Consider the following 54,402-nt stretch of genomic DNA (forward strand, 5'->3'; position numbering starts at 1 on the left):
GCGCGGCAGTTGCCGAGGCGGCGAGCGCGAGGGGAGCGATGGCGCTTGCGATGCTGACGAGCGCGCGGCGGACCGCAGGCGCCACAGCGAGCGCACGCTTCCCAAAAGTCGCAGAAGTCCCAAAAGTCACATGGGTATCGTCAAACTTCCCGCTCGGCGCGTCAAGCCGTCGCGGCGCGTTTGTCATATGGGCGAGACCAAGTCGCGATGTCCCACCACGCGGCGCATGGTCGGGAAGGCGGTTCTTGGTCAGGATCCTTGGACGGCCATGACCGCCCCCGGCCGCAGCCAGGTGATGAGGCTGCGCAGGTCCGCCTCGCTGATGGCGACGCAGCCCGCTGTCGGCCCGTCCCCGTCCAAATGCAGGAAATAGGCGCTGCCCGCGCCGGGGACGTGTTGCGGGTTCACGCCGATGACCACGGCGAGCGCGTAGGCGGGCACGTCCAGGCGTTCGCTCTTGGACTCGTTGAACGGGCAGGAGCCGGGCGCGCAGGTCTGGAATTGGTTGTAGAGCGGGCTGTTCACGTCGGCGACCCACCAGTCGTTGGGGCCGGTGCGGTGGTACGGCAGGGCGGTCGCGGGGGCGGGTTCGGTCCCGAACGCCCACGGCAGCGAGAACACGCCGGTCGGCGTGGCCGGAACGTCCTCGCTCGCCACATCGGCGACGCCCGCGGAGCCGATGTGGCCGCTGAGCGGGCCGGTCATGCTCCACCATTGCCCGTTGTATTTGCCCCACACCTCCACGTTGGCGTGGCCGGTCTGGTCCCCGGCCACGGCGACGACTTGTTGCGCGCCGCCCACCTGGTTCGCGAACCACGGCGGGGATCCCGCCAGGCTCGGCGCGCTGTCGGCGGCCGCGGCGAGCGGAACGGCCGCCACCGTGCCCGCGAGGGCGAGCAGGGCCCGCGTGAGCAGGCGCGGACGCGGCGCAGAGGCGCCCCGCGCCTGCGAGGAATGGGCGGTCACGTCTTTATAGTCGAGCGTCCCAGGCGGGAGCGTCAACCCCTCGCGCCGGGTTCGTCATTGCGGCGTGACCGGTTCGGGATCTGCGCCCTCTGGCCCGCGGAGCTCTTCGCGCGCAGGTCGCGACGGCGGTTTGCCGGCCCCGAGGGGAACGGGTCGGGTCGTGTGTTCCAGCCGGTGACCAGGTGTCGCCGCAGGTCGAGGATGAGGAGGACGAACAGCGCGAGCCAAGCGAGGAGCGCGACCCCGAGGGCGAGGCGCGCGACCGACTCGCTGGCGCTCGCGCTGTCCGGGCTCCAGCCCGTCAGGCGGGTCCATCGGGAATGCGAACCGGGCCATTCGCCGCGCCGCGATTCGCCGCCGTTTTCGACCGCGGTCAGGCCGAAGACGAAAAGCCCGAGCAAACTCACAGCCTGCGCCCAGGACATGCCCGCGGTCAACTCCCGCTCTCGGCGGTACCGGGTGATGCACAGGACAGTGCTCGGCAGGACGGCTGTCAGGAAAAACGATATGAAAAATTCTGCCGACCAGCCGCTTGTGATGGCCCAGACGGCGACCGCGGCGGTGAGCGGCAGCGAAAGCAACCCCGAAGCCCGCCGAAACAAACGCATGGGAAGAGCGTACTTCGCGGCCAGGCGCTGGCCGCCGGACTGTTCCTTGCACTCGCGCTGCCCGAGTGCTAACGTGGCAATTGGCACTCGCGAACTGTGAGTGCTAGGCCGGGATGGCGAGGCCAGCACATGACACGGCTGGCCGTCCGTCGCGGGCGCTCTGCCGGCCGCTGAAGAACGTGTCACCCCCGACTATGGAGGATCACCACGCTATGGCCAAGATCATTGCGTTCGACGAAGAGGCCCGCCGCGGCCTCGAGCGGGGCCTGAACGCCCTCGCCGACGCTGTCAAGGTAACCCTGGGCCCCAAGGGCCGCAACGTCGTGCTCGAAAAGAAGTGGGGCGCCCCCACGATCACCAACGACGGCGTTTCCATCGCCAAGGAGATCGAGCTCGAGGACCCCTATGAGAAGATCGGCGCCGAGCTGGTCAAGGAAGTCGCCAAGAAGACGGACGACGTCGCTGGCGACGGCACCACCACCGCCACCGTGCTCGCCCAGGCGCTCGTGAAGGAAGGCCTGCGCAACGTCGCTGCTGGCGCGAACCCGCTCGGCCTCAAGCGCGGCATCGAGAAAGCCGTCGAAGCGGTCACGGAGAAGCTTCTTTCCTCCGCCGTCAAGGTGGACACCAAGGAGCAGATCGCCGCGACCGCCGGCATCTCCGCTGGCGACCCGGCCATCGGCGAGCTCATCGCCGAGGCGCACGACAAGGTCGGCAACAACGGCGTCATCACCGTGGAGGAGTCCAACACCTTCGGCCTGCAGCTCGAGCTCACCGAGGGCCTGCGCTTCGACAAGGGCTACATCTCCGGTTACTTCGTGACCGACCCGGAGCGCCAGGAAGCGGTTCTCGAGGACCCGTACATCCTGCTCGTCTCCTCGAAGATCTCGACCGTCAAGGACCTGCTGCCCCTGTTGGAGAAGGTCATCCAGGCGGGCAAGCCGCTCGTCATCATCGCCGAGGACGTCGAGGGCGAAGCCCTGTCCACCCTCGTCGTGAACAAGATCCGCGGCACCTTCAAGTCCGTCGCCATCAAGGCCCCCGGCTTCGGCGACCGCCGCAAGGCGCAGCTGGCCGACATCGCCATCCTCACCGGCGGCGAGGTCATCTCCGAAGAGGTCGGCCTCTCGCTGGAGTCCGCCGGCCTTGAGCTGCTCGGCCGTGCTCGCCAGGTCATCGTGACCAAGGACGAGACCACGATCGTCGAGGGCGCCGGCGACTCCTCCGCCATCGCGGGCCGTGTCGCGCAGATCAAGACGGAGATCGAGAACACCGACTCCGACTACGACCGCGAGAAGCTGCAGGAGCGTCTTGCCAAGCTCGCCGGCGGCGTCGCCATCATCAAGGCCGGCGCTGCGACCGAGGTGGAGCTCAAGGAGCGCAAGCACCGCATCGAGGACGCCGTTCGCAACGCGAAGGCCGCCGTCGAGGAGGGCATCGTCGCCGGTGGCGGCTCCGCTCTGCTCCAGGCCGCCCCTGCGCTCGACAGCTTGGGCCTCTCGGGCGACGAGGCGACCGGCGCGAACATCGTGCGCGTCGCGCTCGAGGCTCCGCTCAAGCAGATCGCCTTCAACGCCGGGCTTGAGCCGGGCGTCGTCGTCGACAAGGTGCGCAACCTCCCCGCTGGCAGCGGCCTGAACGCCGCCACCGGCGAGTACGAGGACCTGCTCGCCGCTGGCATCAACGACCCGGTGAAAGTGACCCGTTCCGCGTTGCAGAACGCGGCTTCGATCGCGGGCCTCTTCCTCACCACGGAGGCTGTCGTCGCCGACAAGCCGGAGAAGGCCGCCGCCCCTGCTGGCGACCCGACCGGCGGCATGGGCGACATGGGCTTCTGAGCGGCCCCGCCTGCTGACGCAGAACCCCCCCAGCTTTTCCGCTGGGGGGTTCTGCCCTTTTCAGGGTTGTGCGCCGCGCGGTTCTGCGCCACAGGGCTCCCCTCGGCGAAACCGCTCTTGCGCGGCGAACCGGGCGTTCATCGCCCGTTCACCCCGAAGCCGCCAGTTGAGGATAGATTCCCCCTGTGTCTCAAGCCAGCGCCGCCGAACCTCATCCGCATGTCGACCTCGCCGACACGAGCGGTTTCACCGTTCTGGACGATGACGACGACGATCCACTGCTCCTCGCGCCCGGCGGCACGGCGGTCGACACCTGGCGCGAGGGCTACCCGTACGAGGAACGGCTCAGCCGCCATCAGTACGAGCAGGAGAAACGCCTTCTGCAAATCGAGCTTCTGAAGCTGCAACAGTGGTCCAAGAAGACCGGCCAGCGGCATGTCATCCTTTTCGAGGGCCGCGACGCGGCGGGCAAGGGCGGCACCATCAAGCGCTTCATGGAGCATCTGAACCCTCGTGGAGCCCGTGTGGTCGCGTTGGAGAAGCCCACCGAGCGCGAGTTGACGCAGTGGTATTTCCAGCGCTACGCGCAGCACCTGCCGGCCGCCGGGGAAATGGTGTTCTTCGACCGGTCGTGGTACAACCGGGGCGGTGTGGAGCGCGTCATGGGCTTCTGCACCCCCGTCCAGCACGCCGAATTCCTGCGGCAGGCCCCGATGTTCGAGCAGATGCTCGCCGAAGACGGCATCAGCCTCACCAAGTTCTGGTTCTCGGTCTCCCGGCTGGAGCAGCGCACCCGTTTCGCGATTCGCCAGGTGGACCCGGTGCGGCAGTGGAAGCTTTCGCCGATGGATCTCGCCTCCCTCGACAAATGGGACGCCTACACCGCGGCGAAAGAGGAAGTCTTCCGGTTCACCGACTTGGCGGCAGCCCCGTGGATCGTCGTGAAGAGCAACGACAAGAAGCGGGCTCGGTTGGGCGCGATGCGCCACGTCCTCAGCAAGTTCGAATACGAGAACAAAGACCACGAGATCGTCGGCGCGCCCGACCCGCTCATCGTGGGCAGGGCCGCTGACCTGCTCCGCGGCGAATAAAGCCCTGCGAGAGGCGTCGTCGTGTGCGCCGAAGCCGCCGACGGTTCTTGATCGGCTCTTTGGTCTGATCGGCTACTGGGCGGTGCCTTGGCTCTGCGACGCGAGGAGCTGCGCCTCGTGCTCCGCCGCTTCGGCTTCGGCCTCCTCGATGGAGCTCGGCACATGGAACGGCGGGCGGCTACGGCCCACCACTCGGTAGCGGTCCCAGAAGTCCAAATCGTCCAGGACGCCTTTGGCGGTGCCGTGTTCGGTGGTCACGCTGCCGTTCGCGCGCTCGCCGACGATCTCCTTGAGCGCAGCGTCCGCCTTGATGCGCCCGTACCAGCGGAACCGCCCGTCGAGCGGCTGCTGGTGCCCGCGCAGGACGGCTTGTGCGGTGAACGTGTGGCCGTCCACCTCCACCTGGACAGGGCCTTCGTAGTCGTGTTCGGCGTGCGCGTCGATCATGCTGTGCGTCCTTCGTTTTCTGTTCAGGAGTCGTGTGGCCAGATCACTGGTCGAAGGCGATGATGACCTCGTCGGTCTCAGGCACGGCCTGGCAGGCCAAGGTGAGCCCGAGCCGGATGTCCTCGTCCACGAGGGTCTCGTTGCGCAAGAGGCGCACTTCGCCGTCCAAGATGCTGCACACACAGGAGCTGCATTCGCCTTGGCGGCACGAGTACGGGACGTCCAGCCCTTGTTCGAGCAGATGGTTCAAGAGCGGCGTCTCCCGGTCCCAGGCGAGGACGTGCTCGCCGTCGTCCAGCTGGACTGTCACCCGTGCTGGCGGCAGCTCCGACGTGTTTCTGACCTCGACCGGCGCGAACGGGTCGGTGTCCAGGGAGAAATAAGCCTCGCGGTGCAGCTGCGCGGGCTCCACGCCGGCACCGGTCGCGGCTGCGGCCACCGCGTCCATGAACGGGGCCGGTCCGCACATGAAGACTCGGCTGTGCTGCCTGCCGCCCGTGAACGCGGCCAGCGCCTCCGCGCTCGGCCGTCCTTGTTCGGATTCGAGCCAGTGCTGCACCACGAATCGGTCGGGGAACTCCTCGGCGTACACCGCGAGCTGTTTGGCGAAGATGACCGACTCCGGGTCGCGGTTGGCGTAGAACAGGGCGACGCGCGCCGTTCCTGCCGCCAGCGCCGATTTGATGATCGAGATGATCGGGGTGATCCCGCTGCCCGCCGCGAACATCAGCAAGTCGTGGCCGAAAGACCTCGGGTAGAACGTGCCCGAGGGCGGCAGCACAGGGATCGACATGCCCGGCGCGGCGTTGTCGCACAGCCAGTTCGACGCGTAGCCCTCCGGGGTCCGTTTCACGGTCACGAGGATCTCGTCGTCGTCCAGGTGCGGCGAGCTGCAGATCGAGTAACACCGGGCCACCGAGCCCGTGCGCTCGCTCGGGATGCGCAGGGTCAAATACTGGCCGGGCCAATATTTGAACGCCTCCACCATGTCGTCGGGAATCCGGAACGCGATGGAGACGGCGTCCTTGGTCTCCTGCACGACTTCCGCGATCGTCAGCTGGCGCACATGCGCGCCGAGTTGGGACCGGTCTGCTGCGGGAGCCGCTGTCATCAGGCCCCCACGAGCCTGCGCAGGATTCGGCCGAAGAGCGAGGGCGTGCTTTCCTTGCGGGGCTCGCCGAAGACGTCTTCGTGGACGTCGTCGGGCAGCGCGCGGCTGAGTTTCCAGATCCGCTTGGTGAACCAGCCGTCGATCATGCCCGCCTCGTGGAAGAACCGGATCATCGGCTCGCAGATGAACTGCGCGTTCGCCCGGTAGTTCTCGCTGAGCTGCACGGCGAGGAACCCGCGGAACGCGGAGATGCCGAATGCGCGCCGGTACAACGCGGGCCAGAAGGTGAGCGGAGCCACAAGCGCGGTCGCGCCCGCGACGAGCAGCCGGTCCAAACCTTTCCGGACTCGGCCCGCGGCCTGGTAGCTGCGGACGAGTTCTTCGCGGGCGAAGGTGATGTGCCGGGCCTCTTCCAGGACGTGGATCTTGAAGAGCTGGCGCAGGTGCGGCTGGACGGTGTCGTCGGCAACGGCTTCCCGCTGCAGCCGGTCGAGGACTTCTTCGAAGAGCAACGTCCATCCGTAGGACCATGCGCCGAGGGGCATGTTGCTGACGATGCCCATGATCATTTTAGTGATCCTGGGGGGGAACAGGGCGGGCTCGACCCCGATCTTGTTCACGGCGCGGGAGAACATGATCGAGTGGCGGGTCTCGTCGCCGATTTCGGTGAGCATGTAGCGCGTGCTGTCGTCCACGAGGTTGCCGGCCGCGATGTTGCGGTACAGCATGACGCTCAGCACCCCTTCGACGAGGATGCCGAAGGCGAACACGCGGACCATTTCGTGTTTGCCGAGTTCGACGCGCTGCTCGGGGGACAGCTGGTCCCAGATCCTCGTGCCGTAGAGCGTGAGCCGGTGCTCCGGGTAGAAAAGCTTCCCAGGGAGCCACGGCTCGTCCCAGTCGATGTCCACTTCGGCGTCGTAGCTGCGCTCCACCGACGAGCGCAGCAGGCGCGCGGCGGTTTTCTCGCGGTCGCCGATCCGCTTGGCGCGGGTCTGCGAGGCTCCGGTGGAGAGCGTGGTCCCGATAGCTTGCGCGGCGCGGGCTGCGCCCGTGTTGACGTGCGGTTCGAGCGTGCTGGTCATTGGCGTCTCCATCTTGACAAAACCTGTGCCGGTGTACAGAACTCTACCGATTGTATGCCCGGTGTGACCTAGGACGCAAGCGCTAGAGGTGGCCCCCGTCAGTGTTTCCGAGCTAATGTTGCTAGCAAAAGTAATGCGGGTCACTTTCCTGCCGCAAAATCGATCCGGCGGGGCTCTCCGCCCTGCTTGCCCTCGTCCGCGCGCAGGGGCTCGCCGCCATGTCGCGAGGCCCGCTGTATCCTTCATGCGAGTAGAAAACCTTGTTGCTGACAGTGGTCGAGAGACAGGAGGACGGGGCCGATGGCAGAAGACGACCCTTGGGCGGTGCCGCACACCGATCTTGCCGCGCTGCGCGCCGCCGAGAACGCAGGTCGGCGCAAAATCTGGCCATGGGTCGCGGTCGCGACCGTGTTCGTCCTCGGTTTGGCCGTCGGGGCCGCCGTGCTCGCGTGGTTCGCGAAAGACTCCCTCGACGAGCTTCGGTCCACCGGAAAACTCGGACAAGTCGTCTATCTGCGCGCGCACGCGTACGCGGAGCAAGGCGCCGCGAACAACGCGGAGACCGCGGACATCACCTACACCGTGGTCCGCCATCTCGCGAACAAATCCCAGCCGCAGACCCAAACCTTCGCCCGCACCGTCTCCCTGCCGTGGGAGCCGCCGACGCAAGGGACGGCGGTGGACCTTGAGGGCTCGCTGGTCGAAGTCGTCCTCACCGTGAAAGTCCCGCAGAAGAGCAACGGCAATCTCGCCGGGCCGACCTGTTCGATGAGCTTGGACAACGACCTGTTGGACAACAAAACCGCCGCGGGGTACGGCAATGAAGTGACCTGTCACTGGAAGTTCTCCAAGTGACCCCAGGGCTGGACGGAAGATAGAGAGGACAGAGCAGCATGCGCGTGCGTCGCATCGACCTCACCCACGAGGCGTACACCTACATGAGGGTCTTCGCGTCCGAGGACAACCCGGCTGCCCCCGTGCTCCTCGTGGTGCCCGGCTACGGCACCCCGGCGGCCGCGCTCGACAAATTCGCCGCGCGCGTCCTCCAGGAAGGGGTCCAGGTCGTCACGTTCGACCTTCGGGGGCAGGGGGCGAGCAGGCCGAGGCCGAATCCGTTCCTCAACTGGGGCTGGAAGCGCCACTTCCAGGACGACCTCCCGCTCATCGTGGCCGATGTCCACGAGCTGTTCCCCGAAGCCCCGGTCTATGTGTTCGCCCACAGCCTGGGCGGTCACCTCGCCAGCCTGTATGTGTCCCAGCACCCCGGCGAGGTCGACGGCCTCATCCTGCTGGCCACGGGTATTTCGCACCGGCGCAACCACGCCAGCCCGCTCACTGCGGCCCTGGTCTCCCTCGGCGTCGTCGGGATGAACCTCGGAGCGCAGCTCTTCCGGGTCTACCCGGCGGTGTTCGCCAAATTCGACGGCGGCTACGGGCGCCAGCCCCGAGGCATGCTGTGGGACAGCGGCCTGGTCATCCTCACGGGCAAATTCCAGCCCGCCCGCATTGAGTTCGACGCGCAAGAGGCGCTGAGCGAGATCGACATCCCTGTCCTCGGGGCCACCTTGGAGGCCGACCCGTATGTGCCCCCCAAGGTGTTGCAGGACTTCCTGCGGCTCTTCACGGGCGCCAAGCCCACCCAGGAGCATATCCAAAAGCGGCTCGGCCACGCGGGGTGGATCGGGCGCCCGCAGCTCGTGGTCGAGCTGGTCGCGCAGTGGGTGAAGGCCAAAGAAAAGGAGAAGGCTGACAAGGAGTAGCCGGGCCGAGGCGCGAAGCCCAGCCTGGACAACGCCGCGGCGTCTCAGCCCCGTTGTCTGAGGAAGGCCGCCAGTCGGGGGATCACCCTGTCGAAGAAGCCGCCAGTGTCGGTCGCGACCGCGATTGCCGCATTCGGCTCGCGCCGCCACTTCCCAGACCAGTCCGCCACCGTCATGCCTCGGGTAATCAGCCCCAACAGCTCGACGTCCACAGCCGCTGGCGCGCTCAACACGATTTCCGGGTCGATGGCGGCCTCTGCGGCGAACGGGTCGTGCATGTGCGCGATGTACCCGTCGCCCTGGTCGTGGTGGAACTCGAAGTAGAACCGAGTGGCGTCTTCCAGAAGGCGCAGGAGCGGGTTGTGCGCGTTCGAGCGTTTTCCGCGCGGGTCGTTCTGCGACAGCGCCGGACGGGGTGCTCCTTCGACCAGTTCGCCGAGTTTGCCGAGCAGCTCGGGGGTCAAGATGATTCGCTCGGTGAGGTTCAACCCGCAGATCAACGGCAATGCGATAGGCGGGCCCGGTGTGTGCTCGACCGCATCGGACCACGCGTCGAAGACCTCTTTCGCGGCCTCTGGGTCCACAGAGATGTTCCACTCTGCGACCGGGGTGGTGTTGCCGGGGTAGTCGAACGACCCGCCCATGACGACCAGTCGGCGCAGCAGCCGCGGCAGCTCCGGTTCGGCCCGCAAGGCAAGGGCGAGGTTGGTGAGCGGGCCGGTGACCAGGCCGACGAGCTCGCCCGGTTTGGACCGCGCCGCCCGCGCCCATGCCTCGGCGGCGTCGTAAGGGGTGGTCCAGGCTTGTGCCTCGTCCACGGCCGCGTAGCCCAGCCCGCAGCCGCCGTGGGTGTCGTCGGCGATGTCGAACCGCTCGCCGGGGGCGAGGCGCAGGGGGGCCTGCCTGCCTTGGGACACCGGGATATCCGCCCGCCCGGCGAGTTCGAGCACGGCGAGCGTGTTGGCGCACACCTGGTCCACATGGACGTTCCCCGCTGTGCACGCGACGGCGACGAGGTCCGCCTCAGGGTGCGACAGCAGGGTCAGCAGCGCCCACACGTCGTCGATCCCGGTGTCGACGTCGGCGAAGACAGGGATGGCCATGGTCAGTTGTTGTTGGCGGCCTTCGCGCGGCTGCGCGACTTCGCGCGGTCGCTCGCGAGGAGTTCCGCTTTGCGGATTCGGATGATTTCGGGGGTGACCTCGACGCACTCGTCGTTCGCGCAGAGTTCCATCGCGATCTCCAAGTCGATCTCCATCGGCTTGACGAGGGTTTCCGTCGCGTCCGAGGTCGAAGCGCGCATGTTGGTGAGTTTCTTCTCCCTGGTGATGTTGACGTCCAGGTCCTCGGCGCGAGGGTTGAGGCCGACGACCATGCCCTCGTAGGTCAGATCGCCCGGCGAGACGAAGAACGTGCCCCGGTCGGCGAGGTTGATGAGCGCGTACGCGGTCACCGCGCCAGCGCGGTCCGAGATGAGCGAGCCGGTGTGGCGGCCCCGGATCTCGCCCGCCCATGGGCCGTAGGCTTCGAACTCCGCGTTCGCGATGCCGGTGCCCCTGGTCGTGGTGAGGAATTCCGTCCGGAAGCCGATGAGCCCGCGCGAGGGCACGCGGAAAGTCATCCGCGTCGAGTCGGCTCCGTGGCTCGCCATGTCGTCCAACGACCCTTTGCGGTCCGCGAGCAGCTGGGTGATCGCGCCGATGAACTCCGACGGGGCGTCGACGGTCAGCCGCTCGTACGGCTCATGCACTTTGCCGTCGACAATCCTGGTCACCACCTGCGGTTTGCCGACTGTCAGCTCGAAGCCCTCCCGGCGCATCTGCTCGACGAGGATCGCGAGCGCCAGCTCGCCCCTGCCCTGGACCTCCCAGGCGTCGGGGCGGCCGATGTCGATGACCTTGATCGACACGTTGCCGATGAGCTCCTGGTCCAAGCGCGCCCGCACCATCCGGGCGGTCAGTTTGTGCCCGGAGACTCGGCCCGCGAGGGGGGAGGAGTTCGTGCCGATGGTCACGGAGATCGCGGGCTCGTCCACGGCGATGCGGGGCAGCGCCACCGGGTGCTCTGCGTCGGCGAGGGTGTCGCCGATCATGATCTCGGGGATCCCGGCGACCGCCACGATGTCGCCCGCGACCGCGAGGTCGGTGGGGCTGCGCTCCACGCCGGTGGTGACGAGCAGCTCGGAGATCCGCACGTTCGAGACCTGCGGCTCGCCGTTCACCTCGCGCATCCACGCGACGGTCTGGCCTTTGCGCAGTTGGCCGTTGTGAATGCGCAGCAGGGCCAGGCGGCCGAGGAAGGGCGAAGCGTCGAGGTTCGTGACCAGCGCCTGGAACGGCGCGTTCCGATCGCCCGAGGGCGGGGGCACGACTTCCAGCAGCTCGTCGAAGAGCGGGTCGAGGTTGTCGCCCTCGGGCACCGTGCCGTCCGCGGGCTGGGTTTTGGAGGCCACCCCAGCGCGGCCCGACGCGAACAGGATGGGCAAGTCCAGGGCGTGCTCCGCGGCTTTGGCCGCTTCCGGGGGAAGCTCGGAGGCGATGTCGAGGATGAGGTCGTGCGTGTGCTCGACCACCTCGTCGATGCGCGCGTCCGGCCGGTCGGTCTTGTTCACCACGAGGATCACCGGCAGGGAGGATTCGAGCGCCTTGCGCAGCACGAATCGGGTCTGCGGCAGCGGGCCCTCGCTCGCGTCCACCAAAAGGACCACTGCGTCCACCATGGAGAGGCCGCGCTCCACCTCGCCGCCGAAGTCTGCGTGGCCGGGGGTGTCGATCACGTTGATCACCGTGACCGAGCCGTCCTTGTTGTGCCGGTGCACAGCGGTGTTCTTGGCGAGAATGGTGATGCCTTTCTCGCGTTCGAGGTCGCCGGAGTCCATCACCCGGTCCGTCGCCTCGCCTCGTTCGGCGAGAGCGCCCGATTGCCGGAGCATGGCGTCCACGAGTGTGGTCTTGCCGTGGTCGACGTGGGCGACAATGGCGATATTGCGGAATTCCGTGTGGGTCACGGATGGAGATTGTGTCAGGAAGTTCTGTCCTTGGCGAATCTACCGGCCCCGACGCCGCGCGCTGGTCGTCGCCCCTCCGGAAGAAGGGTAGGCTGATCTGCGTGAAAGCGAAGAAGTTCGCCAGCTTGCAACCGAAGAAGAAATGTTGCAAGAGCCAGCCACGATGCCTGCGTTGCCCCGTGGTGTTGATGCGTGTGGAGAAGGCGGTGGACTTGGACCATGCGGAGAAAGTGCCCAAATGGCTCCTGATCCAGGCGAGGAAGAAGTAACCAGCGTCACTCTTTTCCGGCTCTGCCAAGACGATTGGGAGCGCCACCGCGCGATCCGGCTCGAAGCCTTGCGCACAGCCCCGGACATGTACTCGACGAAGCTCGAGGACATGGTGGACCAGCCGGAGTCCTTCTGGCGCGAGATCATGGGGAAGAACCGCTACTTCTACGTGCGGACGGGTTCTGACGTCGTCGGGCTCGCCGGTCTGGCCACTCCGACGGGGCATGCTGCGGCGAGCGCGGACAAGGGCACTGCGTTGACAGAGCAACTGCCCGCTAGCACGGGCATGTTGATCAGCGTGTTCGTCGCGGCCAGGGCGCGGGGGCGCAGGCTTGGGGCCCTGCTCTCCCAGGCGGTGATCGGCCAAGCGAGGGCGGAGGGGCTTCGCGCGGTCTTCTTGGAAGTCGCCGAGCACAACGACGTCGCGAGGCGCGTCTACGAGGAGCTTGGTTTTTCCTACACCCGCCGAGCCCGCCCCACGTTCGCCCCCGGCCTGTCGCACCAAGAGCTCGAAATGCGCCTTGACCTGCTTGCCGCGCCTCGTTAGTGCAGAATGCTCCCGGTCGCGTCGCATTGGTTCGAGCCGGGGTGGAACCGGCATTGCGGCTCGTCCTCGTCCGGCGCGCCGCTCTCGTCGTCCGCCCCGGCCCCGCCCTCGCCCGGCGCGGGGCAACCGCCCTGCTCGCGCAGGGGGTCGAGGGCCGCGCTGAGATCGCGCAGGCCGCCCTCCAGCGCGTCGATCGCTGCGTAAGCGTCTGGGTCGGCCCCGGTTCCGGCGAGCCTCGGGCTCTGGTAGCGGACGCCGCTGAAGAAGTCGTCGTGGTCGTCTTGGACCACGACGAATTGGCCCTCGACCGCGTCCCGCATGTGCTCGTAATCCGGGGTGACGGCCTCGAATTGCTGGCTCAGCCCCGGGTCGCCCGCTGCCGCCACCGCGCGGCCGAGGTAGCCGAAGGCGTTGATCATGGTTTTGAGCCGGAAATCCTCGTCGTGCTTTTTGACGTCGATGCTCGCGTAGGCGTTGTTCATGACCAGCCGCAAGTTCTCGAGGTCGAACTGCATGTCGCCGATTTTCTCCTCGACATCGTCCAATGCCGGGCACGGAGGCGCGGCGGCGGCGGGCGGGGAACCAGCGAGGGGAGCCGCGCCGAACGCGAGGAAGCAAGCGAGCGCCGCAAGGGCGGGTGTGCGCGCAACGCCCATAGTGTCTCTCCATTCGCAGAAGCCGTCCGCCCGCTCCGCGCGGCGGCGGATGATCGCCCACAGCCTACGCCGACGCGGATAAGCCGTGGCCCAGGGCCCTGGCCCTGCCCTGGATTTCGGCGGCCGGGCCCGCGCTGCGGCTGCTCGGTTACGCGAAGGCGCGGCTTGGCCGCGCCTTCGCGTAACCTAGACTGGAACTTCTGTGGACGAAACGAGAGGACAGGTCCTGAGCGACCGAACGAGAACATGAACCGATCGGCACTGATCCGCATCGTCGTGATCGTGGCCGCAGCGTTGGCGATCTGGCGGATCTTCTCCTACGTGAGCGACGACACCCGAGGCTTCCAGCAGGTTGACACCTCTGTGGCGATGAAGCAGCTCGACGACCCGGCGAACGTCGAGTCCGCTGTGCTGGAGGACTCCGAGCAGCGGCTGCGGTTGAAACTGAAGCACGCGTCCAGCGACACGGGCGGCAAGACCGACGTCTACGCCGCGATTCCGGGCGGGGCGCTGGACAAAGTCTTCGAACAGCTCGAACAGCTGCGCAAGGCCAACGGTTCGGCGGCCAAATACAACGTCGTCAACAACGACCCCGGCTTCCTCTCGCAGGCGCTCGTCCTGTACGGCCCGATCCTGCTCATCGGCGTCCTGTTCTATTTCGCGATCACCCGGATGCAGAACTCCCCGCGCGGCTTCGGGTTCGGCCGCTCCCGCGCCAAGCAGCTCTCCAAAGACGTCCCCAAGGTGACTTTCGCCGATGTGGCGGGCGCGGACGAGGCGGTCGAGGAGCTCTACGAGATCAAAGACTTCCTGCAAAACCCTGCCCGCTACCAGGCGCTCGGCGCGAAGATCCCGCGCGGCGTGCTGCTGTTCGGCCCGCCGGGCACCGGCAAAACCCTGCTTGCGCGGGCCGTGGCCGGCGAAGCGGGCGTTCCGTTCTTCACCATCTCCGGCTCGGATTTCGTGGAGATGTTCGTCGGCGTCGGCGCCTCTCGCGTGCGGGATCTTTTCGAGCAGGCCAAGCAGGCCAGCCCATGCATCATTTTCGTGGACGAGATCGACGCGGTCGGCCGCCAGCGCGGCGCGGGTTTCGGCGGCGGCCACGACGAGCGTGAACAGACGCTCAACCAGCTTCTCGTCGAGATGGACGGCTTCTCGGAGCGGCAAGGCGTCATTGTCATGGCTGCCACGAACCGGCCGGACATCCTCGACCCCGCCCTGCTGCGGCCCGGCCGCTTCGACCGTCAGATCCCGGTGGGCAACCCGGACATCGCGGGCCGTCGCGCCATCCTCGCGGTCCACGGGAAGGGCAAGCCCATCGCCCCTGACGCGGACCTCGAAGGGCTCGCCAAGCGGACGGTCGGCATGTCCGGCGCAGACCTCGCGAACGTGCTCAACGAGGCGGCCTTGCTCACCGCGCGGGAGAACGGCCAGCTCATCACCACTGCCGCCTTGGAGGAGTCCGTGGACAGGGTGATCGGCGGGCCGCGCCGCAAGAGCCGCATCATCAGCGAGCTTGAGAAGAAGATCGTCGCCTACCACGAGAGCGGCCACACCCTCGCCGGTTGGGCGATGCCCGGCCTTGATCCGGTGTACAAAGTCACGATTCTTGCGCGCGGGCGCACCGGCGGGCACGCGGTGACCGTCCCCGAGGACGACAAGGGGCTCGCGACCCGCTCCGAGCTGATCGCCCGGCTGGTGATGCTCCTCGGCGGCCGTGCCGCGGAGGAGCTGGTCTTCCACGAGCCGACCACCGGGGCCTCCTCCGACATCGACCGGGCCACCAAGGTCGCCCGCACCATGGTCATGGAGTACGGGATGAGCGCCAGGCTCGGCGCGGTGCGCTACGGCGACGAGCAGGAGGACCCGTTCCTCGGCCGCGCCATGGGGCAGCGCTCCGATTATTCGCACGAGGTCGCCAAAGAGATCGACGCGGAGGTGCGCGACCTCATCGAGGCCGCCCACACCGAGGCGTGGGCCGTGTTGGTGGAGTACCGCGACCAGCTGGACGCCTTGGCGACACAGCTGCTGGAAAAAGAGACCCTGCACCAAAAGGAGCTCGAAGAGATCCTTGCGGGCGTGCAGAAACGGCCGAAAATCACCGCCTTCGACGTGTTCGGGGACCGCGCCCCGTCCGACCGCCCGCCCGTGAAGACGCCCAGGGAACTCGCCGTCGAACGCGGCGAGCCGTGGCCGCCGGTTCCTCCGCACGTTCCTGCCCACGCGGCCGGCCAAGATCAGGGTCCCGCCCCGGACGCGCCGAGCCCGTCCCGTGTGCCCGCGCCAGCCTCTGCGAGCCTGGCTTCCGGCCCCCGCGCCGCCCAGCCGCATCAAGCGGGCTGAGCGCACGGAGTCTTCGTGGAGAGCTTCGAGCAGACCAAGTCGGCTTTTGACGACAACAGGGCAGAAGCGGCTGTCCGAGAATTGCTCATCGCCGTCGGCGAGGACCCGGACCGCCCAGGGTTGTCCAGAACGCCCGCGCGGGTCGCGAAGCTGTACCGTGAGTTGTTCTCGGGGTTGGAGCAGAACCCCGAAGACGTGCTCGGGGAGAGCTTCGCCGCCGACCATGACGAACTGGTGCTGGTCAAAGACATCCGCGTGCAGTCGGTCTGCGAGCACCACCTTCTGTCGTTCCACGGGAACGCGCATGTCGGCTACATCCCCGGCGTCGGCGGCTCGGTGGTGGGATTCTCCGCGCTTTCCCGCCTCGTCGACCTCTATGCCCGCCGCCCGCAAATCCAAGAGCGATTGACCTCGCAGGTAGCCGACGCGCTCATGGAGCACCTGCGCCCGCGCGGCGTCATTGTCGTGGTGGAGGCCGAGCATCTGTGCATGCAGGTCCGCGCCGACCGCCAGCAGTCCGCGCGGGTGACGACGTCAGCGGTCCGCGGACTGCTCCGCACCAATCCGTCGTCTCGGGCAGAAGCCTTGGGCTTCATCCTCCGCGCATGACCCCCGCTCTCACGATCATGGGCGTCCTGAACTGCACGCCGGATTCGTTCTCCGGCGACGGTCTGGCCAGCGCGCCGCGAGGGGCGGGCGAGGCGGCCGTGCGCGCAGGACTGCGCCTTGTCGCCGAAGGCGCGGACATCGTCGATGTCGGCGGGGAGTCCACTCGGCCTGGGGCCGCGCAGGTCGACCCGAGCGAGCAACTGGAGCGGATTCTTCCCGCTGTCCGCGGCTTGGCCGCGGCCGGGGTGTTCGTCAGCGTGGACACCTGCGCGGCGGCTGTCGCCAGGGCGGCGCTGGCACAGGGCGCGCGCATGGTGAACGACGTCGCTGGCGGACTGTGCGACCCGGAGCTGCTGACCGCCGCGGCGGAAGCCGGCGCGTGGCTGGTGCTCGGCCATTGGCCCGGAGCCCCGGCCCGCGACCACGGCTATCGCCCCGGCGGGACCACGGCGGCGCTCGTGGCGCAAGAGTTGTCCGAGCGGGCCGGGGCGGCGTTGGCCGCCGGGGTGGCCCGTGATCGGATCATCCTCGACCCTGGGCTGGGGTTCGGGAAGAACACCGAGGAGAACTGGGCGTTGATCCGAGGAGTCCACGAGTTGCGTGCGACAGGTTTCCCCGTGCTCATCGGCGCGTCCCGCAAGCGATTCCTTGGCTCGGGGCTCCCGCTTGCCTCTGGGCATGCCGAGGCCGACCAGGCAGAGCTTGTCTGGCGGGAGGCGGGGACCACAGCAGTCACCGCTCTGGCGGCGACGCTCGGCGCGTGGGGCGTGCGTGTGCACGCGCCACGCCCGAATCGGGCGGCGGCGCGTGCCGCCGCGGAGTTCACCGGCGAAGGAGCACACCATCATGGCTGATCGGATCGAATTGCGCGGCGTCTCCGTCTGGGCCCGCCACGGCTACGGCGACGAGGAGCGCGAGGCGGACCAAGAGTTCCTGGTCGATCTCACGGTCTGGTGCGACCTCGCCAAGGCCGCGCGGAGCGACGACCTCGAAGACACCCTTGATTACGGCGCGCTGGCGGTGCGGGCGGCGCAGATCGTGGGCGGGCCGCCGCGCAAACTGATCGAAGGGCTCGCGGCCGAGATCGCGGAGGACGTGATGCGCGACCCGAGGGTGTACGCCGTCGAAGCCGCCGTCCACAAACCCAAGGCCCCGATCCCCGTGCCGTTCGCCGACGTCGCGGTCATCGCTCGCAGGTCGAGAAGGACGGGCCCTGCGGAAAACTCTCGTCTCTAAAGCCCACTGCTCTCACCCCGCCGCGGCGGGGTGAGAGCGGCAGCGGCGAAGACGAGCAGCGGCAAAAACACAAGAGGACAGCTGCCGGGCGGGCGGCGGCGCTCAAGGGCCCGGAGCCGCCGCGAGGGCGACTATCATTGCCGTATGACCACGGCAGTGCTTTCTCTCGGGTCCAATCTCGGCAACCGGCTGGGTTTTTTGCAGCTCGCCGTTGCCTCGCTCGGCGACAGGGTGCTCGCGGCCTCTTCGGTGTACGAGACAGACCCGTGGGGCACGGCCGGCCCGAACTTCTTCAACGCGGTGCTCATGGCGTCCGATCCTGCGCTCGACGCGCGGGGCTGGTTGGACGAGGCGTTTCGGGCTGAGGCGCTCGCGGGGCGCACGCGCGAGACGGTCTGGGGGCCCAGGACGCTCGATGTGGACGTGATCGCCTGCTATGACGAGGACGGGGCCCCCGTCGTGGTGGACGAGCCAACGCTCTCGGTCCCGCATCCTCGGGCGCATCAACGGGCCTTCGTGCTCGTCCCTTGGCTCCAGGTCCAGCCGCAGGCGCGCTTGGCGGTCGGCGGCGAGGACATTTCGGTCCGCGAGCTCATCGCCCAGCTCGCGCAGGCCGAGCGGGCCTCCGTGCGCCACACCCCGCTCACGTTGTCCGCGTTCACCGCGCACGTCTCATGAATCGCGATGTCATTGTCGGGTGCGTGGCCTGTGTTGCGGTCGGCGCGCTGTGGGCGCTGTGCGGGCCGGGGATCACGACGATGCCCCAACGGCTGTCGTCGGCGGCTCCGCTGATGCTGCTCGGGCTGATGGAGGCGGGTCTGGGCAGCTACCTGAAATCTCGGGTGCGCGGCAATCGGATCGGCCTCGGCCCGGGCCTCACCCCGCCGGTCTTCGTGGCGCGCGTGGGCAGGCTCGCGAGCGCGACGGTGTTCATGGGGGCTGCCTTCGCAGGGTTTTGGGGCTCGCTGGCGGTGTACTCGTTCCTGCGCGCGCACCAATTGTTGGCCGCCGAACGCAATCTGCCCGCCGATCTTTTCGGCGTCGCCGGAGCTGCGACGCTTGTGGCAGGCGCTTTCTGGTCGCGGCGGTGCTGCCGGGCCCCCGGCGACGGCTCTGCTGGATCCTGCGCTGGCGGCGCGGCGCCCTGAACGCCGCGGCAAGCGCAAGGACACAACAAATTCACAGGAGACAGTCAGCCATATTTCAGAACGCACCGTGTACGCTCTGAGGCTATGAGAAAAGTATGGGTCAGTGCAGCTAGTTTTGTGTCTCTTGCAGGCGCTGGGATGTTTTTGATGGCTCCGGGCCACGCGATGGCCGATCCGGACGACGACACGACCCCGGCGACTTCGACTTCTGCTCCCGCCACGGGCGACGCTCCCGCCGCGGACGAAGCCCCCGCGACGAGCGGCTCCCCGACGACGACGTCCTCGTACAACCCGTACGCCACCTCGTCCTCCCCGAAGCCGTCTGCGGAGGACCAGGACGAAGCCGCGCCGACCGCTGAGCCCGGCGACGAGGACGAGGACGCGCCCGCCCGGCCGAGCGTTTCGGCCTCTCCGGCTCCCGCGCCTTCTCCCGCGCCCGCTTCCCCGGAGGCCTCGCCTGCTCCCAAGCCGACCAACCCGGCGCAGGTCAAAGCTGCCGCCTGCACGTTCTCCCGCGAGGTGACCGCGCAGGTCGCGAAGGACACCAAGCAGTTCAACGAGCTCGCCGCCGTCGAGAACGCCAGCTGGTCCGACGAGGATCTGGCCGCTGCGAGCGAGTCCGCCCGCGCCGGTTACCAGACCGCTCTCGACAAGATCCGCTCCACGGTGCCGACCTCCGGGTACCCGAGCGACATCACTGCTGCGCTCACCGACCTCGCGCACGCCGCTGATGACTGGATCTACCTGATCGACAACCAGAACGGCGACATGATTCAGGGCGCGATCTCTGAGTACAACGACGCGGTCGGGCGTCTGCGCACCACCTGCCAGTAGTTTTCCGGACAACGGCGAAAGAGGCCGAACCCGCAGGGGTTCGGCCTCTTTCGCCGTTCATGGAGAAGTTTCTGAGCATGTTCCGAGCAGAATTCCCAGAGAGACCGCATTTGCGAGGTATGGTCTTCACCATGCGTCCGAGTCATGCCCTCATCGCCCCCAGGGGCGGGTGCGGAGTGGCGGTATGACCGAATCGGTGGCCCCGAAGCGGCGGAAGGCGTCTCGTAAGGGGGCCACGCTCAGCGTCGCGTACGCGCTCTGCTTCGTTTTCGCCGTCGGCGCGAGTGTCGCAGTGGTGTACACGGGAAACGACATGTTGATGCGGTTCGGCCTCGTGTTCGCCTTGTGGGCGGCGCTGGGCTGGGCGTTCATCGCCGACCAGTCGCGGCGCAAAGCCGAGCTGGTCTCCGCCAAGGCCTCGGACTACAAGCTCATTTATGATCTGCAACTCGAACGGGAGATCGCAGCGCGGCATCATTACGAGCTTTCGTTGGAGGGCGAGTTACGCCGACAGCTGACGGCGGAGGCGGACTCGGCGACCCACAGCGCGCTCGCGGAGCTCCAACAACAAGTCGCGTTGCTGCGAGGGCAGCTGCAAGAGTTGTTGGATCAGGATCTCGAATACGACCAGCCCGCGTTGAAAGCGAGGGCGACCAGGCTCGATGAGCTTTTGGTGGCGAAGCAGTCGCTGGCCCCCACCGAATCGCAACCGCGCAAACGCGCGGCCCAGGCCCAGGACGACGCGGCCTCGCCTCGTTTGTGGCTGCCGTCCCAGCCGGACCAGGCGCGCCGCGAGCAGCCCCTCGTCCAGGAGCCCTCCGCGCCGGAGACTGTTGTGGAACAGGAAGCCCAGGGCAGCGGCGCCCAGGGCAAGGAAGCGCAGGAGCCTGCCGCCGAGCAATGGCGCCACGACGAACAGCAGGCCGCCTGGCCGCAGCAGCCCGAAGCCTGGCTTCAGGACCAGCGGCGGCAACCAAGTTCCTTGCAAGCCCTCGTCGATCCGGAGCCGCAAGAACGGCCTGCTGGCTGGCAGCAGCCGAAAGCGCCTCCTATGGCGGGGATGGAACCAGCCGCGGCGGCCGGGCAGACGGTTGACTACCCGAGCTGGTACTCCCAATCGGAAGCGGCCCCGTCCGCTGTCGTGGAGCCACAGCAGCAGCAACAGCCGGGAGCCGCGGGCCAGGACGCCGGCAAAGCCCCTGGCTCCGGCAGGCACGAACAGCGCGACGCGGAGCCGCAGCCGCGATCAGAACCCTCGAGCGGCAAAGCCGGGAAGTCCAAGCACGCGGACAAGGCTGACAGGGCCAAGCCCGCCGAGTCGCGCGGCGGCCGCAGGGCCAAGCCGGCGGCGGGCGAGGACTCCTCGGTCCCGGCGCAGGAGCAGAGCGCGGCGGCGGACACGTTGGCCGCGGCCCATGCCTCCGGGCATTCCGTCAACGAACTGCTCTCACGGCTCAGCCCGGACGAGGCCGCCGGATACCATGGTCGGCGCAGACGAGCCAGGGCGCAGGACGCAGCCGTGTCGGACGAGGACATGCGCTGAACCGCGGCAGCGGGCCGAACCCCAGCGAGGCGCGCGCGGAGCCCGATGCGCGCGAAGTGAACGGGAGAAGATGACAAAAATGTCTCTCGGCCATACCGGCCCAGTGCTGTGCCACAGCCCGCAGCAGTTGCGCGAGCTTGCCGACCGGCTGCGAGCGGTCGGCAAGCACATTGCCCTGGTCCCCACTATGGGAGCGCTGCACCACGGGCATCTGGCGCTGGTCGAACACGCCAAGCGCCTGCCGCACGCCACAGTGGTGGCCTCGGTCTTCGTCAATCCGCTGCAATTCGGCCAGGGCGAGGACTTCGAGCGTTACCCGAGGCCGCTCGCCGCCGACCTCGAAGCGCTCCGGCAGAAGAAAGTCCGCGTGGTCTACACCCCGGCCCCCGCCGCGATGTACCCGCTGGACGGGGGCGGCACCCAGGTTGTCCCCGGCCCGCTCGCCGACGAGCTCGAAGGAGCGCTCCGGCCCGGTCATTTCACGGGGGTGCTGACCGTCGTGATGAAGTTGCTCGCGGCGTGCGGCGCGACCTGGGCCGTGTTCGGCGAGAAAGACTACCAGCAGCTCACGCTGATCCGGCAGATGATCCGCGACCTCGACCTCCCGGTGTCCGCCATCGGCGTCCCCACAGTGCGCGAGGAGGACGGCCTGGCCCTTTCGTCGCGCAACGTGTACTTGAGCCCGCATGAGCGCCAGCAAGCCGCAGGGCTTTCGGCGGCCCTGCGCGCCGGAGCGGCCGAGGGCGAGCGAGGCCCTGACGCGGTCCTCGGCGCGGCCCGCGCGACGCTGGAGGGCTACCCTGGCCTCGCCGTGGACTACCTGGAACTTCGAGACCCCGACCTGCGCCAGTGCCCGCAGCGCGGACCGGCGCGGTTGCTTGTGGCTGCCCGGTGCGGCACGACCCGGCTCATCGACAACATGCCGGTCTCGCTCGGCGACGGGGGACGCTGATGCTGCTTGTGCTCGACATCGGCAACAGCAATGTGTCCTTCGGCCTGTACGAGGGCTCGGGCAGCGCCGCGCGGCTGGTCGGCTCGTGGCGGGCGCACACCGACCCGAAGCTCACCGGCGATGAGATCTACCTCGCCGCGGAGGGTTTCCTCGGCGAGCACATCGACCGGGTCGACGGGGTGTCCGCGTTGTCCACGGTCCCGGCTTTGCTGCGCGAGCTGCGTCTGATGATTCCCCGGTATTTCCCTGGGCGCAGGTCGTTGGTGGTGGAGCCTGGGGTCCGCACCGGGGTGCCGCTCCTCGTGGACAACCCGAAAGGGGTGGGAGCGGACCGGGTGGTCAACGCGTTGGCCGCGTTCCAGCAGTGCCAAAGCGCCTGCGTGGTGGTCGACGCCGGGACGACCACTGTGGTGGACGCGGTCTCCGCGAAGGGCGAATTCCTCGGCGGCGCCATCGCGCCGGGCATGGCTATTTCGGTGGACGCGCTTTCGCAATGGGCCGCCACGATTCCAAAAGTGGAGTTGGTCAGGCCGAGGTCGGTGATCGGCAAAAGCACAGTCGAGTCGTTGCAGTCCGGTGTGCTGTTCGGCTTCGCGGGCCAGGTGGACGGCCTTGTGCGCAGGATGATCGGTGAGATCGGCGAGGCGCGCGTCGTGCTCACCGGCGGTCTGGCCCCGCTGCTCGTGGACGAGCTGGCCACGCCGTTCGCGCATGAGCCGGCGTTGACTTTGACCGGGTTGCGGATGGTGTTCGAGCGGCACATCCGCTCTGCTCGGTGATCTGCGCTTGCGCGCGCCGCTGTCGCCCCGCATACTGAGAGCATGCTGCGTTGCTGTTGTTGAACCCGCCTCGGTTCCCCGCCCCGTGTCTTTGAGGGACAGTCTGACGAGCACCGTGTCTGAGAACGCTGTTTCTGAGAAGACGTGGGCGCACAGTTGCAACGCAGAAAGACAACCGCAGTGGCATTCTTCCCGCACACCTTGCCAACTTCCTCCGCCGGCCCGCTGGCTTCGGCCGCTCTCTTCCCGGAACGGCTCGCGGCGCACGACGTCCCGCTTGCCCTCGGCCGCGGCGCGGTCCTCGTCGATATCCGCGCCCAAACCGCTCGTTCCCGCCAGGGGGTGTTGACCGGAGCCCTCGCGATCGACCCGTTCGTGCTCGCGGCGCGGTGCGCGCCCGGCGGCGAAGAGAGCTTGCGGCGCGCCAGGGACACAGCGGTGTGGTGGGTCGTGGTCAGCGCCAACGGGCAGAGCTCTTTGCTCGCCGCGCGCCGGTTGCGGGCGGCCGGGCTCGAGCGGGTGTCGGACGTGGTGGGCGGTTTCGCCGCCTTGCGCGACGCGAGAATGGCCCTTTCGGCCTCGTCCGCCGCGCACGCCAAACGAGAGCAGTCCACCTTCGCCGCCAACCTGTGAGAGCAGGTACGCTGTTCGGCTGTGACTGAACAGACCAGCGAAGACCTTGATCTGCCCGAACAGCTGCGGATTCGCAGAGAGAAGCGGGACCGCGTGCTCGCGCGGGGCGAGGAGCCGTATCCGGTCGAGCTGCCGGTGACGCACGGGCTGGCCCAGATCCGGGAAGAGTTCGCCGACATCGAGACGGGGGCGAGCACCGGTGTTGTTGTCGCCGTCGCCGGTCGGGTGATTTTCCAACGCGACGCGGGCAAACTGCTCTTCGCGACCCTGCAAGCGGGCGACGGCGCCAGGTTGCAGGCCATGGTGAGCCTGGCCGGGGTGGGCGAAGAGCCGCTGGCATTGTGGAAATCGGACGTCGATCTCGGCGACATTGTGTTCGTCCGAGGAGAGGTCGTCAGCTCCAAGCGGGGGGAGCTTTCCGTGCTGGCGGACAGTTGGCAGTTCGCCGCCAAGGCGTTGCGCCCCCTTCCGGTCGCGCATAAGGAGCTGTCCGAGGAGGCCCAAGTCCGACAGCGGTATCTCGACCTGATTATGCGGCCAGAAGCGCGCTCTGTGGCGCGGACTCGCGTGGCGGTGCTCCGGGAGATGCGCTGCGCCCTCGAACGGCGGGGTTTCCTCGAAGTGGAAACCCCGATTCTGCAGACGATCCAAGGCGGCGCGAGCGCCCGGCCGTTCATCGCGCACTCGAACGCGCTCGATATTGACTTTTACCTCAGGATCGCCCCGGAGCTCTTTTTAAAACGATGCCTTGTCGGAGGTTTAGACCGGGTTTTCGAAATCAATCGGAATTTTCGCAATGAAGGAATTGACGCCACGCATTCCCCGGAGTTCACCATGCTGGAGGCCTACGAGGCGTATGGCACATATGACACGGTCGCGGCGTTGACGAGGGAACTCGTCCAAGAAGTCGCGCACGCCGTGTTCGGCTCCACGGAGCTGGTTTTGGCCGACGGCAGCGTGTACGACGTCGGTGGCGATTGGGCTGTTCTGGAAATGTACCCGTCTCTTTCCGACGCGCTCGGCACTGAGGTGGACCCGCAGACGCGCGTCGGGCGGCTGCGCGAGCTGGCGCTCAAAGCGGGTCTGGCGGAGGAGAAAATCAACTCCCTTGGCCATGGCAAACTGGTCGAAGAGCTTTGGGAGCACCTCGTCGGCGACCATCTGCGCGCGCCGACGTTCGTGCGGCATTTCCCCGCCGAGACTTCTCCGCTGACCCGTCAGCACCGCAGTATTGACGGCGTTGTGGAGAAATGGGATTTGTACGTCCGCGGTTTCGAGCTGGCGACTGGTTATTCCGAATTGGTCGATCCGGTCGTTCAGCGAGAGCGTTTCCAAGCGCAGGCCCTTCTGCGCAGCTCGGGCGATGGCGAGGCGATGCCTCTTGACGAAGACTTCCTTGCCGCGATGGAGCACGGCATGCCCCCGGCGGGTGGTTTGGGACTCGGCGTCGACCGGCTTATGACCGCGTTCACAGGGCTCGGAATCCGTGACACAGTGCTTTTCCCCATCACCCGCCCGAATTCTTCGGCGTAAATCCTCAGGACCGTTCCGAGGTTTCGCGCTCGAATGGCCGCCGTTGTTCTCGGGCCGTTGTCATTGTTCTCAACAGGGATTGTCCCGCCTGGTCGCGCCGTGGAGCCATTGAGCAGAAATCCTCGGCGCCGTCACGGGATTTCGATATCGCCCCAGGAGTATGGGCGAGCCGATAGAAAGATTTCCGTGAAGTGTCGTATCCTGTAAGGGCAAGAGCGATGACGGAGCGAATCGAGGAAGAGGCGATTCGCGGAAATGTGAAGATATAAGGAGACCGAGGAAACAATATGGCGAAAAAAGTCACCGTGACCATCATCGACGATGTGGACGGACAGAGCGTCGCGGCCGAGACGGTCTCATTCGGGCTCGACGGGGTGAGTTACACGATCGACCTCTCCGACAAGAACGCTAAGAAGTTGCGCGACGTTTTGGAGCCGTGGATTTCCAGCGCCACAAAGGTGGGCGGGCGCCGCAAGTCGGGCGTGAGCCCTGCGAAGGTCGCCGCGAAGGTCGACAAAGAGCAGCTCGGCCCGATTCGCGAGTGGGCGCGCGCGAACGGCTACGAGGTTTCTCCCCGAGGGCGTGTGCCGCAGCACATCATTGACGCGTACAACGCGAAAGAGCGCTGAACACGAGCCGCCCTTCCGGGCATGTTCGCTCCGGGCGTACCGCTTCAGGGCGCAAATCGCCCCTTCTGCGCGTTCAGTCGGGTATGGTCAGGTATGGCTTTCCATCATGCGACCTCACTGAACGCGTCGCGAAAAGTTCACAAGCAGAGCCTCTGTTGTGAACACGACGACCGCGTTCCCCACTACAGTGGAGAGAGTCGTGGAGACGTCGGGGTCGCGACAGCTTCTGACGGCGCACAGAGAAGGGTGATACAGAATGTTTGAGAGATTTACCGACCGCGCACGTCGCGTTGTGGTCCTGGCCCAGGAAGAGGCCCGGATGCTCAACCACAACTACATCGGCACCGAGCACATTCTGTTGGGCCTCATCCACGAGGGCGAAGGCGTCGCGGCGAAGTCTTTGGAGTCCTTGGGGATCTCCTTGGAGGCCGTCCGCAGCCAGGTCGAGGAGATCATCGGCCAGGGCCAGCAGGGCCCCTCTGTGCACATTCCCTTCACGCCGAGGGCGAAGAAAGTGCTGGAGCTGTCCTTGCGCGAAGCGCTGCAGCTCGGCCACAACTACATCGGCACCGAGCACATCCTGCTCGGGCTGATCCGTGAGGGCGAAGGCGTCGCGGCGCAGGTCCTCGTCAAACTCGGGGCCGACCTGTCGCGGGTGCGCCAGCAAGTCATCCAGTTGCTCTCCGGCTACTCCGGCGGCGGCAAAGAGCCCGAGGCCGCCGGGGCCGGCGGCCGGGGCGGCGAGGCGGGCACCCCGTCCACCTCGCTGGTGCTCGACCAGTTCGGCCGCAACCTCACCCGCGCCGCGCTCGACGGCAAGCTCGACCCCGTCATCGGGCGCGAGAAAGAAATCGAGCGCGTCATGCAGGTGCTCTCGCGGCGGACCAAGAACAACCCGGTCCTCATCGGCGAGCCCGGCGTCGGCAAAACCGCCGTCGTGGAGGGCCTCGCGCAGGCCATCGTGCACGGCGAGGTCCCCGAGACGCTCAAAGACAAGCAGCTCTACACCCTCGACCTGGGTTCCTTGGTCGCGGGCAGCCGGTACCGGGGCGACTTCGAAGAACGGCTCAAGAAAGTCCTCAAGGAGATCAACTCCAGGGGCGACATCATCCTTTTCATCGACGAGCTGCACACTCTGGTCGGCGCGGGCGCCGCCGAGGGCGCCATCGACGCGGCCTCGATCCTCAAGCCCAAGCTGGCCCGAGGCGAGCTGCAGACCATCGGCGCGACCACGCTCGACGAATACCGCAAGTACATCGAGAAGGACGCCGCGCTGGAGCGCAGGTTCCAGCCGGTCCAGGTCGGGGAGCCCTCGGTGGAGCACACCATCGAGATCCTCAAGGGCCTGCGGGACCGCTACGAGGCCCACCACCGCGTGTCCATCACCGATTCGGCGCTGGCCGCCGCGGCTTCCCTCGCGGACCGCTACATCAACGACCGGTTCCTGCCGGACAAGGCCATCGACCTCATCGACGAGGCGGGCGCGCGGATGCGCATCCGCCGCATGACCGCGCCCCCCGACCTGCGCGAGTTCGACGAGAAAATCGCGAACACCCGTCGGCAGAAAGAGTCCGCGATCGACGAGCAGGACTTCGAGAAGGCGGCTGGCCTGCGCGACACGGAGAAGAAGCTCGTCGCGCAGCGCGCCGAACGGGAGAAGCAGTGGCGCTCCGGCGACATGGACGTCGTCGCCGAGGTGGACGAGGAAGAGATCGCGGAGGTGCTGGCCAACTGGACTGGCATCCCCGTCTTCAAACTCACCGAGGAAGAAACCGCCCGTCTGCTGCGCATGGAGGACGAGCTGCACAAACGGATCATCGGCCAGCGCGACGCCGTCGCGGCGGTCGCCAAGGCGATCCGGCGCACCCGCGCGGGCCTGAAAGACCCCAAGCGCCCGTCCGGCTCGTTCATCTTCGCCGGCCCCTCCGGCGTCGGGAAGACCGAGCTGTCCAAGGCGCTCGCGAACTTCCTGTTCGGCGAGGACGACGCGCTCATCCAGATCGACATGGGCGAGTTCCACGACCGCTTCACGGCCTCGCGCCTCTTCGGGGCTCCTCCGGGCTACGTCGGTTACGAAGAGGGCGGCCAGCTCACCGAGAAGGTGCGCCGCAAGCCGTTCTCCGTCGTGCTGTTCGACGAGATCGAGAAAGCGCACCACGAGATCTACAACACGCTGTTGCAGGTGCTCGAGGACGGCCGTCTCACCGACGGCCAAGGCCGCACCGTGGACTTCAAGAACACAGTGCTGATCTTCACCTCGAACCTCGGCACCTCCGACATCTCGAAGGCAGTCGGCTTGGGCTTCAGCTCGGGCGAGGGCAACACCTCGAACTACGAGCGGATGAAGCAAAAAGTCCAGGACGAGCTCAAGAAGCACTTCCGCCCCGAGTTCTTGAACCGCATCGACGAGATCGTCGTCTTCCACCAGCTCACGAACGAGGAGATCGTGAAGATGGTGGACTTGATGATCACTCGCGTGGCCGCGGCGCTCAAGGCGAAAGACATGGAGATCGAGCTCAGCGCGCAAGCGAAAGGGCTGTTGGCCAAGCGCGGCTTCGACCCGGTGCTCGGCGCCCGTCCGCTGCGCCGGACGATTCAGCGCGAGATCGAGGACCAGCTCTCGGAGAAGATCCTCTTCGGCGAGTTCGGCGCCGGGCAGAAGGTGCTTGTGGACGTCGAAGGCTGGGACGGCGAGTCCGCGGGCGAAGACGCCAAGTTCGTCTTCCGCGCGGCCGCAGCCGCCGAGCCGGTCCTCGCAGGCGCTGGGGAGCCCGCTGGCGAATAACGCCTGCTGGCCGAGAACGGCAGACACCGCGGTGGTTCGAGGGAACCAGGGAAATGTTTGACCAGGCTGTGGCTTCGGCGCGGATTTTTGAGCACAAGGCCAGACATTCCGGCCGGAGTCCTGGCCTCGGCCGGACCATCCTGCTGCTGCACGGTTTGATGGGCCGGGGCAGCACCTGGTTCCGACATGTGCCGTGGCTGCAAGAGCTGGGACGGGTCATCACGTATGACGCGGCCTGGCATCAAGGACGCGACGTCGACGGCGGCAGCGTCGCGACAGAACGGTTCGTCGCAGAAGCGGCGGCCGTGCTCGAAGCGCACGCGGACATGCCAGCCGTGGTGATCGGCCATTCCATGGGCGGGCTGCACGCGTGGTGTTTGGCCGCCGCCCGGCCGGACCTGGTGCGAGCGCTCGTCGTGGAGGACATGGCCCCGGATTTCCGAGGCAGGACCTTGGGGCCGTGGGAGCCGTGGCTGCGGAGCTGGCCTGTGGACTTCCCCGACGCCGCATCGGTGGATTCGCTTGTGGGCGAGGTCGCCGGACGGTATTTCCGCGAGTCCTTCGACCGGCTCCCCGGCGGCGGCTACCGATTGCACGGGCACATCGACGCGTGGTGCGCCATCGCGGCGCAGTGGGGCGAGCGCGACTATTGGCCGGAATGGGAGGCGGTTTCGGCTCCGGCATTGCTGATCGAGGCCACAGGGGGCGTCACCCCGGAGGGCCAAATGCGCGCGATGGCGCAGCGCAAGCGGGACCAAGGCGGCCCGCTCGTCCGGCACGCCGCCCTCGACACGGGCCACCTCGCGCACGACACCGAGCCGCAGGCGTGCCGCCAGCTCGTGGCCGCGTTCTTAGCCCAAGACGTTGACCGCTCGGGCCACGACGAGCGCCATCGTGGCGAGCGCGACCATGCTTTGCGCCGCCATGAGTGCTTTGGCCCAATGGGTGAGCGGCATGGTGTCGGTCGGTGAGAACGCCGTCGCGTTCGTGAAACTCACATAGAAGTAGTCGAAGAACCGGGGAACCCAGTTCTTCGGGGCGAGCCTGCCGAGGGTCATTTGCGGGAAGAGGAAGCTCGGGTTCGGATGTCTGCCCTCGTGCCGGGCGAACGGGCCGCCCCGGTCCAAGAGCCAGTACCAGATGCCGTACGCGATGATATTCGTGACGTAGACGGCAGCGCCGCTGCCCAGGAGGCTCACGGCGTCCTTGCCGGTGCGCCCGGTGAGGATGTTCTCGTCCAAAAGGGCCGAGGAGACCGCGTTGTCGACGCTGATGCCCGCGACCAACGCGATGCTGAATGCTCTGCTGAGCTTGGGGTGTCGAGTCAGCCGAATCGGGTTGAGCACGATCAGGACCACGAGGAGAACGCTTTCGAGCCCGAAGAGCAGCCATCGCGGATGCAGGGCGTACGAGTCCGCGACCGCGAGTTGCAGCGCCACGGCCACGAGCATCGCCGCCAACACAGGCAACCGGTTCTCCGGGTTGTGCGGGCGAAGCCACGACGGCGTGTGTTCTTCGAGCTCGGCGGCCAAGTGGGCGGTGCTCCCGGCGGCTTTGCGGGCGCCATGGGGCGGACGCCTCTGTCCGGGCTCCTCATCGGCGGTGCTCATGGCAGCATGGTACCGTCCAGCAGGAGGCGAAGACGAGGACGCAAGCACGGGACCGTGCGGACGGAAGAGGGCGCGAATGGCTCACGACGACGTGGAAAACCCGGACGCCGACGACACGGCGGCGCGGTTCGAGGAGAACATGCGCGCGGGGGAGGCGTTGCAACCCGCGGACGTTCGAGCGGCCGCGGCCCGCTACCGCCACCTCGCCGACGGGATACTGGATCACTTCCACAACCTCGCCGCCACAGCGGACGATTGCGAGGAAGAAGTCCCCGAAGGGCTCGACGATCTGCAACGCAAGGCAGAGCATCTGCGTGGCTACGCGGATCGGCTGCTGGACTTCGCGGATCGGGCCGAGGAGGCCAAATCGGTCGTCGCCCGCCTGCGGGGCCTGCCCTCGGCGCAGCTCAGCGAAAAGGACAAGCACGAGCTGGCGAAGTCTCTGCGGGATTTGTACGAACCATTGCCGCAGATGTTCGGGCTGGACGAGCACTAGGCCGAGACGACCAAAGGCCACACCCGGCCGCCGCGCGTCGCGATGAGGCCGAGAAGATCGGGTTCCTCGGCGGTCGGGATGGACGGGGGAACCATGCGACCGAGTGCGGGTGTGCGCAGAGCTCCAAGACAACCGGTTGCTCCGACAACATCGGCGGCCAGCCAGCGGCGCTGCTAGTCTGGCCGAATGCTGCATTTCGGCGTGCTCGTGACCGCGTTGCTCCTCGGCGTCCGGCACGCCTTCGACGGCGACCACATCACCGCGATCGACAACGTTGTCCGTCGGCTTGTGGCCAAAGGGCGCAGCGCGCGGACAGTCGGGACCTGGTTCGCGCTCGGCCACTCCGCAGTGGTGTTCCTCATGGCGGTGGCCACCGTGGCCGGGGCGAAGTTCGCGGGTTCGCTGCTCGATGAGCATTCCCCCGCCCGGCGTGCGCTCGGGCTCTTCGGTTCCCTCGCCTCCGTCGTGTTCCTCCTCGTCCTGGGCCTGATGAACCTGCGTGTGCTTGTCGCTGCCTTCCAGGGACGAGAGCGCCAGCCGGGCGGCTGGCTGCTCCAACGCGCCCAACTCGTCACGCAGCCGTGGCAGATGTTCTTCGTGGGCTTCCTGTTCGGCCTCGGGTTCGACACCGCGTCGGAGATCGCGCTTTTGGTGTTGGCCGGGGCCGCCGCCGCGAGCGGGGCCTCGGTGTGGCTGGCCCTTGCGATCCCGGTGTGCTTCGCCGCCGGTATGACGTTCTTCGACACCCTCGACGGCTGGCTGATGGGCTACGCCTACCGCGGCGCTCTTCGCGACGAGCGCGCCGCGCGGTGGTACAACATCGCGATCACGGGTCTTTCCGTGTTCTTGGCCCTCGGCGTCGGCACGGTCGAGCTGGTCGGGCTGATCGCGGGCGAGGACATCGTCGATCTGGAGCACGTCGGCTACGTCGCGGTCGCGCTGTTCTTCGCGCTCTGGGCGGGATGGTTTCTCCTCGCCGCGCGCCGCCGAAATCCAGTAGAGTTGTGACGTGCGTTATAAGGTCAGCAGTGTTGTCCAGGCTCCGCCGGAGGAGGTCTTCGCGTGGTTCGCCGCGCCCGGAGCCGCCCAACGCCTGACGCCGCCATGGTCGGGCGTGCGGTTCGAGCGGGAAGCCGACGACCTGGCAGACGGCCGGGCGGTGCTGCGGCTCCCTCTCGGCGCGCGTTGGACCGCGGAACACGACCCAGCGGGCTTTGTCCCCGGTCGGCAGTTCGTGGACGAAGCCAGCTCCTTCCCCGTCCGCCAGCTCACCGGCGGATGGCGGCACGTCCACACCTTCACGCCGGTCGGCGACGGCGCGACCTTGGTCGGCGACGAGGTGTCCAGCTTCGCCCCCGGCCGTGTGCTGCGGCCGGTGTTCGCTTTCCGCCACCGCCAGCTCGCCGGGGACCTCGCCGCGTTGCGCCGCGCGCGGGCCTGGCGCGACGCCCAGGCCCCGCCGCTCACCGTCGCGGTCACCGGTTCGGGCGGCACCGTCGGGCAAGCCCTGTCCGCGCTGCTCACCACCTCGGGGCATCGGGTCGTCAAACTGGTCCGGCGCGGCCCGCGACACCCCGGCGAGCGCCGCTGGGATGTGGACGAGCCCGCGGCGGACCTCCTCGACGGGGTCGACGTCGTCGTCCATTTGGCGGGCGAGTCGATCGCGGGCCGTTTCGACGCCGAACACCGCCGCGCCGTGTTCGACAGCCGGGTCGGGCCCACCCGGAAACTGGCCGAACGTGTGGCGGGTTCGAAGTCCACGAGCGCGCTGGTCTGCGCGTCCGCGGTCGGTGTGTACGGGGCGGATCGCGGCGACCTCGCGCTGGACGAGGACGCGGAGCGGGGCGACGGCTTTTTGGCCGAGGTCGTCGTGGCCTGGGAATCAGCGTGCGCGCCCGCCAAGGAGGCGGGCACGCGGGTGGCGCATATCCGGACCGGCGTGGTGCAGTCCGGGCAAGGCGGCGTGCTGCGCCTGCTGTGGCCGTTGTTCTGGCTCGGCCTCGGCGGAAAGCTCGGCGACGGCGCGCAATGGTTGGCGTGGATCGCGCTCGACGACCTGGTCGACATCTACCGGCGCGCGGTTGTGGACGAGGATCTGCGCGGCCCGGTCAACGCGGTCGCGCCGCAGCCGGTCCGCAACGCGGCGTACACCAAGGCGTTGGCCGACGTCCTCGGCAGGTTCGCCGTCCTGCCGGTGCCGAAATTCGGGCCGAGGCTGCTCCTCGGAGCCGAAGGGGCCGCTGAGCTGGCGTTCGCGAGCCAGCGTGTCGTTCCGGCCCGACTCCAGAAACTCGGCCACACGTTCCGTTACCCCGCCATCCGAGAAGCCCTCGCCCATGAGTTGGGGCGAGAGACGCCGCCCGAATGAGCCGACCCGACCTCTGCTGGTTCCGCCGCGATCTGCGCCTCGCCGACCAGCCGATGCTGCTGGAAGTCGCCAAAGAGGCGGTGGGGCTGTTCGTCCTCGACCCCCGTTTGACGCGAGGCAGCGGACAAGCCCGGCTCGACTACCTGTTCAGCGCCCTCGCCGCGTTGGACGAAACGCTCGGCGGCAGGCTGGTCGTCGCCGAGGGGGATCCTGCGCGCGTCGTGCCGGACGTCGCGCGCGAGCTCAACGTCGGAGCTGTTCGCTGCACCGAGGACTTCGCGCCGTACGGCCGCGCGCGGGACGCGGCGGTGGCCGCTGCGCTCAAGGCGCAAGGCCGCGAGCTGCGCCCGGCGGGCTCACCGTACGCGATCAGCCCTGGCCGGGTCCGCAACGGCTCCGGCAACCCCTATCGGGTGTTCACCCCGTTCCGGCGGGCTTGGTCCGCGCATGGTTGGCCTCGGCCCGCCCAAACGGGCGCCGACTCCACGCGCTGGCTCGCCGCCGAGGTCTCGTGCCAGACGGAGCTTCCCTCGCCCCGGTTGGTCCGCGAGGCGGGTGAGCAGGCGGCGGCGGCACGCTGGACGGCGTTCCTCGAAGGAGCCCTGGCAGGGTACGCGCAGAACCGGGACTTCCCCGCCGTGGACGGCACGAGCAGGCTGTCCGCCCACCTGAAATTCGGCGCCCTGCACCCCCGCACGCTTTTGCGGGATATCGCAGCCGCGGACGCGGACGACACGGACAAAGACGTGTTCGTCACCGAGCTCGCGTGGCGCGACTTCTACGCCGATGTGCTCTCGCATCATCCGCGCACCGCCTGGCACAATGTGGACCGGCGCTTCGACAGGTTCGCGTGGAGCGATTCGCAAGAGCATTTCGCCGCCTGGCAACGCGGCGAGACCGGGTACCCGATCGTGGACGCGGGGATGCGGCAGTTGGCCGCCGAGGGCTGGATGCACAACCGGGTGCGGATGATCACCGCCTCATTCCTCACCAAAGACCTGCATCTGCCCTGGCAATGGGGCGCGCGCCATTTCATACGGCTTCTTGTGGACGGGGACCTCGCCTCCAACAGCCACGGCTGGCAGTGGACGGCGGGCACCGGCACGGACGCCGCCCCGTATTTCCGGGTGTTCAACCCGACTGCGCAAGGCAAGAAGTTCGACCCCGGCGGGGAATACATCCAACGCTGGGTTCCGCAGTTGCGCGACATGCCGGGGCCCAAGGCCCACGAGCCGAACCCGAGGCCGGCGGGCTACCCGCCGCCCATCGTGGACCACGCGCAGGAGCGCGCCGAAGCGTTGCTGCGCTATGAGGCCGTCAAAGGACGCTGACGCCGCTCACTTGTTGAGCCGCCAGGCGGACCAGTTGAGCGCGGTCGCGAACGTGGCCCAGGCGAGATAGGGGACCAGAAGGGCCGCGGCAAGCGGGCTGCGCCGCGCGAAAAGGCGAACGGTGGCGACGATGGCTCCCCACAGCAGCACGATGTCGACGAAGGCTGCTCCGCGTTTGCCCAGACCGAAGAACAACGGCGACCATATGGCGTTGAGCCCGAGCTGCACCGCGTAGGCGCGCAACGCGGGGCGAGCCCCCTCGCGCGGCTCTTCGCGCCACACAAGCCACGCCGCGACCGTCATCATCGTGTACAGCGCTGTCCACACCGGGCCGAACACCCAGCCCGGCGGAGCCCAGGGAGGCTGGCGCAGTTTGGCGTAGTCTTCCCGCGCGCGGACCGAGGCCGCTGATCCAAGCCCGGCGACCGCCGTCGTGGCCAGCGCCGAAGCTGTCAGCGCGAGCAAATCCTGTCGTTTGTCGCTGGACGCGTTGTTCATGAGCAGAGTGTACGGGGTCACTCTGCTGCGTTGGCTCGTCCGTCTGCCGCGCCGAGCGCGACGCGGCCCCCGTCGGCGACGTGGACGAGCCCGTCCTCCACCAGCGAGCGGAGCGCCCGCTCGCGCTGGACCGGGTTCGCCAGCCACGCCTGATCCAGCTCCGCTTTGCGCAGCGGCTCGGCGCTGGCGCGCAGCGCGGCGAGCAGGGCGCCTCTCGCTTGCCGGTCGCTGCCCGCGTACCTGGGCGCGCGCCGCGCGGCGGGCTCCGGCGCTGCGGGCTTGCCCGCGCGCGCCCATCGGCACGGGTGGACAGGACAGGCGGCGCAGTTCGGGGCGTGCGGCAGGCACACGGTTTGGCCGAGCTCCATGAGCGCGGCGGACAGCGCGCTCGCCGCCGCCGGGTCCTGCGGCAGCAGGGCGAGCGTGTCCGGCAGGTCTTGTGCCCGCGCGGGGCCGTCGGCCTCGCCGCGGCGGACACGGCACAGCACCCGACGAACGTTCACATCGACGACCGGCGCGCGTTGTCCGAACGCGAACGCGAGCACCGCTCGTGCCGTGTAGGCCCCGACTCCGGGCAGCGCGAGGAGCGCGTCGAGCTCATCGGGCACCTCGCCGTCGTGCTCAGCCACGATCACGCGGGAGGCTTCATGCAGCCGCGCCGCCCGCCTCGGGTAGCCGAGCCTGCCCCATGCCCGGAGCGCTTCGGCGAGCGGCTGGGCTGCGAGCGCCGCAGGAGAGGGCCATCGGCAGACCCACTCCTCCCAGATCGGGCGCACCCGGTCCACCTGGGTCTGTTGCAGCATGATTTCGCTGAGCAACACACCCCACGGGGTGACTCCCGGTTCCCGCCAGGGCAGTGCTCTCGCGTGCTCTCCGAACCATCGGATCAGCGCCTGCGCCGCCTGCGGCCACCGGCCCCCGTCGGAGAATTCGAATCCGCTTGGGTGTGCCGCGCTGGAAATCATGTCGTCACCGAGTAGTGTCGGTTCCGTGGCTGCAGCGTCTCGAAATAAATCCCTGCCACCGGAGGTGTACGTGCGGCGGCGGTCGTTGGCTTTGGGGGTCGGCGCGATCATCCTGGTTGCCATTATCGCCGCTGTCTTTGTTTTCGCGCGCCAAGGGGGCGCGAAACCGCCGGTCCGCTCGACGGCCCTGCCGTCCGCCAACGCTTCGTCTTCGCAATCCGAACCGCCTGCCGCGTCCTCGGCGGACGCTCCGCCTCCGCCGTCGCCGACCCTCGCCCAAGCGGGCCAGTTGTGCTCGGACGATGTGCTGGCCGTGGTCGTCTCCGCGGACAAGGCGACCTATAACGTCGGCGAGCAGCCGAAGTTCAAGGGCGTGGTCACCAATGGCTCCGCCCTTCCCTGCCAACGGGATGTCGGGGACGGCATGCAAGCGTTCATCGTCTCCACGCTCGACGGTTCGGATCGGGTGTGGTCGAGCCAGGACTGCGCTCCGACGAACGGCCAGAGCTTGCAGATGCTCAAACCTGGCCAGCAGGTCGCTTTCCAGGCCACATGGACCGGCAAGACCTCGTCGCCCGGCTGCCAAGAGGAGCGGGTCGACATCCAGCCGGGCTATTACCGGGTCGTGGCGCAGCTTGGGCAGAAAGTCTCCGCGCCGGCCACGTTCAACGTCGTCGCCCCGTAAAGCCGCTCCAGGCCGCTGCGGGCAGTGTTAGACCGCTGCGGACAAGGGCTCGCCTCGGGTTTGTTCGGCTATGGCGTTTTTCGCAGGCGAAGCCTCTTTCCTGCCGCGCAGCTGGGCGAGCGCCATCGCGGTGGTCGACACGGTCATGAGCGTCAGGCCTGTGGCTGATTTCTGGTCTCGACCGAGTTCGCCGCCGGCCGGGACGATGGCGCTTTTCCTTCCGAGCCGCGCGGCTTCGGCGAGGCGTTGCTCCGTCGCGGTCACCGGGACCGCCTCGCCGGTGAGCGCGACCTCGCCGAAGACGACGAGGCCCAAGGGCAGCGCCTCGCCGACGGCGGCCCCCGCGATCGCGAGCGCGATCGCGAGGTCGGCGCTCGGCTCGTGCATGGACATCCCGCCCACGGTCGAGAGGTACACGTCCTTCTCCCTCAGATCCAGGCCGCACCGCGCGGAGAGCACGCCGACAATTTTCGCCACCCGGTCCGAGCGCAGGCCGCTCACCACGGTCTTCCCGCCGCGGGAGGACGGGGCCACCAGCGCCTGGACTTCTCCGAGCAAGGGGCGTCGGCCATGCATCACCACGGTCGCCACCGAACCGGCGACGGGGTGCTCGCGTCGTCCGATCAGGAACGAGCCGGGGTCGGCGACCCCCGAGATCCCGTGCTCGTTCTGCTCGAAGCAGCCCACCTCGTCGCTCGGGCCGAACCGGTTCTTCACCCCGCGCAACAGGCGCAGCCGGGAATGCTGTTCGCCCGCGAACGTCAACACCACGTCCACGAGGTGCTCCAGGAAGCGGGGTCCCGCGATCTCGCCCTCTTTGGTGACGTGGCCGATGAGCACGACCGATATGTCGAGGGCTTTGGCGAGCGCGCTGAACCGGCGAACGGCCTCTTGGATTTGGCTGATCGCGCCGGGGGCCTCGCCCGCGCAGCGGAGCATCTGCACCGAATCCACCACCACCAGCTCGGGTGTGTGCTCGACACAGCTCGCCAAGATCGCTTCCAACTGGGTTTCGGCTGTGAACAGGACTTTCTCATGCACGGCCCCGATGCGTTCGGCGCGAGCCCTGGCTTGCGCAGGGGATTCCTCCCCGGAGACGTACAGGCAGCGGCGCCCGGCGAGCGCCCATTGTTTCGCGGTCTCGAGCAGGAGCGTGGACTTGCCCACTCCCGGCTCGCCCGCCAAAAGCACCACCGAGCCCGCGACGAGCCCTTTGCCGAGCACCCGGTCGAATTCGCGGACGCCGGTGGGCCGCGTCAACGCCTCCGAGCCGAGTATCTGCGTCATCGGCTCCACGGACGCCGCGCGCCCCTCGGCGGTTTCGCAGATCGGCACCAGGCTCGCCCATGCGCCGCAGCGAGGGCATCGGCCAAGCCATTTCACCTGGATGGAGCCGCATTCGCCGCAACGGTGCCGGCTTTCTTGCGCGCTTGTTCTCGCCATGCCCCACAGTGTCGCAGCAGGGTCTGACAAGAACGGGGGCCGGCGAAGCTCGCCCGCCCCCGCCGAGGCGTCAGTCCTTCTTGGCGGGGCTTTCGCCCTTGCCGATAATCGGCACCGGGCCCTGGAAGCTCGTCCGCTTCTCCTGCGGGAAGTCCGGGTCGTGCGACGGCGGCGCGACGACGTTGAATTCGATCTTCACGGAAAGCCCCGGAGCCAGTTGCTCGCCCGCCATGTCCAACGAGGGGCTCGGGGCGAAGTCAGCCCGCGCGATGCCCGAGGCGTCGGCCGGGACTGGCCCGACCTGCAGGCGGCCCTGGGCTGGGATGTCTTTGTTGGCCAGCGCGGAGAGGTTCTGCCGCTTGCCGGAGGGGTACACGACGGTGACCGAGCTCAGGCGCACCAGGCGGATCGAGGGGTTGACGGCGACGAAGGACAAGGAGCCCTCCTGCCCGGAAACGGCGATGTACGCGTTGCGCACGCCGACCCCGTCCAGGTCGGAGTTGATCGACGTGCCGTCGATGGCGGCCAGCTGCGAACCGGTCTGGGTGTTCCAGCCCGCCGAGCAGGAGCAGAGCGCAGCGGCGGCGGCCAGCCCTGCCACGAGCGCCAGCAGTGGACGTCGCTGGTTGGTGGTGACTGCCATCGTCTGTCCTCCGGTTGGTTCGGGATTGCCTGATCGACTTTGCGGATTACTGTAACCGGTGCTCGCGTGGAAGGTCGGAGGAGGTCGTCCCCGGCCCGCCGCCCGCCCGGCTGGCGCTCGAGGGTATCCTGGGAAATGGGTATGACATGAATCACGGATCGTATCGGCGCAGTTCTGCGCGGCCCTTCAGGGGGCGCGGAGCCGGGGACGGGCGGACTTCGGCCGCTGGTAAGATCGATGGAGTGAAAGGTGAGCGTCGCGTATGAACTTCAAAATTGGGGACACCGTCGTCTATCCGCACCACGGAGCCGCGCTTGTCGAGGCTATCGAGGTCAGAACCATCAAAGGGGTGGAAAAGGAGTACTTGGTGCTCAAAGTCGGCCATGGGGACCTGACCGTCCGCGTGCCCGCTGAGAACGCCGAGTACATCGGCATCCGCGACGTGGTGAGCGACGAGGGCCTCGACAAGGTCTTCAACGTTCTGCGCGATGTCCACACCGAAGAGCCGACCAACTGGTCCCGCCGATACAAGGCCAACATCGAAAAGCTCGCTTCCGGCGACGTGCACAAGGTCGCCGAGGTCGTCCGCGACCTGTGGCGCAGGGAACAGGGCCGGGGCCTGTCCGCGGGCGAGAAGCGCCTGCTCGCCAAGGCCCGGCAGGTGTTGGTCGGAGAATTGGCGCTGGCGGAGAGCTCGGACGACGCGAAAGCTGAGGGCCTGCTCGACGAGGTGCTCGCCCAGGCCTCGTAGCTCGTCGGGGCGACTCGTGGGAAAAGTGGCCGCGATCATTGTGGCCTCTGGGTCTGGCTCCCGGCTCGGCGCTGTCGACGAGGCAGGCGAGCCCTGCCCGAAAGCTTTCGTCTTCGTCGGCGGACACAGCATGCTTGCACGGTCGGTTTCCGCCGCGTGGCGCTCCGGGATCGTCGACGAGGTCGTCGCCGTGGTCCCCGCCGACCGGACCGCGCAGGCCAGGAGCGCCGTGGACCCAAGGACGCGGCTGGTCTCGGGCGGAGCCACCCGCACCGAGTCCGTGCGGGCAGGACTCAGCCAGATCGCAGCGGCAGACGTGGTGCTCGTGCACGACGCGGCTCGGGCGCTCGCCCCTGCGCAGCTGTTCCGATCCGTCGCCGAAGCCGTCGTGGCGGGACACGCCGCCGTGGTCCCCGCCGTGGGCGTGGCCGACACGGTGAAAGAAGTGGGCCCGGACGGCTCGGTCGTCCGCACGTTGGACCGCTCGTGTCTGCGCGGGGCGCAAACACCCCAAGGGTTCGCGGCGGATGTGCTCCGCCAAGCGCATCGGGGGGCCGTCGCGCGAGACGGAGCCTCGGAGCTGGACGACGCGGGCTTGGCGGAACTCGCCGGGGCGCGAGTGACGGCGGTCGAGGGCGACCCGCTGGCGTTCAAGATCACCACGCCCGAAGACCTCGTGCTCGCGGAGGCGTTGGCGCGCACAACGCGCGGAGGCGCCGTGGAGACGCTGCTGCCCAGGGTCGGCAGCGGGGTCGACGTGCATCCCATCGAGCTCGGCCGGCCTTGCTGGGTGGCGGGCCTGTTGTTCCCCGAATCCGACGGCTGCGCCGGTCACTCCGACGGTGACGTGGCCGCCCATGCGCTGGTCGACGCGGTGCTCTCGGCGGCAGGCCTGGGCGATTTGGGCACAGTTTTCGGGGTGGACCGGCCGCAGATGCGCGGCGCTTCCGGCGAGCTGCTGCTGACTGAGGCGCGCAAACTGGTCGAACAGGCCGGGTTCGTGATCGGCAACGCTGTCGTCCAAGTCGTCGGGAACACCCCCAGGCTCGGCCCCCGCCGGGTCGAGGCGCAAGAGCTGCTCAGCGCGATCCTCGGCGCGCCGGTGAGCGTCGCGGCGACCACCACGGACGGGCTCGGCCTCACCGGGCGCGGCGAAGGGCGTGCCGCCGTCGCGAACGCGCTGGTGTACCCCGCCAGCCCCAGAAACGCTAAGATCGCCGGGTGACCTTGCGCCTGTACGACACCCGCACCCGTGTGGTCCGGGAGTTCGCCCCGCTCAGACCAGGCCAGGTCTCGGTCTACCTGTGCGGCGCGACCGTGCAAGGAAAACCCCACGTCGGGCATTTGCGCAGCGCCGTGGTGTTCGACGTGCTGCGCAGATGGCTGTTGGCCAAAGGGTTCGACGTGCTCTTCATCCGCAACGTCACCGACATCGACGACAAGATCCTCGCCAAAGCCGCCGAAGCGGGCCGCCCGTGGTGGGAGTGGGCGGCCACGCACGAGCGCGAGTTCTCCAACGCGTACAACCGGCTCGGCGTCCTCCCGCCGTCGGCGGAGCCCAGGGCGACCGGGCACATCACCCAGATGACAACCTGCATCGAGCGGCTGATCGAACGCGGCCACGCCTACACCGGGGCGGGCGATGTGTATTTCGACGTGCGATCCCTCCCCGAATACGGGAAGTTGTCGGGACATCAGCCCGACGACGTGCACCAAGGCGAAAGCGCGGGGGCGGGCAAACGCGACCCGCGCGACTTCACCCTGTGGAAGGGCTCCAAGCCCGGCGAGCCGTGGTGGCCCACCCCGTGGGGTCCGGGGCGCCCCGGCTGGCATTTGGAATGCACCGCCATGGCGACGGCGTACCTGGGCTCGGAGTTCGACATCCACTGCGGCGGCATGGACCTCGTGTTCCCCCATCACGAGAACGAGCTGGCGCAAGCGCACGGGGCGGGGGACCAGTTCGCGCGGTTCTGGCTGCACAACGGGTGGCTCTCCCTGGGCGGGGAGAAAATGTCCAAGTCGCTCGGGAACGTGTTGTCCTTGGAAGAACTGCTCACCGCGGTGCGCCCCCAAGAGCTGCGGTACTACCTCGGCTGCGCGCATTACCGGTCCACTCAGGAGTTCTCGATCGAAGCAGTTGTCGAAGCCGCTGTGGCCTACCAGCGGCTCGAGTCCTTCGTCCTGCGGGCTGCGGAGCAGTTCGGCGAGATCCCTGTCGGGCAAGTGGCCGACGAGTTCGCCTCGGCGTTGGACGACGACCTCGCGGTGCCCAAGGCGCTCGCGGAGCTGCAGCGCCAAGCCAAACAAGGCAACACGGAGCTGGCGGACGCGGATCCGGCCGCCGCGGCCACAGCGGCCTCGGTGCGCGCCATGCTCGCCGTCCTCGGCTGCGATCCGTTCGACCCAATGTGGGCTTCGGGCCGAGAGCGCGAAGAAAAGGCGGCGTTCCGGGCGGTGGACGTCTTGGTGGAGGCCGAATTGTCCCGTCGAGAAGCGGCTCGAGCTGGCAAAGACTGGGCGACCGCCGACGATGTGCGGGACCGGTTGCGCAAGGCGGGAATTATCGTGACCGACGGGCCGGACGGCCCCAAATGGTCGCTTGAGACGAACGGAGGACAGCCCTGATGGCTCCTGGACCGAGACGGCGAGGATTGCGGGGCAAAGGCCCGACCCCGCCTGCGACCGCCCGGACCGGCCACCCAGCGGCGCGGCGGGCTGCCGCGCAGGAGGCCGCGAAGACGCGGGCCCGCGCGGTGCGACAGGCCGCCGACGCGCCGGAATGGGTGCTCGGGCGCAACCCGGTCCTCGAATGCCTCCGGGCGAAAGTGCCCGCCGTGGAGCTTTTGGTCGCTTCGGGGATCGACGCGGACGAACGAGTGGCCGAGAGCGTCCGCATCGCCGGGAACGTCGGTGTGCCCGTGACCGAAGTGGCTCGTTTCGAATTGGACCGGCGCTCCTCCGGCGCTCCGCACCAAGGGATCGGCCTGCGGGTCCGCCCATACGAGTACCACCACCCCGAAGACCTGCTCACCGAAGCGGAGAACTCCGGCAGACCCGCTCTTTTCGTGGCGCTCGACCACATTTCCGACCCACGCAACCTCGGCGCGGTGGTGCGCTCGGCGGCCGCGTTCGGCGGGCATGGGGTGCTCATCCCCAATCGGCGCTCCGCGAGCCTGACCGCCATCGCGTGGCGGACGTCCGCAGGAGCCGCCGCGCGTCTGCCGGTGGCCCAAGCGCCGAACCTCGCCCGCTCGCTCAAACAATGGCAGGAGCGGGGGTTGCTCCTCGTCGGCCTCGACGCGGAGGGCGACACCAGCCTCGACGATTTCACCGGGACCGAGCCGCTGGCCCTCGTGGTCGGTTCGGAAGGCAAAGGTCTTTCCCGGCTGGTGCGCGAAAGCTGCGACTTCGTCGTGTCCATCCCGATGTCCGGCCAGGTGGAGAGTTTGAACGTGTCGGTGGCGACCGGGGTGGTGCTCGGCGAGATCGCCCGCCAGCGGCGCAACGCGCGCTGAACGTCAGCGCTTTGCGGGGATGGTGATGTGGCCGTTGCTGGCCGCCAACGCGATATCCTCCCGGCGGTGTTGGTTGTTTCCGGTCGTCAGCGCTTTGCGGGGATGGTGACTTCTCCGTTGCTGGCCGCCAACGCGATATCCTCCCGGAAATGCCCACCCGGCAGATGCACCCCGCCCATCCGCTCGTACGCCTGCGCGCGGGCGGCTGTTAGATCCCGACCGAGGCCCACTGCCGTGAGGACGCGTCCGCCTGTGGAGACCAACGCCCCGTCCCGCTCGTCGACCCCGGCGAGGACCAAGCCTTCGCCCAGCGCGCCAGTGATCGTGTCGCCCAAATGCGGTTTGGCGGGGTAATGCTCGGCGGCGAGCACGACGCCAACGGCGTAACCGGGCTCCCACGACAACTCTGATGTCTCCAGGAACGTGCCGTCCGCGACCGAGCGCAGCAGCTGCCCGAACGGGGTGCGCAAAAGAGCGAGCACAGGTTGCGTCTCGGGATCGCCGAACCGGCAGTTGAACTCCACCACGGCGGGCCCGTCGCTTCCGATGGCGAGCCCGGCGTAGAGCAGCCCCGAGTACGCGCAACCGCGACGCAACAGCTCGACCGCGACCGGGCACACGATGTCGTCCACGATCTCGTCCACGGTCTGCTGCGAGAGCCACGGCAGCGGCGTGTACGCCCCCATGCCTCCGGTGTTCGGCCCCATGTCCCCGCTGTAGGCGCGTTTGAAGTCCTGCGCGGGCTGCAACGGCGTCACTTGGTCTCCGTTGACGAGGCAGAACAACGAGACCTCCGGCCCGTCGAGGTACGACTCCAAAAGCACCGGGTGGCCGCGTTCGAGCAGTTCGACCGCGTGTGCCCGCGCGTGCGCGCGGTCTTCGGTGACGACGACGCCTTTCCCCGCCGCGAGGCGGTCGTCTTTCACGACCCAGATCGGCCCGAACCGGTCGAGCGCCGCGTCCAACGACGCGGTCGAGTCGACGGTTTCGCTGCGGGCGGTGCGCACCCCCGCGGCGGCCATCACGTCTTTCGCGAAGCTCTTCGAGCCCTCGATCTGCGCCGCCTGCGCGGAAGGCCCGAAGCAGGCGATTCCCTTCGCGCGGACCGCGTCGGCGGCGCCGAGCACCAGCGGCACCTCTGGCCCGACGATGACCAAATCCGCTTCGAGCTGTTCCGCGAGGTGCGCGACGCTGGCAGGGTCCGCGACGTCCACCGTGTGGTTCACAGCCAGGCGAGCGGTGCCCGCGTTGCCCGGCGCGGCATGGATTTCGCTGACGGCGGGGTCGCGTTTGAGGGCGATGCAGAACGCGTGCTCGCGACCGCCGGAGCCGATGACGAGTACTCTCACGCCCGTGAGCCTACCGGGCGCGGCGGTGGCGCTTCGCCGCTGGCGCCGCTTGCCCGCGCCGCCGCGTGGGCCATCGCGCTCCGGCTCGGACCAGGACCATGGTTCACAGGCGTAGCTTGAGGAGTAGGCTCTGTGCCATGCCTTCTGTTTTCAGCGCGGTGATAGCTGGTGATCTCCCTGGTTACTTCGTGTGGCAGGACGAGGACGTCGTGGCGTTCCTCTCGAACGCCCCCATCTCGACCGGCCACACCCTCGTGGTCCCCAGGCAAGAGGTGGACAACTGGCAGAGCGTCGATCCGGAATTGTTCGGCAAGGTCATGCGGGTCGCGCAGATCATCGGCCAGGCGGTGACGACAGCTTTCGGCGCGCCGAGGGCGGGCCAGCTGATCGCGGGCTTCGAGGTGCCGCATTTGCATGTGCACGTCTTCCCGGCCTGGGGCCTTGGCGACTTCAGTTTCGCGAACGCCGACCACGCCGCGACCGCGGAGCAGTTCGAGGCCGCCGCGCAGAAGATCCGTGCCGCCCTTGCCGGGGAGTCGAATTCTGGCTGATCGTTCGGTTGCCGAATCGCCGCCAGCCCCGGGCGCACCGCCTGGTCTTGGCCCGCGGCGCAATCGCTGGCCTGAGGAGCAGGTCCGTCCGCGTTGGCGCGGACAGGCGATTCGAGCCGCGGTTTTTGCGCTGTGCGTCGTGCTGGTCGTCGCGATCGCCGTGCTCGGCCACCGCATGTGGTTCCCTTCGGCGGAGCCTCGGACCAGCAACCGTGATTTCGAGCAAGCCAAAGCGAACGTCATTCGTGTGACGGCGTGGGTCGCGGGTGTTGCGCGCGACGCCGAGGGAAGGGGCTCGAAACAAGGCTGCCGGGCCGGGACGCTCGGGGAAGGGCCGCCGTGGCTTTGGTCGCAAGAGTACGACCTGCCTTATTCCGAGCAAACGGCCCATGACCTCACGGCCCGGCTGCGCCAGTTGCGCGACGAAGGATGGAGTTACGTCGAGACCAAGCCTGAACTGGAACAGGTCCACACCAAGCTCGGCGTGCAGGTCTCCAACAGCGAACAGGTTTCCATCGACGCGTGGCGCAGCAGCAAGGTCAACATCGAAGACGACGCCAAGGCGGGCGTCGCCCCGCAGCAGCATACGATGAGTATCATCGGTCTCAGCGAGTGCACGAACTGACCTCGCTGTCAGACAGGGGCTGTTCTTGTGATCCGAACGCGCCCCGCATGGTGAGAGGATATCTGTGAGCGCGACACCGGAGCACCCTTCGCGCTCGAAGTCGAACGAGTACCACTTCGACATTCACGGCAAACCCATTGACGCGAGCTGGTGGGCGACCCTGCAAGCGATGGGGGCGCAATACTCCCTTATCTGCCGCAGCGTGGTGCGCGGATGGCTGGTCACCACGGAATGGACCGGCAAAGAGTGGTATTTGCCCAAACAAGGACTGCCCCGGATCTTCCGCACCAATGTGCACGACCCGAAGGGGCAGAACCAGTACTCCGCGCATTGGGGGAGCCGTGAGGAGGCCGCCGACGGCCACGCCTCGGTGGAGGACATGATTCTGCGCGCGCTGCGCCTCGCGGTGGAGGGGCCCGGCGACTGGGACCTCGACGATGAGGAGGCCCCCGACGAGGAGCCGCGCCAGATCGACGGGTACTACGACATCGAAGGACGACTGCTCACATATGAGCAGTTCCGCGCTTTGCGCGCGCTCGGCAGCTGGTACTCCGACGTGGCCCCGAGGGAGCGGCTTTACGGTTGGACGGTCGAAACCATGTGGACCGGATGGGACCGTCAGGAGGAAGACCACCCGGACGAGCGCCCGATGGTGGTGACCACCGAGGTCGACTGCGACTACAAGCATTTCGCCCGAGGCGGTTGGCCTGACGCCAACAGCGCCCGAGTCGGCCATGTCCAGATCCGGGGCCTCGTCGGCCAGTTCGCTCTCGGGCAGCTGTCCCGAGAAGAGATGCTGGTCTGCTTCGACGCCCTGTGGACCCCGCGCCCGCGCGGCGGTTAGTTCCCGCGCACGCCTTCGGCGAGTTCGCGCACCAGCGCGCGCAACGCGTCCTCGCCCTTGCCGAGCGCCGCGACCAGCGCAGAGCCCACGATCACCGCGTCCGCGTAGCCCGCGACATAGCGAGCCGCCGCGCCATTGGAGACGCCGATGCCGACGCCGACGGCGATGCCGCTGGCTTTGCGCACCCGGGCGACAAGTTCGGCGGCGTCCATGGAGACGTCGTTGCGGGCCCCGGTCACCCCCATCGTGGAAGCCGCGTAGATGAAGCCCCGGCACGAGTTCGTGGTGAGGATCAACCGCTCCGGCGTGGACGACGGCGCGACGAGGAAGACACGGTCCAAATTCAACCGGTCAGAGGCTTGGAACCACGCCTCGGCCTCTTCTGGGATGAGGTTCGGCGTGATGAGGCCCAGACCGCCCGCGTTCTCAAGGTCGTCGGCGAAGCGGTCCACGCCGTATCGGAACACTGGGTTCCAGTAGGTCATGACCAGGGCCGGGATATCTTTTTTGCTGAGGTTTTCGACCAGCGGGAACAGGTCTTTGAGCCGGAAGCCCGCCGTCAGGGCGGCGACGGCGGCCGATTCGATCACCGGGCCGTCCATCACCGGGTCCGAGTAGGGGACGCCGATCTCCAGGAGGTCGCAGCCTTCTTCGGCGAGGATTTCGAAGGCGCGCTGCGAAGTTTTCAGGTCCGGGTAGCCCGCCGGAAGGTATCCGATGAGGGCGGCGCGGCCCTCTGCCTGGCAGGCGGCGATGACGTCCGCGGACGAGTTGGGAACGCTCATGCGCAGCCCTCCTGGCCGTTGCGCGGCGCGGGGCGGCGGGCAACGGGACGGGGCTCGGCGGATCGTGGGGCGCGGAACATTTACAGATCCATCCCGAACCACTTGGCGGCGGTGTCGACGTCCTTGTCGCCCCGGCCGGAGAGGTTCACCACGATGACGCTGCCCCCGCCGAGCTCTCGGCCCAACAGGAGGCCCCCGGCCACGGCGTGCGCCGACTCAATGGCGGGAATGATGCCTTCGGTGCGGCACAGCACGTCGAAGGCCTCCATGGCCTGCGCGTCCGTGATCGGCAGGTACCGGGCCCGGCCGGTTTCTTTCAAATGCGCGTGCTGCGGGCCGACTCCGGGGTAGTCGAGCCCTGCGGAGATGGAATGCGATTCCACGGTTTGGCCGTCCTGGTCCTGCAACAGGTACGAGAAGGAGCCTTGGAACACGCCCTCCGAGCCCCCGCCGAGCGTCGCGGCGTGCCGCTCGGTGTCCACGCCGTCGCCTGCGGGCTCGCAACCGACGAGCTGCACTTGGCGGTAGCGCAGGAAGGGGTCGAAGATCCCAATGGCGTTGCTGCCGCCGCCGACACAGGCCACCACGGCGTCCGGGAGCTGTCCGACGTGTTCGCGGACCTGGGCCCTTGTCTCGAGCCCGACGACACGCTGCAGGTCGCGCACCATCATCGGGAAGGGATGCGGCCCGGCCGCGGTGCCGAAGCAGTAATACGTGGTGGCGGCGTTGGTGACCCAGTCGCGAAGCGCCGCGTTGATCGCGTCCTTCAATGTCCGAGAGCCGGTCTTCACCGCCATGACGTGCGCGCCGAGCAGTCGCATCCGCGCCACGTTGAGCGACTGGCGCTCCGTGTCCGTTTCGCCCATGTAGATGACGCATTCCAGGCCCAGCAGCGCGCAGGCGGTCGCAGTGGCGACGCCGTGCTGTCCCGCGCCGGTCTCCGCGATGACCCGCGTCTTGCCCATCTTCTTCGCCAACAGGCCTTGGCCGAGGACGTTGTTGATCTTGTGCGAGCCGGTGTGGTTCAAATCCTCCCGTTTGAGCAGGATGCGCGCCCCGCCCGCGTGCTCAGAGAGCCGTTTCGCCTCGTACAGGGGGGAGGGTCTGCCGACATAATCGCGTTGCAGCGCGTCGAGCTGCGCGAGGTAGTCCTCGTCCACCCGTGCCTTCTCATAGGCGTCGGTGACCTCCTCGATCACTGCCATGAGCGCTTCGGGCACATGGCGTCCGCCGAAACGGCCGAAGTAGCCCCCCGCGTCGGGGTCGTGCTCCGTGCGGACACGGACCCCTTCGCTCGCGGTCGGGAGGGGTTGCGCGGGGCTCATCGCACGGGCCGGGGGCACGACGGGTGCGTCCCGGCGGTGACGAGCTCAGTGAGCGCCGCGAGCGGGTCTGCGGCTGTGACGATGCCCTCGCCGACCAGGACAGCGTCGGCTCCCGCCGCGGCGTAGTTCAACAGATCCGCGGAGCTCTTGCAGCCCGACTCGGCTATTTTGATGACTTCGGCGGGCAGGGCGGGGACGACTCTGGCGAATGTCTCCGGGTCCACCTCGAGGGTTTTCAAGTTCCGGGCGTTGACGCCGATGACGCTTGCCCCTGCTGCGAGCGCGCGCTCTGCCTCTTGCTCGTCATGCACTTCGACCAGGGCGGTCATGCCAAGGCTCTCGACCCGGTCGAGGAGCGAGCTCAGCGCGTTCTGCTCCAAGGCCGCGACGATGAGCAGCACGATGTCGGCCCCGTGCGCGCGGGCCTCATGGACTTGGTAGGTGGTCACGATGAAGTCTTTGCGCAGCACGGGGATGCTCACAGCAGCCCGGACCTCGTCGAGGTCCGCGAGCGAGCCTTTGAACTTGCGCTCTTCGGTCAGGACGCTGACCGCCCTGGCGCCGCCCTCTTGGTAGAGCCGAGCCAGATCTGCGGGGCTCGGGATGTCGGCGAGCGCTCCTTTGCTGGGGCTGGCGCGCTTGATCTCGGCGATGACCCCGACTCCTGCTTCGCGCAACGCCGCCGCGGCGTCCAAAGGGTCAGGGGCGGCGTGCGCCGCCCGCTTGATGTGCGCAAAGTCCTTCGCGGCCTCGCGTGCGGCGACGTCTTCCCGCACTCCGGCGATAATCGTCTCGAGAACGGTGTGCGACATGCCCCAAGGATAGCCTGTCGCGCGTCGTCCCGCGCCAGCGGTTCCGCGCAACGCCGGGATGCGCAGCGTCGGGATTCACAGCGTCGGGTCTTCGCCCGCGTCGAGCGCGGCCCACGCCGAGCGTTCCACCTCGGGACGGTCCTTTTTCGCCGCTGGCGAGTCGAATCGGCTTCCCAGCCCCTGCGCCGCCCGGGCGGCGCGCAGGATGAAAACGCACGCGCCGAGCGCCATCGCCCCCGCGGCCAGGGGCAGCCCCCCGGATGTTCTGCTCACCACGAGATGATCGACCTGGTAGCGCTCGGGCAGGGCGGCCAATCGCGCCGCCTGGGCGGAGTCCGGCTTGTCGGCGAGCCAGTGCGCCCCGGCCCAGACAAGCCCGGCTCCTGCGAGGCCGACCGCGAGAGCCACCGCGCGCAATGTCCAGCCTTTGACCGCGAACACAGCGGGCACGGCGGCGATCAGGAGCAGCGCGAGGGCGATGGTCAGCGGCGCGAAATCAGATCCGAGCACTCGGACGTCGCGCGGGGCGCCCAGCCCGTCGTGCGCGCTGGCCACAGCCCAGGTGGCCCGAGACGAGCCGTACGCGCCCGCCCCGGCGCACACGAGCAGGAGCGAGGCCCACGCCAGCGGGCGCTTCACGGGGACTGCGGCCTCTCCCTCGGCCGCCGCGGCGGCGTCATCCGGCCTCGTTCGGCGAGCGCATCGTCTGCGCGGCGGCGATGGCGGACAGGACGGTGTTCGCTTTGTTCCTGCTCTCCCGGTACTCCGAGGAAGGGTCGGAGTCGAGGACCACGCCGCCGCCGGCCTGCACATAGGCGACGCCGTCTTTGACCACGGCCGTGCGGATGGCGATGGCGGTGTCGGCCTCGCCCGCGAAGTCGAAGTAGCCCACCACGCCGCCGTAGAGGCCGCGCCGGGTGATCTCGACTTCTTCGATGATTTCCATCGCCCGCACCTTCGGAGCCCCCGACAGCGTGCCTGCGGGGAAACAGGCGAGCACCGCGTCGAGCGCCGTTTTGCCCGGCGCGAGCTCCCCGCTCACGGTCGAGACGAGGTGCATGACGTGGCTGTAGCGCTCCAAGACCCGGAACTCGGCCACCCGCACGCTGCCCGGCACGCACACCCGTCCGAGGTCGTTGCGGCCGAGGTCGACCAGCATCAGGTGCTCTGCTTGTTCTTTCGGGTCGTCGGTGAGCTTTTTCTCGAAGAGGACGTCGTCCTCGTTGGTGCGGCCCCTTGGCTGGGTGCCCGCGATGGGCCGGGTCGTCACAGTCCGTCCTCGGGCGGTGAGCAAAGCCTCGGGGCTTGAGCCGACGATGTGGAACGCGGTCTCGCCCGTCTCCGCGGGGACCCGCATGAGGTACATGTGCGAGCTGGGGTTGTTCACCCGCAGCACCCGGTACACGTCGAGCGGGTCCGCGTGCACCGGCATGCTGTAGCGCTGCGACGGCACGACTTGGAACGCCTCGCCCGCTTCGATCTCTGCCACGACTTTCCGCACGTTCTGCCCGTATTCCTCTTCGGTGAGCTGGGAGGAGAAATCGGGGGTCGGCCAGTCGAAGACGGACACGGTGGACGGAGCGTGCGCGGCGAGGTCGGCGGTCATCGCGTCCAGGCGGGCAAGGGCCTCGGCGTACAGCGCGTCCAGGCCGGCTTGGTCCGGCGCTGTGGCGGAGCTGGCAGGCAGGAAAGCGTTGGCGATCAGGGTGATGACGTTCGCGCGGTGGTCGAAGACGGCGAGATCGGTGACGAGCAGCATGGTCATCGTCGGCAGCCGCAGGTCGTCGTGGGTGCGCTCGGGCAGCTGCTCCACCCAGCGCACCGCGTCGTAGCCGAGGTAGCCGACGAGGCCGCTGGTCAGCGGCGGCAGTCCGGGAACGGGATCGGTGGCGAGCGCTCGCACGGTCTGGTCGAGCACGGCGAGCGGGGAGCCTTCGACAGGCACCCCCGCCGGGGGCGTCCCGCGCCAGACGGCCCGCTCGCCCGCCGACGTGAGCGTCGCGCCGGTGCGCACCCCGATGAACGACCACTGCGACCACATTTTGCCCTGTTCGGCGGATTCCAGGAGGAACGTGCCCGCGCGCTCGCCCGCGAGTTTGCGGAACGCGGAGACCGGGGTTTCCGCGTCGGCGAGCAGCCTTCGGGCCACCGGGACCACGCGCCGCCCCTGCGCCAGCGCCTCGAACTCTGCGCGGGTGGTCGTGTTGGAGGGGGCGTTGCCGGTGAGTGCCCTGACAGTCATGAGCGCACATTTTATCGCAGCGCATTGGCCCCGTCGCAGGCCCGAGCGGAGTAGAGTGGGCGGATGGCGTTACAAGTTGGCGATGTGGTGCAGGACTTCGAGCTGCCCGATCAGACGGGCGCGCCCCGCAAGCTCAGCGAGTTCCTGGCTTTGGGCCCTGTGGTGGTGTTTTTCTACCCGAAGGCTTCCAGTCCGGTGTGCACCGCGCAAGCCTGTCAGTTCCGCGACCTCGGCGCGCAATTCCGGGAGCTCGGCGCGCAGCGCGTCGGGATCAGCAAAGACTCTGTGTCCGGTCAGGCCGGGTTCGTCTCGGGCAAGTCGCTGGATTTCCCGCTGCTGTCCGACAAGGCGGGCGTGGCCGCGGCTTTGTTCGGGGTCAAAGGCGGGCTCGGCGGGCTCAGCCCGGTCAAGCGTTCGACCTTCGTGCTCGACCAGACCGGCAAAGTCCTCAAGGCGATTCATCACGAATTCCGGGGCAAGGCGCATGCGGACGAGGCGTTGGCCTTTTTGCAGTCGGTCGTGGCCTCATGAGCGGCATCGCCCGAGCTTCGTCCATCACCGGGTCTGCTCTGTTGGCGGCTTGTGCTGCGGTGCTGGCGCTCGGCGGGCTCGCCGAGCCGAGCCCGGTGCCGGTCCCGCCGGTGCCGCCCGCTGGCGTGGGGGAGCCCGCGGGTCCCGCCCCCAAGGGCACGGTGCCCGTTCTTCAGGGCAATGCGCAGTCGGACTCGGACGACGATGACGACGACGCGAATCCGCCCGAGTCGTCCGCGCCGACGGTCCAACCGCAATCCTGATCCGAGCCCCAAGCCATGATCCGAGCGCTGTTTCCGCTGGTATCATTGGCGACACTCCCGCCTGCTGCTCGCAGTGCGGCCCTCACTGGCACGTCTCGATGGGTGGTTTTTGTATGAAGAAGGCAGCGCATGTCCCCGTCCTCGTCCTCAGCGCCTTCGCGCTGACTTTCGCAGGCCTCGTCAAGCACGAGCCAGTGCCTGTTCCCCCCGTCCCGCCCGCGGGCGGGGAGGACCACGGCGGCGCGGTCCCCGACGACACTCGGCCGTACATACCGAGGGACGACGATGATGACGACGGCGATGACGACGACTCGGACCGGGTCGAGCCGAGCGCGCCGGTCATTCCCCCGCAATCCTGATTTCCCCCTCGCGCAGTCGCAGCTTCCTCTCTACTCTGCTTGTGCCAATCGCCTCTTGTTACAAGGAAGTAAAAACTATGTTTCCCGCCTCCGCTCGCCGGCAGAAACGCCTTTCGGCCGCAGTGCTCGCCTTGGCGGCTTTCGGCATGGTCGTGACCGGCGGCATGTCCGCCGCTGCCGCCTCGGGGGGAGGCTACGGGCCCATCCCCGTCCCGGTGCATCCCATGCCGCAGTCCCCGCCCGCCGGAGCGTCGCCGAAAGCGTTCCATCCGGTGCCCGCCCCGCACGGCACGATCCCGAAGCCCGCTCCCGGCAGTCGCTCGCCTCGGCCGGCAGCGCCCACCGTCGCGCCGGGTGCAGGCGTGGACGACTCCGACGACGACTCGTAGCGAGGGGCGCGGCCCTGTCCAGGGCCTCTTTTTGGTTGCGATTGCGCGCCGATACGGCTCGAGTCGGGCGCCATGAGGCTTCCCGAACGGTGATGGCGGCGTAACCTGAAGCGGCAAGCGCTCATGCGCCGTCTCCAAAAAGGATGTGGGAAGTTGCGGAAAATATTCCAGCGCGCGCTCGTCGGCGCATATGCGGCTGTGGTCGCAATAACGGCGCCAGCCGTCGCTCCTGCCGCCACGGCCTCCGCTGCGAGCGGCGTGCCCGCTGCTGCGGCCGGCGTCGTGTCCGTGTCCCCGGCAGAGGGCGAGACCGTGGGCGTGGCGTTTCCCGTGACGGTTCGTTTCGCCGCTCCGGTGGCCGACCGCGCCGCCGCACAGCAATCCGTCACCTTCTCCACGTCGGGCCCGCACACCCCGGAAGGGTCTTTCCGCTGGCTCGACGACGCCACGATGCGATGGACCCCGACCGGCTACTGGCCGTCGCACGAGACGGTCACCGTGGTCGCCGCCGGTTTTCCGCGCAAATTCCGCACCGGTGCGCAAGTGCTCGCCGTCGCCAGCATCAGCGCGCACACCTTCACCGTGAAGATCGACGGCAAAGTCGTCAAGACAATGCCCGCTTCCATGGGCAGGCCCAAGCACCCCACCCCGGTCGGCTCGTTCACGACGCTGGAAAAACAGAACCCGGTGGTCATGGACTCACGCACGATCGGCATACCGCTCAACAGCCCCGAGGGGTACAAACTCACCGTCTACGACGCGGTGCGTCTCACCTGGGGCGGTGTCTATGTCCACGCGGCGCCCTGGTCGGCGGCCTCGCAGGGCAAGGCGAACGTCAGCCACGGCTGCATCAACTTGAGCACGGACAACGCGGCCTGGTACTACAACACGGTCGGCATCGGGGACCCCGTCATCATCCAGGCGTGACCGAGCAACGGGGCTCCAGCGAAACCGTCAGTCCAGCTGGCTGGCCGCGGCCTCGTCGAGAAACCACACCGTCCGTTCCGAGCCGCTGGCCCCGGCGGAAGGGACGCGCTCCGGCGCGGCGGCGCCGAGGGCGGCTTTGGCCGCTGCTGCTTTCCCCGCGCCGGAAACCAGCAGCCACACCTCTCGCGCTCGGCGGATCGCCGGCAGGGTGAGGGTGATCCGCTCCGGCGGCGGCTTCGGCGAATCGAGGACCGCGAGAACGGGGCGCTCTGTCTCCCGCACTGCCGGGGAGTTCGGAAAGATCGAGTTGATGTGCCCCTCTTCGCCCATCCCCAACAGATGCACGTCAAAGGTCGCGGGCAGGAGTTCGGCATACGCTTGGGCGGCCGCCTCGGGGGTGGGCCAATCGCCTCCGGGGGCGCCCATCGGGAACACCCGCGCCGGGTCCACCGGCACATGGTCGAGCAGCGCCTCGCGGGCCTGGCCCTCGTTGCGTTCGGGATGGCCGAGCGGCACCCAGCGCTCGTCGCCCCAGAACAAGTCGATCTTGTCCCAGGCGAGGTCCGCCCAGCGCAGCGCTTTCAGCAGGCCAATGCCCGCGCCGCCGCCGGTGAGCACCGCCGAGGCCGTGCCGCGTTCGGCGATTGCCTCGCCGACCAGGGCGAGGAACCGTTCCTTGGCGGCC

Annotated in this window: 59 protein-coding genes and 1 pseudogene (2 of these 60 running past the window's edge); 39 read left to right on the plus strand and 21 right to left on the minus strand. The window is 68.2% G+C overall.

Going from position 1 to position 54,402, the window contains the following annotated elements:
- The 3 genes from SROT_RS02040 to SROT_RS02050 all read right to left on the minus strand — a co-directional run.
- A protein-coding gene (locus SROT_RS02040) for a L,D-transpeptidase family protein (RefSeq protein ID WP_245535338.1) crosses the window boundary here: on the minus strand, window positions 1–130 show its 5' end (the start). Its footprint begins 590 nt before the window's first position; the window shows 130 of its 720 coding nt (coding positions 1–130); its start codon is at window positions 128–130; the stop codon falls past the left edge of the window.
- A 119-nt stretch (window positions 131–249) separates the two neighbouring features.
- On the minus strand, window positions 250–966 hold the full coding sequence (locus SROT_RS02045; RefSeq protein WP_245535339.1) for a L,D-transpeptidase family protein: 717 nt from the start codon (window positions 964–966) through the stop codon (window positions 250–252).
- Between the two features lie 32 nt (window positions 967–998).
- Window positions 999–1,574, minus strand: a complete 576-nt coding sequence (locus tag SROT_RS02050; RefSeq protein ID WP_041406830.1) for a hypothetical protein — start codon at window positions 1,572–1,574, stop codon at window positions 999–1,001.
- Window positions 1,575–1,786: 212 nt separating this feature from the next.
- On the opposite strand from SROT_RS02050, the gene groL reads away from it, so the two are divergent.
- On the plus strand, window positions 1,787–3,412 hold the full coding sequence (gene groL / locus SROT_RS02055) for a chaperonin GroEL (RefSeq protein WP_013137351.1): 1,626 nt from the start codon (window positions 1,787–1,789) through the stop codon (window positions 3,410–3,412).
- Between the two features lie 185 nt (window positions 3,413–3,597).
- Window positions 3,598–4,503 carry a polyphosphate kinase 2 gene (gene ppk2, locus SROT_RS02060; protein WP_013137352.1) on the plus strand — a complete coding sequence of 302 codons (906 nt, stop codon included), beginning with the start codon at window positions 3,598–3,600 and terminating at the stop codon, window positions 4,501–4,503.
- Between the two features lie 72 nt (window positions 4,504–4,575).
- Here ppk2 and SROT_RS02065 read toward each other — a convergent pair whose 3' ends face one another.
- The 3 genes from SROT_RS02065 to SROT_RS02075 are packed head-to-tail and all read right to left on the minus strand — an operon-like array spanning window position 4,576 to window position 7,146.
- On the minus strand, window positions 4,576–4,950 hold the full coding sequence (locus tag SROT_RS02065; RefSeq protein WP_013137353.1) for a DUF4873 domain-containing protein: 375 nt from the start codon (window positions 4,948–4,950) through the stop codon (window positions 4,576–4,578).
- Window positions 4,951–4,993: 43 nt separating this feature from the next.
- A complete protein-coding gene (locus SROT_RS02070; protein ID WP_013137354.1) occupies window positions 4,994–6,061 on the minus strand; it encodes a ferredoxin--NADP reductase in 1,068 nt (355 codons plus the stop codon).
- A complete protein-coding gene (locus SROT_RS02075; RefSeq protein ID WP_013137355.1) occupies window positions 6,061–7,146 on the minus strand; it encodes an AurF N-oxygenase family protein in 1,086 nt (361 codons plus the stop codon). Before SROT_RS02075 ends, SROT_RS02070 begins: the two co-directional genes overlap by 1 nt.
- 300 nt (window positions 7,147–7,446) lie before the next feature.
- Between SROT_RS02075 and SROT_RS02080 the strand changes: the two genes are divergently transcribed.
- Complete coding sequence (locus SROT_RS02080) at window positions 7,447–8,001, plus strand: hypothetical protein (protein ID WP_013137356.1); 555 nt, start codon at window positions 7,447–7,449, stop codon at window positions 7,999–8,001.
- Between the two features lie 38 nt (window positions 8,002–8,039).
- Window positions 8,040–8,906: an alpha/beta fold hydrolase gene (locus tag SROT_RS02085; RefSeq protein ID WP_013137357.1), complete on the plus strand. Its 867-nt coding sequence runs from the start codon at window positions 8,040–8,042 to the stop codon at window positions 8,904–8,906.
- 44 nt (window positions 8,907–8,950) lie between these two features.
- Here SROT_RS02085 and SROT_RS02090 read toward each other — a convergent pair whose 3' ends face one another.
- Together SROT_RS02090 and typA are read right to left on the minus strand one after the other, a co-directional pair.
- Window positions 8,951–10,009 (minus strand): nucleoside hydrolase, encoded by a 1,059-nt coding sequence (locus SROT_RS02090; protein WP_013137358.1) that lies wholly within the window; start codon window positions 10,007–10,009, stop codon window positions 8,951–8,953.
- Window positions 10,010–10,011: 2 nt separating this feature from the next.
- Window positions 10,012–11,913 carry a translational GTPase TypA gene (gene typA, locus SROT_RS02095; RefSeq protein ID WP_013137359.1) on the minus strand — a complete coding sequence of 634 codons (1,902 nt, stop codon included), beginning with the start codon at window positions 11,911–11,913 and terminating at the stop codon, window positions 10,012–10,014.
- Between the two features lie 101 nt (window positions 11,914–12,014).
- On the opposite strand from typA, the gene SROT_RS16660 reads away from it, so the two are divergent.
- On the plus strand, window positions 12,015–12,182 hold the full coding sequence (locus tag SROT_RS16660; protein ID WP_187288053.1) for a hypothetical protein: 168 nt from the start codon (window positions 12,015–12,017) through the stop codon (window positions 12,180–12,182).
- Window positions 12,152–12,730 (plus strand): GNAT family N-acetyltransferase, encoded by a 579-nt coding sequence (locus SROT_RS02100; RefSeq protein WP_013137361.1) that lies wholly within the window; start codon window positions 12,152–12,154, stop codon window positions 12,728–12,730. The genes SROT_RS16660 and SROT_RS02100 overlap by 31 nt, the downstream gene beginning before the upstream one ends.
- Here SROT_RS02100 and SROT_RS02105 read toward each other — a convergent pair.
- Window positions 12,727–13,386 carry a hypothetical protein gene (locus SROT_RS02105; RefSeq protein ID WP_013137362.1) on the minus strand — a complete coding sequence of 220 codons (660 nt, stop codon included), beginning with the start codon at window positions 13,384–13,386 and terminating at the stop codon, window positions 12,727–12,729. The genes SROT_RS02100 and SROT_RS02105 overlap by 4 nt on opposite strands.
- Before the next feature lie 246 nt (window positions 13,387–13,632).
- Between SROT_RS02105 and ftsH the strand changes: the two genes are divergently transcribed.
- The 15 genes from ftsH to SROT_RS15910 all read left to right on the plus strand — a co-directional run bounded on the left by ftsH (window position 13,633) and on the right by SROT_RS15910 (window position 29,381).
- Window positions 13,633–15,729 carry an ATP-dependent zinc metalloprotease FtsH gene (gene ftsH, locus SROT_RS02110; protein WP_013137363.1) on the plus strand — a complete coding sequence of 699 codons (2,097 nt, stop codon included), beginning with the start codon at window positions 13,633–13,635 and terminating at the stop codon, window positions 15,727–15,729.
- A 15-nt stretch (window positions 15,730–15,744) separates the two neighbouring features.
- Window positions 15,745–16,338: a GTP cyclohydrolase I FolE gene (gene folE / locus SROT_RS02115; protein ID WP_013137364.1), complete on the plus strand. Its 594-nt coding sequence runs from the start codon at window positions 15,745–15,747 to the stop codon at window positions 16,336–16,338.
- Entirely contained in the window at window positions 16,335–17,192 is an 858-nt protein-coding gene (gene folP, locus SROT_RS02120; RefSeq protein WP_013137365.1) for a dihydropteroate synthase, read from the plus strand. The genes folE and folP overlap by 4 nt, the downstream gene beginning before the upstream one ends.
- On the plus strand, window positions 17,185–17,574 hold the full coding sequence (gene folB, locus SROT_RS02125) for a dihydroneopterin aldolase (protein ID WP_013137366.1): 390 nt from the start codon (window positions 17,185–17,187) through the stop codon (window positions 17,572–17,574). Before folP ends, folB begins: the two co-directional genes overlap by 8 nt.
- Before the next feature lie 144 nt (window positions 17,575–17,718).
- A complete protein-coding gene (folK, locus tag SROT_RS02130; RefSeq protein ID WP_013137367.1) occupies window positions 17,719–18,252 on the plus strand; it encodes a 2-amino-4-hydroxy-6-hydroxymethyldihydropteridine diphosphokinase in 534 nt (177 codons plus the stop codon).
- A gap of 23 nt (window positions 18,253–18,275) precedes the next feature.
- Window positions 18,276–18,722 (plus strand): DUF3180 domain-containing protein, encoded by a 447-nt coding sequence (locus SROT_RS02135; protein WP_187288054.1) that lies wholly within the window; start codon window positions 18,276–18,278, stop codon window positions 18,720–18,722.
- A 147-nt stretch (window positions 18,723–18,869) separates the two neighbouring features.
- Entirely contained in the window at window positions 18,870–19,556 is a 687-nt protein-coding gene (locus tag SROT_RS02140) for a hypothetical protein (RefSeq protein WP_013137369.1), read from the plus strand.
- Between the two features lie 184 nt (window positions 19,557–19,740).
- Entirely contained in the window at window positions 19,741–21,099 is a 1,359-nt protein-coding gene (locus tag SROT_RS02145) for a DUF6779 domain-containing protein (RefSeq protein WP_013137370.1), read from the plus strand.
- Window positions 21,100–21,178: 79 nt separating this feature from the next.
- Window positions 21,179–22,051 carry a pantoate--beta-alanine ligase gene (gene panC, locus SROT_RS02150; RefSeq protein ID WP_013137371.1) on the plus strand — a complete coding sequence of 291 codons (873 nt, stop codon included), beginning with the start codon at window positions 21,179–21,181 and terminating at the stop codon, window positions 22,049–22,051.
- Window positions 22,051–22,830 carry a type III pantothenate kinase gene (locus tag SROT_RS02155; protein ID WP_013137372.1) on the plus strand — a complete coding sequence of 260 codons (780 nt, stop codon included), beginning with the start codon at window positions 22,051–22,053 and terminating at the stop codon, window positions 22,828–22,830. The genes panC and SROT_RS02155 overlap by 1 nt, the downstream gene beginning before the upstream one ends.
- 201 nt (window positions 22,831–23,031) lie before the next feature.
- Window positions 23,032–23,463: a rhodanese-like domain-containing protein gene (locus SROT_RS02160; protein ID WP_148223309.1), complete on the plus strand. Its 432-nt coding sequence runs from the start codon at window positions 23,032–23,034 to the stop codon at window positions 23,461–23,463.
- A 21-nt stretch (window positions 23,464–23,484) separates the two neighbouring features.
- Window positions 23,485–24,996 carry a lysine--tRNA ligase gene (gene lysS / locus SROT_RS02165; protein ID WP_013137374.1) on the plus strand — a complete coding sequence of 504 codons (1,512 nt, stop codon included), beginning with the start codon at window positions 23,485–23,487 and terminating at the stop codon, window positions 24,994–24,996.
- Window positions 24,997–25,283: 287 nt separating this feature from the next.
- A complete protein-coding gene (locus SROT_RS02170; RefSeq protein ID WP_013137375.1) occupies window positions 25,284–25,625 on the plus strand; it encodes a histone-like nucleoid-structuring protein Lsr2 in 342 nt (113 codons plus the stop codon).
- A gap of 256 nt (window positions 25,626–25,881) precedes the next feature.
- A complete protein-coding gene (locus SROT_RS02175; protein WP_013137376.1) occupies window positions 25,882–28,410 on the plus strand; it encodes an ATP-dependent Clp protease ATP-binding subunit in 2,529 nt (842 codons plus the stop codon).
- Window positions 28,411–28,463: 53 nt separating this feature from the next.
- On the plus strand, window positions 28,464–29,381 hold the full coding sequence (locus tag SROT_RS15910) for an alpha/beta hydrolase (RefSeq protein WP_013137377.1): 918 nt from the start codon (window positions 28,464–28,466) through the stop codon (window positions 29,379–29,381).
- Here SROT_RS15910 and SROT_RS16330 read toward each other — a convergent pair.
- Window positions 29,262–30,020 (minus strand): hypothetical protein, encoded by a 759-nt coding sequence (locus SROT_RS16330; RefSeq protein ID WP_013137378.1) that lies wholly within the window; start codon window positions 30,018–30,020, stop codon window positions 29,262–29,264. The genes SROT_RS15910 and SROT_RS16330 overlap by 120 nt on opposite strands.
- 76 nt (window positions 30,021–30,096) lie before the next feature.
- Here SROT_RS16330 and SROT_RS16335 point away from each other — a divergent pair, with 76 nt between their 5' ends.
- From SROT_RS16335 to SROT_RS02200, 4 genes are all read left to right on the plus strand, one after another.
- The gene (locus SROT_RS16335; RefSeq protein ID WP_013137379.1) at window positions 30,097–30,516 is read left to right on the plus strand and encodes a hypothetical protein; all 420 of its coding nucleotides are present in this window, start codon (window positions 30,097–30,099) and stop codon (window positions 30,514–30,516) included.
- Between the two features lie 186 nt (window positions 30,517–30,702).
- On the plus strand, window positions 30,703–31,524 hold the full coding sequence (locus tag SROT_RS02190; protein WP_013137380.1) for a HoxN/HupN/NixA family nickel/cobalt transporter: 822 nt from the start codon (window positions 30,703–30,705) through the stop codon (window positions 31,522–31,524).
- Window position 31,525: 1 nt separating this feature from the next.
- Window positions 31,526–32,884: a TIGR01777 family oxidoreductase gene (locus tag SROT_RS02195; RefSeq protein WP_013137381.1), complete on the plus strand. Its 1,359-nt coding sequence runs from the start codon at window positions 31,526–31,528 to the stop codon at window positions 32,882–32,884.
- Window positions 32,881–34,215: a cryptochrome/photolyase family protein gene (locus SROT_RS02200; RefSeq protein ID WP_013137382.1), complete on the plus strand. Its 1,335-nt coding sequence runs from the start codon at window positions 32,881–32,883 to the stop codon at window positions 34,213–34,215. Before SROT_RS02195 ends, SROT_RS02200 begins: the two co-directional genes overlap by 4 nt.
- 6 nt (window positions 34,216–34,221) lie before the next feature.
- On the opposite strand, the gene SROT_RS02205 is transcribed toward SROT_RS02200, so the two are convergent.
- Together SROT_RS02205 and SROT_RS02210 are read right to left on the minus strand one after the other, a co-directional pair.
- Window positions 34,222–34,713, minus strand: coding sequence for a TspO/MBR family protein (locus tag SROT_RS02205; protein ID WP_041407571.1), 492 nt, complete (start codon window positions 34,711–34,713; stop codon window positions 34,222–34,224).
- Window positions 34,714–34,730: 17 nt separating this feature from the next.
- Window positions 34,731–35,678, minus strand: a complete 948-nt coding sequence (locus SROT_RS02210; RefSeq protein ID WP_013137384.1) for an HhH-GPD family protein — start codon at window positions 35,676–35,678, stop codon at window positions 34,731–34,733.
- A gap of 25 nt (window positions 35,679–35,703) precedes the next feature.
- Between SROT_RS02210 and SROT_RS02215 the strand changes: the two genes are divergently transcribed.
- Window positions 35,704–36,363, plus strand: coding sequence for a hypothetical protein (locus SROT_RS02215; protein WP_245535340.1), 660 nt, complete (start codon window positions 35,704–35,706; stop codon window positions 36,361–36,363).
- A 27-nt stretch (window positions 36,364–36,390) separates the two neighbouring features.
- Here SROT_RS02215 and SROT_RS02220 read toward each other — a convergent pair whose 3' ends face one another.
- Complete coding sequence (locus SROT_RS02220) at window positions 36,391–37,806, minus strand: DNA repair protein RadA (RefSeq protein WP_013137386.1); 1,416 nt, start codon at window positions 37,804–37,806, stop codon at window positions 36,391–36,393.
- A 70-nt stretch (window positions 37,807–37,876) separates the two neighbouring features.
- Complete coding sequence (locus SROT_RS02225) at window positions 37,877–38,449, minus strand: hypothetical protein (protein WP_013137387.1); 573 nt, start codon at window positions 38,447–38,449, stop codon at window positions 37,877–37,879.
- Window positions 38,450–38,711: 262 nt separating this feature from the next.
- Here SROT_RS02225 and SROT_RS02230 point away from each other — a divergent pair, with 262 nt between their 5' ends.
- From SROT_RS02230 to rlmB, 5 genes and pseudogenes are all read left to right on the plus strand, one after another.
- The gene (locus SROT_RS02230) at window positions 38,712–39,200 is read left to right on the plus strand and encodes a CarD family transcriptional regulator (protein WP_013137388.1); all 489 of its coding nucleotides are present in this window, start codon (window positions 38,712–38,714) and stop codon (window positions 39,198–39,200) included.
- 25 nt (window positions 39,201–39,225) lie between these two features.
- Window positions 39,226–39,885, plus strand: a pseudogene (gene ispD, locus SROT_RS16945) (2-C-methyl-D-erythritol 4-phosphate cytidylyltransferase); the annotation flags it as partial.
- 42 nt (window positions 39,886–39,927) lie between these two features.
- Complete coding sequence (ispF, locus tag SROT_RS16950) at window positions 39,928–40,425, plus strand: 2-C-methyl-D-erythritol 2,4-cyclodiphosphate synthase (protein ID WP_245535421.1); 498 nt, start codon at window positions 39,928–39,930, stop codon at window positions 40,423–40,425.
- Window positions 40,422–41,825 (plus strand): cysteine--tRNA ligase, encoded by a 1,404-nt coding sequence (gene cysS / locus SROT_RS02240; protein WP_013137390.1) that lies wholly within the window; start codon window positions 40,422–40,424, stop codon window positions 41,823–41,825. The genes ispF and cysS overlap by 4 nt, the downstream gene beginning before the upstream one ends.
- Window positions 41,825–42,715 (plus strand): 23S rRNA (guanosine(2251)-2'-O)-methyltransferase RlmB, encoded by an 891-nt coding sequence (rlmB, locus tag SROT_RS02245; protein WP_013137391.1) that lies wholly within the window; start codon window positions 41,825–41,827, stop codon window positions 42,713–42,715. The genes cysS and rlmB overlap by 1 nt, the downstream gene beginning before the upstream one ends.
- An 86-nt stretch (window positions 42,716–42,801) precedes the next feature.
- Here rlmB and purD read toward each other — a convergent pair whose 3' ends face one another.
- Entirely contained in the window at window positions 42,802–44,064 is a 1,263-nt protein-coding gene (gene purD / locus SROT_RS02250; protein ID WP_013137392.1) for a phosphoribosylamine--glycine ligase, read from the minus strand.
- Between the two features lie 137 nt (window positions 44,065–44,201).
- Here purD and SROT_RS02255 point away from each other — a divergent pair, with 137 nt between their 5' ends.
- The 3 genes from SROT_RS02255 (at window position 44,202) to SROT_RS02265 (ending at window position 46,084) form a co-directional block, all read left to right on the plus strand.
- Window positions 44,202–44,615, plus strand: coding sequence for an HIT family protein (locus SROT_RS02255; RefSeq protein WP_013137393.1), 414 nt, complete (start codon window positions 44,202–44,204; stop codon window positions 44,613–44,615).
- A 139-nt stretch (window positions 44,616–44,754) separates the two neighbouring features.
- A complete protein-coding gene (locus tag SROT_RS02260; RefSeq protein WP_013137394.1) occupies window positions 44,755–45,240 on the plus strand; it encodes a hypothetical protein in 486 nt (161 codons plus the stop codon).
- Window positions 45,241–45,304: 64 nt separating this feature from the next.
- Window positions 45,305–46,084, plus strand: a complete 780-nt coding sequence (locus tag SROT_RS02265; RefSeq protein ID WP_013137395.1) for a hypothetical protein — start codon at window positions 45,305–45,307, stop codon at window positions 46,082–46,084.
- Here the strand turns inward: SROT_RS02265 and trpA are convergent.
- From trpA to SROT_RS02290, 5 genes are all read right to left on the minus strand, one after another.
- The gene (gene trpA / locus SROT_RS02270; RefSeq protein ID WP_013137396.1) at window positions 46,081–46,869 is read right to left on the minus strand and encodes a tryptophan synthase subunit alpha; all 789 of its coding nucleotides are present in this window, start codon (window positions 46,867–46,869) and stop codon (window positions 46,081–46,083) included. The two genes, SROT_RS02265 and trpA, sit on opposite strands and share 4 nt — an antisense overlap.
- Window positions 46,870–46,949: 80 nt before the next feature.
- Window positions 46,950–48,194, minus strand: a complete 1,245-nt coding sequence (gene trpB / locus SROT_RS02275) for a tryptophan synthase subunit beta (RefSeq protein ID WP_013137397.1) — start codon at window positions 48,192–48,194, stop codon at window positions 46,950–46,952.
- Window positions 48,191–49,006, minus strand: a complete 816-nt coding sequence (trpC, locus tag SROT_RS02280; protein ID WP_013137398.1) for an indole-3-glycerol phosphate synthase TrpC — start codon at window positions 49,004–49,006, stop codon at window positions 48,191–48,193. The genes trpB and trpC overlap by 4 nt, the downstream gene beginning before the upstream one ends.
- A 75-nt stretch (window positions 49,007–49,081) precedes the next feature.
- Window positions 49,082–49,645: a Trp biosynthesis-associated membrane protein gene (locus SROT_RS02285; protein WP_013137399.1), complete on the minus strand. Its 564-nt coding sequence runs from the start codon at window positions 49,643–49,645 to the stop codon at window positions 49,082–49,084.
- A gap of 37 nt (window positions 49,646–49,682) precedes the next feature.
- A complete protein-coding gene (locus SROT_RS02290; RefSeq protein WP_013137400.1) occupies window positions 49,683–51,248 on the minus strand; it encodes an anthranilate synthase component I in 1,566 nt (521 codons plus the stop codon).
- Between the two features lie 63 nt (window positions 51,249–51,311).
- Here SROT_RS02290 and SROT_RS02295 point away from each other — a divergent pair, with 63 nt between their 5' ends.
- The 5 genes from SROT_RS02295 to SROT_RS02315 all read left to right on the plus strand — a co-directional run bounded on the left by SROT_RS02295 (window position 51,312) and on the right by SROT_RS02315 (window position 53,717).
- A complete protein-coding gene (locus tag SROT_RS02295; RefSeq protein WP_013137401.1) occupies window positions 51,312–51,779 on the plus strand; it encodes a peroxiredoxin in 468 nt (155 codons plus the stop codon).
- Window positions 51,776–52,042, plus strand: a complete 267-nt coding sequence (locus tag SROT_RS02300; protein WP_013137402.1) for a hypothetical protein — start codon at window positions 51,776–51,778, stop codon at window positions 52,040–52,042. The genes SROT_RS02295 and SROT_RS02300 overlap by 4 nt, the downstream gene beginning before the upstream one ends.
- 113 nt (window positions 52,043–52,155) lie before the next feature.
- A complete protein-coding gene (locus SROT_RS02305; protein WP_013137403.1) occupies window positions 52,156–52,401 on the plus strand; it encodes a hypothetical protein in 246 nt (81 codons plus the stop codon).
- A 77-nt stretch (window positions 52,402–52,478) separates the two neighbouring features.
- Window positions 52,479–52,790, plus strand: a complete 312-nt coding sequence (locus tag SROT_RS02310) for a hypothetical protein (protein ID WP_013137404.1) — start codon at window positions 52,479–52,481, stop codon at window positions 52,788–52,790.
- 153 nt (window positions 52,791–52,943) lie between these two features.
- Entirely contained in the window at window positions 52,944–53,717 is a 774-nt protein-coding gene (locus SROT_RS02315) for a L,D-transpeptidase (RefSeq protein ID WP_013137405.1), read from the plus strand.
- A gap of 27 nt (window positions 53,718–53,744) precedes the next feature.
- On the opposite strand, the gene pgl is transcribed toward SROT_RS02315, so the two are convergent.
- Window positions 53,745–54,402: the 3' portion of a 6-phosphogluconolactonase gene (gene pgl, locus SROT_RS02320; RefSeq protein WP_013137406.1), read on the minus strand. Its footprint extends 50 nt past the window's final position; the window shows 658 of its 708 coding nt (coding positions 51–708); its start codon lies off the right edge, out of view; it ends in the stop codon at window positions 53,745–53,747.

The organism is Segniliparus rotundus DSM 44985 (assembly GCF_000092825.1).
In the GTDB taxonomy this organism is placed as follows: Bacteria; Actinomycetota; Actinomycetes; order Mycobacteriales; family Mycobacteriaceae; genus Segniliparus; species Segniliparus rotundus.

What these genes read in the sequence shown, in the direction of transcription:
- SROT_RS02050 (WP_041406830.1), bottom strand. Translation starts at nt 1,574, where the DNA reads ATGCGTTTGTTTCGGCGGGCTTCGGGGTTGCTTTCGCTGCCGCTCACC.
- groL (WP_013137351.1), top strand. Translation starts at nt 1,787, where the DNA reads ATGGCCAAGATCATTGCGTTCGACGAAGAGGCCCGCCGCGGCCTCGAG.
- SROT_RS02065 (WP_013137353.1), bottom strand. Translation starts at nt 4,950, where the DNA reads ATGATCGACGCGCACGCCGAACACGACTACGAAGGCCCTGTCCAGGTG.
- SROT_RS02070 (WP_013137354.1), bottom strand. Translation starts at nt 6,061, where the DNA reads ATGACAGCGGCTCCCGCAGCAGACCGGTCCCAACTCGGCGCGCATGTG.
- SROT_RS02075 (WP_013137355.1), bottom strand. Translation starts at nt 7,146, where the DNA reads ATGACCAGCACGCTCGAACCGCACGTCAACACGGGCGCAGCCCGCGCC.
- SROT_RS02080 (WP_013137356.1), top strand. Translation starts at nt 7,447, where the DNA reads ATGGCAGAAGACGACCCTTGGGCGGTGCCGCACACCGATCTTGCCGCG.
- SROT_RS02085 (WP_013137357.1), top strand. Translation starts at nt 8,040, where the DNA reads ATGCGCGTGCGTCGCATCGACCTCACCCACGAGGCGTACACCTACATG.
- SROT_RS02090 (WP_013137358.1), bottom strand. Translation starts at nt 10,009, where the DNA reads ATGGCCATCCCTGTCTTCGCCGACGTCGACACCGGGATCGACGACGTG.
- SROT_RS02100 (WP_013137361.1), top strand. Translation starts at nt 12,152, where the DNA reads ATGGCTCCTGATCCAGGCGAGGAAGAAGTAACCAGCGTCACTCTTTTC.
- SROT_RS02105 (WP_013137362.1), bottom strand. Translation starts at nt 13,386, where the DNA reads ATGGGCGTTGCGCGCACACCCGCCCTTGCGGCGCTCGCTTGCTTCCTC.
- ftsH (WP_013137363.1), top strand. Translation starts at nt 13,633, where the DNA reads ATGAACCGATCGGCACTGATCCGCATCGTCGTGATCGTGGCCGCAGCG.
- folP (WP_013137365.1), top strand. Translation starts at nt 16,335, where the DNA reads ATGACCCCCGCTCTCACGATCATGGGCGTCCTGAACTGCACGCCGGAT.
- folB (WP_013137366.1), top strand. Translation starts at nt 17,185, where the DNA reads ATGGCTGATCGGATCGAATTGCGCGGCGTCTCCGTCTGGGCCCGCCAC.
- folK (WP_013137367.1), top strand. Translation starts at nt 17,719, where the DNA reads ATGACCACGGCAGTGCTTTCTCTCGGGTCCAATCTCGGCAACCGGCTG.
- SROT_RS02140 (WP_013137369.1), top strand. Translation starts at nt 18,870, where the DNA reads ATGGCTCCGGGCCACGCGATGGCCGATCCGGACGACGACACGACCCCG.
- SROT_RS02145 (WP_013137370.1), top strand. Translation starts at nt 19,741, where the DNA reads ATGACCGAATCGGTGGCCCCGAAGCGGCGGAAGGCGTCTCGTAAGGGG.
- panC (WP_013137371.1), top strand. Translation starts at nt 21,179, where the DNA reads ATGTCTCTCGGCCATACCGGCCCAGTGCTGTGCCACAGCCCGCAGCAG.
- SROT_RS02155 (WP_013137372.1), top strand. Translation starts at nt 22,051, where the DNA reads ATGCTGCTTGTGCTCGACATCGGCAACAGCAATGTGTCCTTCGGCCTG.
- SROT_RS02170 (WP_013137375.1), top strand. Translation starts at nt 25,284, where the DNA reads ATGGCGAAAAAAGTCACCGTGACCATCATCGACGATGTGGACGGACAG.
- SROT_RS02175 (WP_013137376.1), top strand. Translation starts at nt 25,882, where the DNA reads ATGTTTGAGAGATTTACCGACCGCGCACGTCGCGTTGTGGTCCTGGCC.
- SROT_RS15910 (WP_013137377.1), top strand. Translation starts at nt 28,464, where the DNA reads ATGTTTGACCAGGCTGTGGCTTCGGCGCGGATTTTTGAGCACAAGGCC.
- SROT_RS16330 (WP_013137378.1), bottom strand. Translation starts at nt 30,020, where the DNA reads ATGAGCACCGCCGATGAGGAGCCCGGACAGAGGCGTCCGCCCCATGGC.
- SROT_RS16335 (WP_013137379.1), top strand. Translation starts at nt 30,097, where the DNA reads ATGGCTCACGACGACGTGGAAAACCCGGACGCCGACGACACGGCGGCG.
- SROT_RS02190 (WP_013137380.1), top strand. Translation starts at nt 30,703, where the DNA reads ATGCTGCATTTCGGCGTGCTCGTGACCGCGTTGCTCCTCGGCGTCCGG.
- SROT_RS02200 (WP_013137382.1), top strand. Translation starts at nt 32,881, where the DNA reads ATGAGCCGACCCGACCTCTGCTGGTTCCGCCGCGATCTGCGCCTCGCC.
- SROT_RS02205 (WP_041407571.1), bottom strand. Translation starts at nt 34,713, where the DNA reads ATGAACAACGCGTCCAGCGACAAACGACAGGATTTGCTCGCGCTGACA.
- SROT_RS02210 (WP_013137384.1), bottom strand. Translation starts at nt 35,678, where the DNA reads ATGATTTCCAGCGCGGCACACCCAAGCGGATTCGAATTCTCCGACGGG.
- SROT_RS02220 (WP_013137386.1), bottom strand. Translation starts at nt 37,806, where the DNA reads ATGGCGAGAACAAGCGCGCAAGAAAGCCGGCACCGTTGCGGCGAATGC.
- SROT_RS02225 (WP_013137387.1), bottom strand. Translation starts at nt 38,449, where the DNA reads ATGGCAGTCACCACCAACCAGCGACGTCCACTGCTGGCGCTCGTGGCA.
- SROT_RS02230 (WP_013137388.1), top strand. Translation starts at nt 38,712, where the DNA reads ATGAACTTCAAAATTGGGGACACCGTCGTCTATCCGCACCACGGAGCC.
- rlmB (WP_013137391.1), top strand. Translation starts at nt 41,825, where the DNA reads ATGGCTCCTGGACCGAGACGGCGAGGATTGCGGGGCAAAGGCCCGACC.
- SROT_RS02255 (WP_013137393.1), top strand. Translation starts at nt 44,202, where the DNA reads ATGCCTTCTGTTTTCAGCGCGGTGATAGCTGGTGATCTCCCTGGTTAC.
- trpA (WP_013137396.1), bottom strand. Translation starts at nt 46,869, where the DNA reads ATGAGCGTTCCCAACTCGTCCGCGGACGTCATCGCCGCCTGCCAGGCA.
- trpB (WP_013137397.1), bottom strand. Translation starts at nt 48,194, where the DNA reads ATGAGCCCCGCGCAACCCCTCCCGACCGCGAGCGAAGGGGTCCGTGTC.
- trpC (WP_013137398.1), bottom strand. Translation starts at nt 49,006, where the DNA reads ATGTCGCACACCGTTCTCGAGACGATTATCGCCGGAGTGCGGGAAGAC.
- SROT_RS02290 (WP_013137400.1), bottom strand. Translation starts at nt 51,248, where the DNA reads ATGACTGTCAGGGCACTCACCGGCAACGCCCCCTCCAACACGACCACC.
- SROT_RS02295 (WP_013137401.1), top strand. Translation starts at nt 51,312, where the DNA reads ATGGCGTTACAAGTTGGCGATGTGGTGCAGGACTTCGAGCTGCCCGAT.
- SROT_RS02300 (WP_013137402.1), top strand. Translation starts at nt 51,776, where the DNA reads ATGAGCGGCATCGCCCGAGCTTCGTCCATCACCGGGTCTGCTCTGTTG.
- SROT_RS02305 (WP_013137403.1), top strand. Translation starts at nt 52,156, where the DNA reads ATGAAGAAGGCAGCGCATGTCCCCGTCCTCGTCCTCAGCGCCTTCGCG.
- SROT_RS02310 (WP_013137404.1), top strand. Translation starts at nt 52,479, where the DNA reads ATGTTTCCCGCCTCCGCTCGCCGGCAGAAACGCCTTTCGGCCGCAGTG.